The organism is Pseudomonas nitroreducens TX1, assembly GCF_000313755.1.
Taxonomy (GTDB): Bacteria; Pseudomonadota; Gammaproteobacteria; order Pseudomonadales; family Pseudomonadaceae; genus Pseudomonas; species Pseudomonas nitroreducens_A.
The window spans coordinates 110,774-167,625 of record NZ_AMZB01000134.1 but is presented as its reverse complement, the minus strand read 5'-3'; the positions used below and the strand labels follow the sequence as shown (position 1 = coordinate 167,625).

Here is a 56,852-nt window from a genome sequence, read left to right as displayed (position 1 = left end):
AGTAAGTTCGGCCTGGCGCTGGGCGACCATGGCTTCGGCGGTGGCCTTTTCGCTATGCCGCTGGGCAACCAGCGATTCGGCGGTGAGCTTGGCGTTCTGCGCCCGCCGCACCTCGGCCTCGGCCTGCGCCAGCTGGGCCTTGAGCACCTGGGTATCCATGCGCGCAACGACCTGCCCGGCGGTGACGAAGTCCCCTTCGTCCACCAGGATCTCCGCCACGCGGCCCGCCAATTTGGTGGCCACGTCGACTTCGGTGGCTTCGATGCGCCCGTTGCCGCTGGCGAAGCCTTCGGGGAGGCCGTTCGGCTTGAACGTCTGCCAGGCCAGCGCGGCGAGCACCGCCGCGGCGACCACGAAGAGTCCGCGAGTGCGCCAGCTTTTTGCGGTTCCTGTCATCCGAATATCCTCTTGTCCAGGCGCTCGAATTCGAGCGGATCATGAGGGGATGTTCGGCGAGCAGCGGTAAACGGGGTTTGATTCAGGTCAGGCGCGCGCCGGAAATTTCCTACGCGCCTTGCAAGACGGGGCTTTCAGCCCGGCATTGCGGCGAGCGGCCGCAGCCGGGAGCGAGGAACGCCTGCGCTGCGCAGATGAGTCGCGCTCATGGAGGTGGCATCCGAGGGAATCAGGGCTGGACGATCAGGTTGTTGAACAGCAGGTCGTCCACCAGCGGTTTGCCCTCTTCCTGCTGGAGGACGGTCTGCACCTGCTTGAGAGCTTCCTGGCGCAGCTTCTCCTTGCCGTCGACGCTGCCCAGGGACTCGTCGGTCTGCTGGGCGAACAGCATCACCAGTTGGTTGCGGATCAGCGGTTCGTGGTGCTCGACCTTCTCGGAGGCCTCCTTGCCGGTGACCTTCAGCGCGATGTCGGCCTTGAAGTATTTCAGGCGCGGACCGCTGCCGTAGTTGCCCACCAGTGCGGGAGTGAGGTCGAAGAATACAGGCTTGTTGGCGTCTTCCGGCTTGGCTTCTTCGGACTCGGAAGCCATGACGAAGGTACTGAAGGAAAAGGCCAGCAACAGGGCGAGGAAAGCTCTCAAGGCGATGTCTCCGGATTCGATGGGCAAAGGATAGCCACACTCGCGCCGCCGCCCAAGCTATATCGGGGCATAAGCCCAGGCCATGGTGATTTGCCCCCTGTGCCTGCGCTCCTACACTGCCCGCTACTCACAAAGCAGAACCTCCAACGGAGTACGTCCTCATGAAAGCCGTGCTGTGCAAAGCCTTCGGCCCCGCCGAAACCCTGGTGCTGGAAGACATCGCCAGCCCCGAGCCGAAGAAGAACGAAGTCCTGCTGCAGGTTCACGCTGCCGGGGTGAACTTCCCGGACACCCTGATCATCGAGGGCAAGTACCAGTTCAAGCCGCCCTTCCCGTTCTCCCCGGGTGGCGAGGCCGCCGGTGTGGTGGGCGCGGTGGGTGAGAAGGTCAGCCACGTAAAGCCCGGCGACCGGGTGATGGCGCTGACCGGCTGGGGCAGCTTCGCCGAGGAAGTGGCGGTGCCCGGCTACAACGTGATGCCGATTCCCGACGGCATGGACTTCGCCAGCGCCGCCGCCTTCGGCATGACCTACGGCACCTCCATGCACGCGCTCAAGCAGCGCGCCAACCTTCAGCCGGGCGAGACCCTGCTGGTGCTCGGCGCCTCCGGTGGCGTGGGCCTGGCGGCCGTCGAGATCGGCAAGGCCATGGGCGCCAAGGTCATCGCGGCAGCCAGCAGCGACGCCAAGCTGGAAGTGGCCAGGGCCGCTGGCGCCGACGTACTGATCAACTACAGCGAAGGCAGCCTCAAGGACAAGCTCAAGGAAATCACCGGCGGCCAGGGCGTGGACGTGATCTACGATCCGGTCGGCGGCGATCTGTTCGAGGAAGCCTTCCGCTCCATCGCCTGGAACGGCCGCATGCTGGTGGTCGGCTTCGCCAGCGGTACCATCCCGTCGCTGCCGGCCAACCTCACCCTGCTCAAGGGCGCCTCGCTGGTCGGTGTGTTCTGGGGCTCCTTCGCCCAACGCCAGCCACAGGCCAACGCAGCGAACTTCCAACAGTTGTTCGCCTGGTTCGCCGAGGGCAAGATCAAGCCGCTGGTGTCGCAGACCTATCCACTGGAGCAGGCCGCCGACGCGATCAATCACCTGGGCCAGCGCAAGGCGGTGGGCAAGGTGGTGGTTGCCGTACGCTGACGGGTTCCGGGGGCGCGGATTTCATCCGCGTTTCGCGGAGAAGCTCCGCTCCTACAAAATCAAAAGCCCCGCGTAAGCGGGGCTTTTTGTGGCCGTCGGTGCACGGAGTCTACCCTCTCCCCCCGCCCTCTCCCTGAAGGGAGAGGGAGCTATCCGGGCTGCCGGCAACTCCCTACGTTAACTGAACCGCAGCAGCAGGCCAGCTCGTATTTGCCATCCTGCGCCGATCCAGTCCCCTCTCCCTTCAGGGAGAGGGTTAGGGAGGGGGAGCGGAGTCAGCCAGAAGGCAGGGACAATTCCCGGTTCGCGAGCAAGCTCGCTCCTACATCTACGCCCAGCTGCGGAGCGCTTTTCGTAGGAGCGAGCTTGCTCGCAAACAACGTCAGGCCGGAGTTCAGGAATACAGCGCCTTGAACTGCTCGCGCAGCACATTCTTCTGCACCTTGCCCATCACGTTGCGCGGCAGCGCGTCGACCACCATCACCCGCTTGGGCTGCTTGAAGCGCGCCAGCTTGCCGTCCAGCGCGGCGAGCACCTGCGCCTCGCTCGGCGCCTGACCCTGGCTGGCCACCAGCACGGCGGTCACACCCTCGCCGAAGTCTGGATGCGGCACGCCAATCACCGCCGACTCGGCCACCCCCGGCAGGGTGTCGAGAATCTCTTCCAGCTCCTTGGGGTACACGTTGAAGCCGCCGCTGATGATCATGTCCTTGTTGCGGCCGACGATCTGCACGTAGCCACGGTCGTCGACGAAGCCGATGTCACCGGTCATGAAGTAGCCGTCCGCGCGCAGTTCCTCGGCGGTTTTCTCCGGCATCCGCCAGTACCCCTGGAACACGTTCGGCCCGCGCACTTCGATCATCCCCGGCTCGCCCTGCGGCAGCAGCGTCGGCTCGGCCTGGGCCGGGTCGGTGATGCGCAGCTCGACGCCCGGCAGCGGGAAGCCGACGGTGCCGGCGATACGTTCGCCCTCCAGCGGATTGGAGGTGTTCATGCCGGTCTCGGTCATGCCGTAGCGTTCGAGGATCGCCATGCCGGTGCGCTGGGAGAACGCCTTGTGGGTCTCGGCGGTCAGCGGCGCGGAACCGGAAATGAACAGGCGCATGTGCGCCACCGCCTCGCGGGTCAGGCCGGGTTGGTCGAGCAGGCGAGTGTAGAAGGTCGGCACGCCCATCAGCAGGTTCACCTGGGGCAGCAGCTTGAGGATCTGCGCGGCATCGAACTTGCTCAGAAAGAGCATCGAGCCGCCCGCCATCAGCAGGCTGTTGCAGGCCACGAACAGGCCATGGATGTGGAAGATCGGCAGCGCATGGAGCAGCCAGTCCTCGCTGGTGATCTTCCAGGCGTCCACCAGCGCGCGGGCGTTGGACACCAGGTTGCCGTGGCTGATCATCGCGCCCTTGGAGCGCCCGGTGGTGCCGGAGGTGTAGAGGATCGCGGCGAGATCGGCAGCGGCACGCTCGACATCGGCAAAGCGCCCCGGCTTGCCGTGCACCCGATCCATCAGCGAACCGTCACCGGCGTCGCCCAGGGTCTCCACGTGGGCCACGCCGCTGACTTTCGCCAGCTCGCGGGCCTGGGCCTCGAAGGCCGGTGCGCAGACGAACAGCGAAGGCTCGGCGTCGTCGAGGAAGTAGCGCAGCTCGTCACCGGTATAGCCGCTGTTGAGCGGCAGGTAGACCGCGCCGGCGCGCAGCACGGCGAGGTAGAGCATGACCGTCTCGGGGCTCTTGTCGACCTGCACGGCAACCCGGTCGCCCGGCTGCACGCCGAGTTCCACCAGGGCATGGGCGAATTGCGAGGTGCTGCGCAGCATGTCGGCGTAGCTGTAGCCGCCCCCCAGGGGGGTGCGGATGAAAGGTTTGGACAGGTCGCTGGGCAGGTGTTTGCCGACTTCGGCGAAAAGGCTCTGGTTCATGGTGAGGTCCTAGCGTTTTGTTTTCGCCGTCAGGGTGGCCAACTTGCGCACCTCGGGTGAGGCCGCGACCGCGCCCTGGTTGGCGTAGGCTTCGTGGTTCTTTTCGATCTGGCGCAGTTCGTAGCGGTAATTGACCATCAGCCCGGCGGCCTGGCGCAGGCCGCTGGCGGAGAGGTCGCCACGCCAGTTCAGGCGTTCCAGGCGGGCACCGTTGCCCAGGTGGAAACGCGCCACCGGGTCCAGCGGCAGGCCGGCGCCGTTCCTGGCGTGCAGGAAGTACTCGGCGGCCAGCGCCAGCATGGGTTCTTCAGTGCGTGGTGGCGGCGGCGCATCGGGCTTGAGCGCCTTGAGCAGGTCGGCAGCCACCGAGCCCAGCTGCGGGTCAGCGCCCAGGCCGTCGAGCCAGCGGCGGAAGCCAGGCACCGGCGACAGCGTGACGTACTGGCGCAGGCTCGGAATCTCCCGCGCCAGCTCCTCCACCACCTGCTTGATCAGGAAATTGCCGAAGGAGATGCCGCGCAGGCCGTCCTGGCAGTTGCTGATGGAGTAGAAGACAGCGGTGTCGGGTTCTTCCAGCGGCTGCCCCGGCGAGCCCGGCTCCAGAATGTCAGCGATGGCACCCGGCATCGCACGGGTCAGCGCCACTTCGACGAAGATCAACGGCTCGTCGGCCAGTGCCGGGTGGAAAAAGGCAAAGCAGCGGCGGTCGGCCGGCTGCAGGCGGCTGCGCAGGTCGTCCCAGTCCTTGATGGCATGGACGGCCTCGTACTGGATGATCTTTTCCAGGATCGCTGCCGGTGTCGACCAGTCGATCCGTCGCAGCACCAGGAAACCACGGTTGAACCAGGACGCCAGCAGGTGCTGCAGGTCGTGGTCCACGGCGGCAAGCTCCGGCCTGGCTTTCAATTCCTGCAGCAGCAGGCGGCGCATGGCGATCAGTTGGGCAGTGCCGCCGGGCGCCTGGTTCAGGCGGCGGAACAGTTCCTGGCGTGGCGGTTCGCTGGCCTGGAACAGCGCCGTAGTGTTGGCCGAAGACGGCTCGTCGAGATAACGCTGGCAGGCTTCGGCCAGCGCTTCGCGAGATGGGGCGAAATCCTTCAGCAGGGTATCGAAGAAGGCCTTCTGCTGTTCCGGCGGACAGTCGCGGTAGGCGCACAGGACTTGCTGCGCCAGGGCTACGCCCGACGCTTCGCCGTGGCTGGAGATCAGTTTGTGGCAAGCCTGCGCCAGCGCCTGCGCATTGCCCGGCGCCGGCTCGCGCGACTCCAGCAGTTGCCGGCCGCGCTCGCTGATGCTTTGCAGCAGTTCCTGGAAGAAGCTGATGTTCATGCGTCCCCCTCAGCTTGTGAAAAAGCGGATCAGTTCCCCGCCAGAATGGGCGGCGGGCAGCGCTGGTACCAGCGCGAGGCCTGCTCGTAGGCATGGGCCAGTTGCAGCACGGCCATGTCGGCCTGGTGCCTGCCGATGATCTGCAGGCCCATGGGCAGGCCCTGCTCATTGAAGCCCACCGGCACGTTGGCCGCCGGGCAACCGGACAGGGTGGCCGGGATCACCACCTCCATCCAGCGGTGGTAGGTGTCCATGGCCTTGCCGGCGATCTCTTTCGGCCAGTCCCAGGTCTTGTCGAACGGGAACACCTGGGCACTGGGCAGCAGCAGGTAGTCGTAGCGCTCGAACAGTTGGCTGATGGCACGGTACCAGTCGCTGCGCGCGGCGGAGGCGCGGAACACATCCATGGCGGAGAGCTTCAGGCCATTCTCCACTTCCCAGATAGCCTCGGGCTTGAGCAGTTCGCGCTTGGCCGGGTCGGTATAGGCGGCGCCCAGGGAGCCGGCAACCATCCAGTGACGCAGGGTGCGCCAGGTGTCCCACAGGCGCTCGGGCGAGAAACCCATGGCGGTGTCCTCGACGTGGCAGCCGATGGCTTCGAAGTCGGCGAAGGATTTCCGGCACAGCTCCAGCACGCCTTTCTCCATCGCCAGGTGTCCGCCCAGGTCGCCCAGCCAGCCCACGCGTGCGCCCTTGAAATCACGTTCCAGCTTGCCGGCGAACTGCTCGCCGCTCTCGGCAATGGACAGCGGCGCACGGGCATCGCCGCCGGCCTGTACCGACAGCAGCAAAGCCACGTCGCGCACGCTGCGGCCCATCGGGCCTTCGTAGCCGAGCTGGTCGATGAACAGGTCGGCGCTGTCGTCGAAGGGCACGCGGCCCTGGGACGGACGGAAGCCGATGATGTTGTTGAAGGCCGCCGGGTTGCGCAGCGAGCCCATCATGTCGCTGCCGTCGGCAACCGGGACCATCTGCAGCGCCAGCGCGGCCGCCGCGCCACCGCTGCTGCCGCCGGCAGTGCGTTCAGGCGCATAGGCGCAGCCGGTGGCACCGAAGATCGGGTTGTAGCTGTGGGAGCCAAGGCCGAATTCGGGGGTGTTGGTCTTGCCGATGATGATGGCGCCGGCCGCCTTGATGCGCTCGACCATGATGCCGTCGCGCTCGGGCAGGTAGTCGCGGAACAACGGCGAGCCGAGGGTGGTACGGATACCCTGGGTCAGCGACAGGTCCTTCACCGCGTGGGGCAGGCCGTGCATCCAGCCACGGTATTCGCCACGGGCCAGTTCGGCGTCGCGCTGGTCGGCTTCGGCCAGCAGAAGGTCGTCGGGTTGCTGGCTGACGATGGCATTGACCGCCGGGTTGAAGCGCTCGATCTGCTCGAGGTGCGCCTGCATCACCTCGCGGCAGGACACCTGGCGCAGGCGGATGCGTTGGGCCAGTTCGTGGGCCTGGAGCTGGACGAGTTCGTTGTGCTTATTCTGGCTCATGGAGCGCGGCCTTCTTTCATCAGTCGCTTCCGGCAGGCGGGAAGCATAAGTCGGGTTCAGCGACCCCGCCGCCGGGCGGGGCTTGTTGCGTTCTCCAGGCCGAACGCTGCCGCCACGCCCATGAAGGTGGACGCGAGCAGCGTCGGTCTGTGGCTTTCCCGGTCGGGGATCAGCGCATCAGGTTGGTCCAGATACGGTCGGCCAGGCGGATCGCGCCTTCGCCGCAGGTCTTGCTGAACACCACCTTGGTGCCCTCGGGGATGTGCAGTTCCGGCGCATCCTTCAGGCTGGCATCGAGGAAGGGTTCCACGCCCTTGATCGGGCTCTGGTGCTTGAGGAAGTTCTGGGTCATTGCCGAGTTTTCCGGCTGGCTGAGGAAGGCGATGAACTTCTTCGCGCTCTCCGGGTGCTTGGCGCCGGCCGGGATCACCAGGTTGTCCACCCAGGCCATCACGCCCTCTTTCGGGTAGAGGTACTTCAGGCTGGACTTCATCTCACGCGCACGCATCGACGAGCCGCCCCAGAACATCGACATGTCGACTTCGCCCGAGGCCAGGTTCTCGCGGATCGAGCCGGCCTTGGAGCTGTAGGTCTTCACGAAGGGCTTCTGGTTCTTCAGAAGGGTCAGCACCTGTTGCATCTGCTTGGGATCCTCGCTGCACAGCGGGATGCCCAGGTAGAGGCTGGCGGTGTCGATCACCTCGCTGGCCGAGTCGAACATGTTGATCTTGCCCTGCAGCTCCTTGGGCGGGGTGAACAGCACCGAGTAGCTGTCGGCCGGGCCGCTGTATTTCGCGCTGTCCAGCACCACGCTGGTGGTGCCCCAGATGAAGGGCACGGCGTAGGCGCCTTCCGGGTCCCAGGCGGGCTTCTTCAGGTTGTCCTCGACGTTGGCGTAGTACGGCTGGCTGGCCGGGTCGAAGCGCTCCAGCAGCTTTTCCTGGATCAGGATCGGTACGAAGGCGTGGGAAGGAATCGCCACGTCGTAGCCGGCGCCGCCCTGCTTGAGCTTGGCCAACAGGGTTTCGTTGGAATCGTAGGAATCCACGGTCACCTTGATGCCGCTTTCCTTCTCGAACTTCTCCAGGATCTGCGGGGTGAAGTAACCACTCCAGCTCACCACGTTCAGTTGCTCGGCGGCTTGCGCGTGGACGGCCATGGCCAGCGTCAGCGAGGCCCCTACAGCAGCGATCAGTTTGCTCATCTTCTACTCCGGTATGTGGGCTCAGGCCTTCTTCTTGCCGAGCAGGAACGACAGGGTTACGAACAGCACGGAAACGCCGAGGATCAGGGTCGACACCGCGTTCACATCGGGCGTCACGCCCATGCGCAGCAGGCCGAAGATGAAGATCGGCAGGGTGGTGGTGCCGGCCTGGGAGACCATCATCGAGATCACGAAGTTATCCAGCGAGACGATGAAGGCCAGCATCAGCCCGGAGAAGATCCCCGGCATCAGCAGCGGCAGGGTGACCTTGCGGAAAGTCCGCCAGGGCCCGGCGTAGAGGTCGGCGGCGGCCTGCTCCAGGGACAGGTCCATGTCGTTGAGGCGGGCACGGATCGGCAGGTAGGCGAACGGGATGCAGAACACCGTGTGGGCGATGATCAGGTTGCCGTAGCCCAGCGACAGGCCGAGGGTGGAGAACAGCGCCAGGGTGGCGACGCCGACCACGATCTCCGGCAGCACCAACGGCAACATGATCGCCCCCATGGACAGGCGCAGGCCCTTGAACTTGGCGCCGCGCGAGGTGCCCAGCGCAGCCAGGGTGGCGATCGCCGTGGCAATCACGCTGGCGCACACGGCGATCAACAGGCTGTTGCCGGCGGCCTGGCGCAGCGCCTGGTTGGCGAAGGCGGCCCGGTACCAGTCGAGGCTGAAGCCGGTCCACACGGTGGCGGACTGGTTGGCGTTGAACGAGAGCACCACCAGCACCACGATGGGCGCGTAGAGGTACAGGTAGAACAGGAAGCTCAGGACGCCGAAGCCACGGAAATCCTGTACGCCAAGGCGGCGCTTGGTCAGCAGCGAGAGCATCATTCACCTCCCCGGGCGATACGCAGGCGTTCGGCGCGCATCGCATAGAACATCAGCACCAGCATCACCGCGCCCATCAGCACCAGCGACAGCGCCGCACCAAAGGGCCAGTTCCGCGAGTCGCTGAACTGCCGGAAGATCAGGTTGCCGAGCATCATCTTGGTGCCGCCGCCAAGCAGCTCGGGGGCGATCATCGCGCCCAGGCACGGAACGAAGGTGAGGATGGCGCCGGCCAGGATGCCCGGACGGGCGATCGGCAGGACGACCTTGCGCAGGGTGCGCACGCGCCCGGCGTAAAGGTCCTGGGCGGCTTCGAGCAGGCGCATGTCCATCTTCTCGAGGGTGGCGTAGATCGGCAGCACGACGAAGGGCGCGTAGGTGTAGACCAGGCCCAGCAATACGGCGCCATCGGTGTACAGCAGGTTCAGCGGCTGGTTGATCACCCCCAGGCTCATCAGCGTACCGTTGACCACGCCGGTGCCGCGCAGCAGCAGGATCCAGGCATAGGTGCGGATCAGCAGGTTGGCCCAGAACGGCACGGTGATCAGGAAGATCAGCAGGCCGCGGCGGTGCGCCGGCTGCATCGCCAGCCACACCGCCACCGGGAAGCCCACCAGCAGGGTGATAACGGTGGTCGCCGCGGCGATGCCGATGGAGCGCAGCGCGATCACCATGTACGAGTCGGCGAAGGCCAGGCTGTCGTCGAGCTGGCGCTCGAACAGCAGCGAGACGTAGGCGTCAATGCTGAAGTGCGGGTTCACCCCACCGTAGGGGTTGGCCTGCATCAGCGAGTAACTGACCACGATGAAGATCGGCACGATCAGGAACAGCCCGATGGAGACCAGTGCGGGCGATACGCCGAGGAAGCTGCGCAGCGCCTGGCGCCGCTCCAGCGCATTGCCGGAGGTTGTGGATAACCGGTTCATGCTCACCTCCGCTCAGTCCACCAGGACGCTGGCGCTGCCTTTTTCGAACAGCAGCCCGGCGCGTTGCCCGGCTACCAGGCGGCCACGCTGGCCAGCACTGTTCGGCGCGCGCACAGTCAACTTGCTGCCGTCCTGAAGCTCGACCTGATACTGCAGGTCGGTGCCCAGGTAGATCTGCTGGACGACAGTGCAGGGCGTGGCGGACAAGGCGTCTTCGGCCACCAGTTGCAGGCGCTCCGGACGGATCGACAGGGTGACCTCGGCGCCGACCTTCAAGCCTTCGCGGCTGCCGGCCTCGATCAGTTGGTCGCCAGCGATGCGGTAATGCGCGCGCTCGCCGTCGAAGTTCTCGACGCGGGCCGGGAGGAAGTTGGTCTCGCCGATGAAATCGGCGACGAAGCGGTTGCGCGGGTGTTCGTAGATGTCGTCGGGACGGCCGACCTGCTGTACCTCGCCTTCGGAGAGCACGGCGATGCGGTCGGACATGGTCAGGGCTTCTTCCTGGTCATGGGTGACGAAGATGAAGGTGATGCCGGTCTTGGACTGGATCGCCTTGAGCTCTTCGCGCATGGCCTGGCGCAGCTTGAGGTCGAGCGCGGAAAGCGGCTCGTCGAGCAGCAGCACCTTGGGATGCGGCGCCAACGCCCGAGCCAGGGCGACGCGCTGCTGCTGGCCGCCGGAAAGCTGGGTCGGCTTGCGCTGGGCGAAGCGTTCCATCTGCACCAGGGCGAGCATCTCGCGGACGCGCTCGGCGACCTGCAACTGGCTCATGCGCTGGCCCATCGGATGGGATTCCAGGCCGAAGGCGAGGTTCTCGGCGATGGTCATGTGCGGGAATAACGCGTAGTGCTGGAACACCGTATTGACCGGGCGCTCGAACGGCGGGCGGTCGGCGATGTTTTCGCCGTAGAGCTGGATTTCCCCGGAGGTGGGGAACTCGAAGCCGGCAATCATCCGCAGCAGGGTGGTCTTGCCGCAGCCCGAGGGGCCGAGCAGGGTGAAGAACTCGTTGTCGCGGATGTCCAGGTCGACGCATTTGAGCGCGACGGGACCGCTGGCCGGGTCGCCGTAGACCTTGCGCACGGAGCGGATAGAGACCGCCGCCGTCTGCAGGCTGTGCAGGGCATTCATGGTGAAACCTCCGCATCCTTCCCGTCCGCCGCACGCAGGCAGCCGGGGGATCTTGTAGTTGTTCTGGCAGGGCTGGAGTAAACGCTGGATGCAGCGCTGGCCGTGGGTTCGGCTCGATATTGTGGTGATGCTGCTGGAGCGGATATTCGAAGAAAGGTGGTTGAGCGAAAAGCTCAATTTTCTTACATTCGATATTAAATAATTTAACAACTGAAATTTAACAGCTCAGCCCGTCTTCGAGGTCCGGCCATGTCCATCCAGCGTCTTCCGCCGCTCAATGCCGTTCGCGCCTTCGAGGCCGCCGCACGCCTGGGCAGCTATGTCGCCGCCTCGAAAGACCTGCATGTGACGCAGCCGGCCATCGGCCGTCACGTGAAGCTGCTGGAGGACTGGCTGGGCGTGCAGCTGTTCGAGCGCACCCCGCGAGGGGTGAGCCTGACGCCGGCCGGGCAGCGTTACTACGCGAAGATATCCACAGCCCTGCAGCAGATCGCCGATGCCGGCCATGAGCTGGCTCCCGGCGGCACCGCACGCTGGCTGAAGATCCTGGTGGTGCCGGCCTTCGCCAAGCGCTGGCTGATGCCGCGCCTGGAGACCGTGCGCCAGCAGCGCCCGGGCCTGAAGGTGGCGGTGGAACCCAACCCGACTTTCACCGAAGTGGACGGCAAAAGCGCCGATCTGGGGATCGTCTATGGGCTTCCCGGTGTCTATCCGCAGTGTCACAGCACGTTGGTGCGGCCGGCGGTTTTCCCGGTGTGCTCACCCTCCTACCTCGAACAGCATGGCCCGCTGACCAGCGTGCACGAGCTGGCGCAGCACAAGCTCATCCACGTCGATGACGGCGAATGGTGGAACCTCTGGTTGTCCACCATCGGGCTGGACCTGCGGGTGAACTCCGACGTGCTCTATGTCAGCAACGATCACGCACTGTCCATGGCCGAGGCCGGCCACGGCATCGCCCTGGCCAACCTGGTGCTGGTCAAGCACCAGCTCGCCGCCGGCACGCTGGTGCGACCACTGCCCGAGGAGGTGCCGCTGGAAAGCTACCAGCTGCTGCTGCCGCCCGGCGCGGTGAGCGCCGATGTGGCCTGGTTCGAGGACTGGATTCGTGCGGCGCTGCAAGAGGAATTCTCCCTCGGCGCCGCGACACAGCGGGACCTGTAGGAGCGAGCTTGCTCGCGAACCAGAGTTACCGGAGATGCCGGTGCCGTGCGGTTCGCGAGCAAGCTCGCTCCTACCAAAAGCGTTGCGGGCTCGAATCAGCCTCGCGGCGCGTAGGCGAAGACGTCGGCGCGCATCTGATGCGGGTCCATCCCCGCCGCCACCAGCGCATCCAGGGTGCCGTAGACCATCGCCGGCGAGCCGCTGGCGTAAAAGCGCAGGCCGGACAGCTCGGCGAAGTCCTCGCACACCGCTTCATGCAGCAAACCGCAGCGCCCCGGCCAGCCGCATAGGTCGCTGACGATCCTGTGCAGATGCAGATTGGGCACGCTTTCCCACTGCTCCCAGTGCGGCAGCTCGTAGAAGTCCTCCGGGCGCCGCACGCCCCAGTACAGGTGTACCGGGTGGGCAAAGCCGGTGGCACGGCAGAACTCGATCAGGCTGTGCATCTGCGCCATGCCGGTGCCGGCGGCGATCAGCACCAGCGGGCCGTCCGGCAGATCGGCAAGGTGCGCGTCGCCGAAGGGCATCTGCACGCGGGCGAAGCGGTCGCGCTGCAGCTGCGCCAACAGGTCGATGGCACTGTTCTCGCGGGCCAGGATGTGCAGTTCCAGGTCACGCCCTTCCTGCGGCGCGGAGGCCAGGGAGAAGGCCGCCGGATCGCTGCCCTCGCGCTCGATCAGCAGGTACTGCCCGGCGTGGTAGCGCGGCGGCCTGCCGGCCGGAGCACGCAGGCGCACGCGCCAGACGTCGCCGCCGACCGGCTCGCATAGGGTCAACTGGCAGGACAGCTTGCGCACCGGCAACTCGCCGGGTGCCAGCACGCCGTCCCAGTGCAGCACGCAGTCTTCCAGCGGCTCGGCCAGGCAGGTGAAGAGCTCGCCGTGGTCGCGCACCTCGCCGTCCTGGCGCACGCGGCCTTCCACCAGCAGCGCCGCGCAGATGTGGCAGTTGCCGTTGCGGCAGCTCTGCGGGCACTCGAAGCCCAGGCGCCGCGCACCGTCGAGGATACGTTCTCCGGGCTTCAGCTCAAGCTGGGCGCCAGAGGGTTGCAAGGTCACTTTCAAGCGCTGTTCTCGTTGTTCTGATTTCTGTAGGAGCGAGCTTGCTCGCGAACCCATTCCCGCTGCGGGAGCTGTTCGCGAGCAAGCTCGCTCCTACCGGGGGAGAGCCTGCATCAATCGATACCCAGGCTCGCCCAGATTTCGTCGACGCGGCGGGTCACCGCCGGGTCCTTCTCGATCACCCGGCCCCATTCGCGGCTGGTCTCGCCCGGCCACTTGTGGGTGGCATCCAGGCCCATCTTCGAGCCCAGGCCGGAGATCGGCGAGGCGAAGTCCAGGTAGTCGATCGGGGTGTTGTCGATCATCACCGTGTCGCGCTTGGGATCCATGCGCGTGGTGATGGCCCAGATCACGTCGTTCCAGTCGCGGGCGTTGATGTCGTCGTCGGTGACGATAACGAACTTGGTGTACATGAACTGTCGCAGGAACGACCAGACACCGAGCATCACGCGCTTGGCGTGGCCGGGGTACTGCTTCTTCATGGTCACCACCGCCATGCGGTAGGAGCAGCCTTCGGGCGGCAGGTAGAAATCGATGATCTCCGGGAACTGCTTCTGCAGGATCGGCACGAAGACTTCGTTCAGCGCCACGCCGAGGATTGCCGGCTCATCCGGCGGGCGGCCGGTGTAGGTGCTGTGGTAGATCGGTTTCTGCCGACGGGTGATGCGCTCGACGGTGAACACCGGGAAACGGTCCACCTCGTTGTAGTAGCCGGTGTGGTCGCCGTAGGGGCCTTCATCGGCCATCTCGCCGGGATGAATCACGCCTTCGAGGACGATCTCGGCACTGGCCGGCACCTGCAGGTCATTGCCGATGCATTTGACCAGCTCGGTCTTGTGCCCGCGCAGCAGGCCGGCGAAAGCGTATTCGGACAGATTGTCCGGTACCGGGGTCACGGCACCGAGGATGGTCGCCGGGTCCGCGCCAAGGGCCACGGCCACCGGATAAGGCTGGCCGGGATGCTTCTGGCACCACTCGCGGAAGTCCAGCGCACCGCCACGGTGGCTGAGCCAGCGCATGATGACCTTGTTGCGGCCGATCACCTGCTGGCGGTAGATACCCAGGTTCTGCCGTTCCTTGTTCGGCCCGCGGGTGACGGTCAGGCCCCAGGTGATCAGCGGCGCGACGTCGCCGGGCCAGCAGGTCTGCACCGGCAGCTTCGACAGGTCGACGTCGTCGCCCTCCTCGATCACTTCCTGGCACGGCGCGTCCTTGAGGACCTTGGGCGCCATGTTGATGACCTTCTTGAAGATCGGCAGCTTGGACCAGGCGTCCTTCAGCCCCTTGGGCGGCTCGGGTTCCTTGAGGAAGGCCAGCAGCTTTCCGATCTCCCGCAGCTCGGAGACGTCCTCGGCGCCCATGCCCAGGGCGACGCGCTCGGGCGTGCCGAACAGGTTGCCGAGTACGGGCATGTCGAAGCCGGTGGGCTTTTCGAACAGCAGGGCCGGGCCCTTGGCCCGCAGGGTGCGGTCGCACACCTCGGTCATTTCCAGTACCGGGGATACCGGCGCCTGGATGCGCTTGAGCTGTCCGCGCTGCTCCAGGGCAGCGATGAACTCGCGCAGGTCGCGATACTGCATGAGGGTCTCGATGGCGGCAGGATGATGCGACAGTCTACCGCCTATCAGCGCCTTGCAGAAACACGAAGGCCGGGTTTCCCCGGCCTCGTGACACTACTTAAGCGCGTAGAGTCGCTGACAAATCTGAGCGAAGCGGTTCTGGCTAGACGCCTGGCCTCAGACAGTACTTCGCGTACGGCAGAGGCCAGGCAACAACGCCAGAACAGATTTGCCGGCGGCTCTTACTTGCTGCGCTTCATCGAGTCGAAAAACTCGTCGTTCGTCTTGGTCTGGCGCAGTTTGTCGAGCAGGAACTCGACAGCAGCGATCTCGTCCATCGGGTGCAGGATCTTGCGCAGGATCCACATGCGCTGCAGCTCTTCCTCACCGGTGAGCAGCTCTTCGCGACGGGTGCCCGAGCGGTTGATGTTGATCGCCGGGAACACGCGTTTTTCCGAGATGCGACGGTCGAGGATCAGTTCCGAGTTACCGGTACCCTTGAACTCCTCGTAGATCACTTCGTCCATCTTCGAGCCGGTTTCGATCAGCGCGGTGGCGAGGATGGTCAGCGAACCGCCTTCCTCGATGTTGCGCGCGGCACCGAAGAAGCGCTTGGGCTTTTCCAGGGCGTGGGCGTCGACACCACCGGTGAGCACCTTGCCGGAGCTGGGGATCACGGTGTTGTAGGCACGGGCCAGACGGGTGATGGAGTCCAGCAGGATGATCACGTCCTTCTTGTGCTCGACCAGGCGCTTGGCCTTCTCGATCACCATCTCGGCGACCTGCACGTGGCGGGTCGGCGGCTCGTCGAAGGTGGAGGCGACCACTTCGCCGCGCACGGTGCGCTGCATCTCGGTCACTTCTTCCGGGCGCTCGTCGATCAGCAGGACGATCAGGTGGCACTCGGGATTGTTGCGGGTGATGTTCGAGGCAATGTTCTGCAGCATGATGGTCTTGCCCGCTTTCGGCGGGGCGACGATCAGGCCGCGCTGGCCCTTGCCGATCGGCGAGCAGAGGTCGATCACACGGCCGGTGAGGTCCTCGGTGGAGCCGTTGCCGGCTTCCATGGTCAGGCGCTTGGTCGGGAACAGCGGCGTCAGGTTCTCGAAGAGAATCTTGTTCTTCGCGTTCTCCGGACGATCGAAGTTGATCGAGTCGACTTTCAGCAGGGCGAAATAACGCTCGCCTTCCTTGGGCGGCCGAATCTTGCCGATGATGGTATCGCCCGTGCGCAGGTTGAAGCGACGGATCTGGCTGGGCGAGACGTAGATGTCGTCCGGGCCGGCCAGGTACGAGGAATCGGCGGAGCGCAGGAAGCCGAAGCCATCCTGGAGAATCTCCAGCACGCCGTCACCGGAGATTTCCTCGCCGCTTTTCGCGTGCTTCTTGAGCAGTGCGAAGATGATGTCCTGCTTGCGCGAACGAGCCATGTTTTCCAGGCCCATGGCATCGGACATTTCCAGCAATTCGGCAATCGGCTTTTGCTTGAGTTCGGTCAGATTCATAGAAGGGACGTAAATACGCTGAAAGGGGAAAAGGGAACAAGCGTGATGCTTGAAGAGCCGCGCCGTAGATGACGGACAGGATCGCTTGGAATTCGAATGGGAAGTGCGTCGGCGACGGCTTGCAGGGAACAACGAACTAATCGTTGTGCGCCCGAATTTAACACCCGAGTTTCGGAGCGTCTAGGGGCAATAACGAAAAAACCCCGCGCATTGGCGGGGCTTTTCGGGCTTCTTCGACTTAGATGTTGCTGTCGAGGAAGGCAGCCAGCTGCGACTTGGACAGTGCGCCGACCTTGGTCGCTTCGACGTTGCCGCCCTTGAACAGCATCAGGGTCGGAATGCCGCGCACGCCGTATTTCGGCGGGGTGTCCTGGTTCTCGTCGATGTTCAGCTTGCAGACTTTCAGCTTGCCCTGATAGTCCTTGGCGATCTCGTCGAGTACCGGGGCGATCATTTTGCACGGGCCGCACCATTCGGCCCAGTAGTCGACCAGCACGGGACCGTCGGACTTCAGTACGTCCTGCTCGAAGCTGGCATCGGTAACATTGACGATATGTTCGCTCATGTATTCTCTCCGTCAATCGGATGCGAAAAAGTGTCCGTCATCATATCCCGCCTCGGCCCACACCGAAAGGCGCAGCCGATTGAGTCTATCTATCGCTGCCGCGGTGACTTCTGATCGGTGACAACCCCTTGATTGGCACTACCTGCCTAAAATGGCAGGATGTCTCCCGTATTTATCCGGACCCGCCCCTATGCCCCATACCCCTGCCAAGACCTTTCCGATGATCGCGGCCATTGACCTTGGCTCGAACAGTTTCCACATGGTTTTGGCGAAGGCCGATCACGGCGAGATCCGTATCCTTGAGCGGCTTGGCGAGAAGGTTCAGCTGGCTGCCGGCATCGGCGAAGACCGCATGCTCACCGAAGAGGCGATGCAGCGCGGCTACGACTGCCTGAAGCAGTTCGCCCAGTTCATCAACGGCATGCCGCCGGGTTCGGTACGTGTCGTGGGCACCAACGCCCTGCGCGAAGCACGCAACCGCGCCGAGTTCATCCGCGTCGCCGACCGGATCCTCGGCCACCCGGTTGAAGTCATATCCGGCCGTGAAGAGGCGCGCCTGATCTACCTGGGCGTTTCCCACACCCTGCAGGACAACCCCGGCAAGCGCCTGGTGGTCGACATCGGCGGCGGCAGCACCGAGTTCATCATTGGCCAGCAGTTCGAATCGCAGCTGCGCGAGAGCCTGCAGATGGGCTGCGTGAGCTTCACCCAGCGCTACTTCAAGGACGGCAAGATCACCCCGGCGCGCTACGCCCAGGCCTACACCTCGGCCCGCCTGGAGCTGATGAGCATCGAGAACAGCCTGCGCCGCCTGGGCTGGGACGAGGCTGTTGGCGCCTCCGGCACCATCCGCGCGATCTGCCTGGCGATCCAGGCCGGCGGCCACGGCAACGGCGAGATCAACCCCGAAGGCCTGGCCTGGCTCAAGCGCAAGATGTTCAAGCTGGGCGAGGTCGAGAAGCTTGACATCGACGGCATCAAGCCGGACCGCCGGCCGATCTTCCCGGCCGGCATGGCGATCCTCGAGGCGCTCTTCGACGCCCTCGAACTGACCCGCATGACCCACTCCGAACGCGCCCTGCGCGAGGGCGTGCTCTACGACCTGCTGGGCCGCCACCACCACGAGGACGTCCGCGAGCGCACCATCGGGGCCCTCATGGAGCGCTACCACGTCGATCCGGAACAGGCCGCGCGCGTCGAGGCCAAGGCGCTGGAATCGCTGGACCAGGTCGCCAAGGCCTGGGACCTCAACGACGAAGGGCACCGCGAACTGCTGATGTGGGCCGCCCGCGTGCACGAGCTGGGCCTGGACATCGCCCACTACCACTACCACAAGCACGGCGCCTACCTGCTGGAGCACTCGGACCTGGCCGGCTTCTCACGCCTCGACCAACTGACCCTGGCGCTGCTGGTGCGGGGCCACCGCCGCAACATCCCGGTGGACAAGTTCAACGAACTGGGCGACGAAGGTGACAAGCTCATCCGCCTGTGCATCGTGCTGCGCTTCGCCATCCTTTTCCACCACATCCGCGGCACCCAGGAAATGCCGACGGTGGCCCTGAAGGCCTCCGGCAAGTCGCTCAGTGTCAGCTTTCCCAAAGGCTGGCTGGAAGCCAACCCGCTGACCCAGGCCGACTTCGAACAGGAAGCCGAGTGGCTCAAGCGCGTCGGGTATTCGCTCAGCGTGAGCTGATCGCCGCTACAAACGACAAGGCCCCGCCGCGCAAGCGCCGGGGCCTTTTCATTTCCAGCGCAGGGGTCTGTACACCGCGTAGGAGCGCACTCTGTCCGCGATCGTCCACCGCCCGCACTACCATGTCCGGACGCGCAAAAAAAGCCCTGCCGAGGCAGGGCTTCGATACCACCTTGCGGATCAGCGACCGCTGATCACCGGCGTGCACAGGCGCTCCAGCAGCGTCGCCTGGGCGTTGCGGGCGTTCTGGTTGCCGCTGGGGCTCTGGCGCACGTAGCTGCCGTCGGACTGCAGTACCCAAGCCTGGGTGTTGTCGGTCAGGTAGGACTCCAGCTCCTTCTTCACCCGCAGCACGAGCTTCTTGCCTTCCACCGGGAAGCAGGTCTCCACACGCATGTCGAGGTTGCGTTCCATCCAGTCGGCGCTGGAGAGATAGAGCTTCTCCTCGCCACCGTTGAGGAAGTAGTAGATGCGGCTGTGCTCCAGGAAGCGGCCGATGATCGAGCGCACCTGAATGTTGTGCGACACGCCCGGCACGCCCGGACGCAGGCAGCACATGCCGCGCACCACCAGGTCGATCTTCACGCCGGCCTGGCTGGCCTTGTACAGCGCGCGGATGACCTTGGCGTCGGTCAGCGAGTTGACCTTGGCCATGATGTGCGCCGGCTTGCCCTCGGCCGCCTGGGCGGCCTCGCGGTTGATCATCTCCAGCAGGTTCTTCTTCAGGGTGAAGGGCGCATGCAGGAGCTTTTTCATGCGCAGGGTCTTGCCCATGCCGATCAGCTGGTTGAACAGCTTGTGCAGGTCCTCGCAGAGCGCCACGTCGGCAGTCAGCAGGCTGTAGTCGGTGTACAGGCGGGCATTGCCGGCGTGGTAGTTGCCGGTACCCAGGTGCGCATAGCGGCGCAGCTCGCCGTCCTCGCGACGCAGGATCAACATCATCTTGGCGTGGGTCTTGAAGCCGACCACGCCGTAGATCACCACCGCGCCCGCCTGCTGCAGACGGCTGGCCAACTGCAGGTTGGATTCTTCATCGAAGCGCGCCCGCAGCTCGATCACCACGGTGACTTCCTTGCCGTTGCGCGCGGCTTCCACCAGCGCGTCGACGATCTCGGAGTTGGCCCCGGAGCGGTACAGCGTCTGCTTGATCGCCAGTACGCTGGGGTCCTTGGCGGCCTGGCGCAGCAGGTCGACCACCGGGGTGAAGGACTCGAACGGGTGCATCAGCAGCACGTCGAGCTTGCCCAGGACGTTGAACAGGTTTTCCTTCTTCTGCAGCAGCTTGGGGATCGCCGGGGTGAACGGCGGTGACTGCAGCTCCGGGTGGCTGGCCAGACCGGTGACACTGAACAGACGGGTCAGGTTGACCGGGCCGCTGACCTTGTACAGCTCGCTCTCGGACAGGCCGAACTGTTTGAGCAGGTAGTTGGACAGGTGCGTCGGGCAGGTGTCCACCACCTCCAGGCGCACAGCGTCACCGTAGCGGCGCGAGAACAGCTCGCCGCGCAGCGCGCGGGCCAGGTCCTCGACGTCCTCGGCGTCTACCGAGAGGTCGGCGTTACGGGTCAGGCGGAACTGGTAGCAGCCCTTCACCTTCATGCCGTGGAACAGGTCGTCGGCGTGGGCGTGGATCATCGACGAGAGGAACACGTAATTGTCCCCGGGGCCGGCGACATCCTCGGGCAGGCGGATGATCCGCGGCAGCGAGCGCGGCGCCGGGATGATCGCCAGGCCCGAGTCGCGGCCGAAGGCGTCCAGGCCTTCGAGCTCGACCATGAAGTTCAGGCTCTTGTTCACCAGCAGCGGGAACGGGTGGGTCGGATCGAGGCCGATCGGGGTGACGATGGGTGCGATCTCGTCGCGGAAGAAGCGGCGGACCCAGGCCTTGATCTTCGGCGTCCAGTAACGGCGGCGGATGAAGCGAATGTCGTGCTTGGCCAGCTCCGGCAACAGGATGTCGTTGAGGATGCTGTACTGGCGGGCGACCTGCTCGTGCACCTGCTCGCTGATGCGCGCCAGCGCCTGATGCGGCAGGAGGCCGTCGGCGCCGGCCTGCTCGCGGGCAAAGGTGATCTGCTTCTTCAGGCCGGCGACGCGGATTTCGAAAAATTCGTCGAGGTTGCTGGAGAAGATCAGCAGGAACTTAAGGCGTTCCAGCAGGGGATAGGACTCATCCAGCGCCTGTTCCAGCACGCGGATGTTGAACTGCAGCTGCGAGAGCTCGCGATGAATGTAGAGGGCACTGTCGTCCACGTTGATCGCCGGCACCGCCGGCTCGGCGGGCGGCGGCGTCGACTCGACGACCTCTTCCACGACGACTTCGGTGATTTCAGCGGTGGTGTCAGCTTCGATAACTTCGGTTTCGCTAATGCCTTCGGTATTCATCGCTCGTCTCATCGACGGGGTCAGCCCCCGCTTTTCAATTGTTGTGCTGCGCGCTTGGCGAAGTAGGTCAGGATGCCATCTGCGCCCGCGCGTTTGAAGGCCAGCAGCGATTCGAGGATCACCGCCTCGCTGAGCCAGCCGTTGTTGATCGCGGCCATGTGCATCGCGTACTCGCCACTGACCTGGTAGACAAAGGTCGGTGCGCGGAATTCGTCCTTGGCCCGGCGAACGATGTCGAGATAGGGCATGCCCGGCTTGACCATGATCATGTCGGCGCCTTCGGCGAGGTCAGCGTAGATCTCGTGCAGCGCTTCGTCGCTGTTGGCCGGGTCCATCTGGTAGGTGGCCTTGTTGCCCTTGCCCAGGTTGGCGGCGGAGCCGACGGCATCGCGGAACGGGCCGTAGTAGGCGCTGGCGTACTTGGCCGAGTAGGCCATGATGCGGGTGTTGATGTGGCCGGTGGATTCCAGGGCCTCGCGGATCGCGCCGATGCGACCGTCCATCATGTCCGAGGGAGCCACCACCTGGGCGCCGGCTTCGGCATGGGAAAGCGCCTGTTTGACCAGCACATCGACGGAAATATCGTTCAGGACGTAGCCGTCTTCGTCGAGGATGCCGTCCTGGCCGTGGCTGGTGAACGGGTCCAGCGCCACGTCGGTGATGATGCCCAGTTCCGGGAAGCGCTCGCGCAGGGCGCGGGTGGCGCGCTGGGCAATGCCGTCGGGGTTGAAGGCTTCGGCGCCATCGAGGGATTTCTTCTCCAGCGGCGTCACCGGGAACAGCGCCAGGGCCGGGATGCCCAGCTCCACCAGCTCTTCGGCTTCCTTGAGCAGCAGGTCGATGGACATGCGCTCCACACCCGGCATCGAGGGTACCGCTTCACGCTGGTTCTTGCCGTCGAGGACGAACACCGGGAGGATCAGGTCGTTGGTGGTCAGGACGTTTTCCCGCACCAGACGGCGGGAAAATTCGTCACGGCGGTTGCGACGCAGACGAGTGAAGGGGAAGGCACGATCGGCGGGAATGAAGCTCACGGCGTACTCCAGGGCCTGATACAGCAGGCACAGTCTGACAGTTATAGCCTTGAATTATGACCGATTGGTAACAACCGGTAACAGTGACCCTTGGTCGCGGCATCCTGCCGCAGCGGCATCCCACCGCTCTGCACCGGCGCGGACTTGTTCCAGGTCAGTTGTGCAGACTGGAGTGCCTTCCCTGCGGGCCACAACCGAGTTAGGCTTCGCGTTCATTTCGCTGCGTTGCCTCGATAATGCTCCAACAATTCCTGCAGGATTTCGGCTACTTCGCGCTGTTTCTCGGCACGTTCTTCGAGGGTGAGACCATTCTGGTCCTGGCCGGCTTCCTGGCATTCCGCGGCTACATGCAGCTGGAGTACGTCATCGCGGTGGCTTTCTTCGGCAGTTATGCGGGTGACCAGCTCTGGTATTTCCTCGGCCGTCGCCACGGCCGCAAGCTGCTCGCGCGCAAGCCGCGCTGGCAGAAAATGGGAGACAAGGCGCTGGAGCACGTGCGCAAACACCCCGACCTGTGGGTGCTGAGCTTCCGTTTCGTCTACGGACTGCGCACCGTGATGCCGGTGGCCATCGGCCTGTCCGGTTACCCGCCGGCGCGCTACCTGCTGCTCAACGGCATCGGCGCCATTGTCTGGGCGACTGTGCTGGGCAGCGCAGCCTTCTACTTCGGCAGCGTGCTCGAGGGCGTGCTGGGCAACATCAAGAAGTACGAACTCATGGTCCTCGGCGGCCTGGTGGTGATCGGCCTGCTGTTCTGGCTGCGCCGCCGCTTCAAGGCCAGCAAGACCGACTGACGACGTCGGCCGATCAGGCCGCCTGCGGCAGGCGTTCGGCGCGCCGCAGACCCGACAGACCGATCAGGCTGAGCAGTGAGTAGATTGCCAGCGCCCAGGGCGCCCACTGCGGCAGCTCGACCCCTTCCCACAGCGCCATAGTCGCCACTGCCGGCACGTTCAGCGCCAATCGCAGCAGTTCCAGGCGCAGCGCCCAGCTTCGGTTCTCCAGGCAACAGCCGATGGCGTAGAGCCCGAAAGCCATCCAGCTCCAGCCGATCACCAGCGGCAGTGTCTGCCAGTGCTCCCCGACGCCGAGCAACCAGGTGCCAACCACCACGTAGGTGGCGAACTGAAGCCCGGCGTACCACTGCCGGCCGCGCGTCAGCGGCACGTCGAATTTGCGGAAGGCTGCCAGGTCCGGCTTGGCCATGGGGTAGCGCTGGGCAACATCCTCGGGGCGCCAGCCGGTGCGCATGAACCAGATGCGCAGCTTGTCCCAGGTACTGCCGGCGCGGCGTGCGTCGTTCCACAGGTGCGCATAGACCTGCAGGTTCGCCCACAGAGGGTTCCAACTGGCCAGCGGCACGGTCACCCCGAACACCACCGGCTCCTCATCCAGCTCCTCCTGGAAGGTGCCGAACAGCCGGTCCCAGATAATGAACACGCCGCCGTAGTTGCGATCCATGTAGACAGGGTTCTGGGCGTGGTGCACTCGGTGGTTGGACGGGGTGATGAAGACCCACTCGAACCAGCCCAGCTTGGGGATGTGCCGGGTGTGCACCCAGAACTGGTAGAGCAGGTTCAGCGCACCGACAGTCAGGAATACCAGCGGCGGTACGCCGACAATGGCCATCGGCAGGTAGAAGATCCAGCCGAAGACGAAGCCGGTGCTGGTTTGCCGCAGCGCGGTGGAGAGGTTGTAGTCCTCACTCTGATGGTGCACGGCGTGCGCAGCCCAGAGCACGTTGCGCTCATGGCCCAGGCGGTGGTTCCAGTAGTAGCAGAAATCATAGAAGACAAAGGCGAACACCCAGACCCACAGGCTCTTGGCCGACAACTCGACCAGCGCGAGCTGCTGCCAGGCCAGGGTGTAGGTGACCAGCGCCAGGCCCTTGGTCAGCAGGCCGCTGGTGGTGGACAGCACGCCGGCGCTGAGGCTGTTCAGCGCATCGCTCAGGCGGTAGGTGCGCAGGCCGCGCCAGCGGTCGGCGAGAAGCTCAATGGCGATCAGAAGGAAAAAGAAGGGCACGGCGAAGAGGATGTAGTTCATGGCGCAACCGAATCGTTATGCTTATGAACAAGGATCCTAGTCCCTTGCCCACCGCCGGCCACGGCCGTCGGCGACAGCCCGGGCGGCATATCGCGACAGCCCCCGGCCCCCTCGTACAGGAGCAGTTCATGAAGAAAGTTGCCGTTATCCTCTCCGGCTGCGGCGTCTACGACGGCGCGGAAATCCACGAAAGCGTGATCACCCTGCTGCGCCTTTCCCAGCGCGGCGCACAGGTGCAATGCTTTGCGCCGAACATTGCGCAGCACCATGTGCTCAATCACCTGACCGGTGAGGAAATGACCGAACAGCGCAACGTGCTGGTGGAGTCCGCGCGCATCGCCCGCGGCGAGATCAAGGACATCCGCGAGGCGAAGGTGGAAGACTTCGATGCGCTGGTCGTGCCCGGCGGCTTCGGCGCCGCGAAGAACCTGAGCGATTTCGCCTTCAAGGGCGACCAGTGCCAGGTGCAGCCCGACGTACTGGCCCTGGCCAAGGCCTTCGCCGCAGCGAAGAAGCCGGTCGGCCTGTTCTGCATCGCTCCCGCCATGGCCGCGCGCATCTACGGCGAAGGCGTGGAATGCACCATCGGCACCGACGAAGGCACCGCCCAGGCGCTGACCAGCATGGGTGCCAAGCATATCGACTGCGCGGTGGAAGACATCGTCGAGGACAAGGACCACAAGCTGGTCACCACTCCGGCCTACATGCTCGCGCAGTCCATCGCCGAAGCCGCCAGCGGCATCAACAAGGCCGTGGATCGGGTGCTGGAGCTGGCCTGAAACCGTAGGAGCGGACTCCGTCCGCGATGGTTTCCGGCACGCTGCGGACCTATCGCGGACGAAGTCCGCTCCTCCGCCCAATCCACCATCGGTGAATAGGAAAACGCCCGGCATTGCCGGGCGTTTTCATTTCAAGCCTTGCGATTCTCCGCCTCGCGCATCAGCCGCGTCAGCAAGCGGTCCAGGCTATTGGCAAACGCCTGCCTGTCCTTGTCGCCGTAGGGCGCCTGCCCTCCTCCCACCTGGCCCTGCTCGCGCAGGTCGGTGAACAGGTTGCGCACAGCCAGGCGCTCGCCCATGTTCTTCTCGTCGAACTCGCGACCGCGCGGGTCCAGGGCATCGACGCCCTTCTTCACCAGCCGGTCTGCCAGCGGCACATCGCTGCAGATCACCAGGTCGCCAGGCTCGGCCTGCTCCACCAGGTAATCGTCGGCGGCGTCCATCCCGCTGGGCACCACCACCAGGCTGACACAGGCGAACGGCGGCTTGGCCACGGGCTGGCCGGCGACCATCACCACCGCCAGCTTGCGCTTCAGGGCGAACTTTGCCACCAGCTCCTTGGCCGCGCGCGGGCAGGCGTCGGCGTCGATCCAGATACGCATCAGGGAAAACCTTCCTTCGAAAAGCACGACGGCCAGTATCGCACTGGCCGTCGTGCGTCGACTCAAGACGAGGCGATCTCGGCGGCCTTGCGGCGCTCGGAGAAGTAGCTGCGCCCGTACAGCACGAGCACAGCCAGCAGCGCCAGCGCTTGCGCCGACAGCGAGTAGGCGTCGGCCTTGATGCCGAGCCAGTCGAAGTCGAAGAACGGCACGGGGCGGGTGCCGATCACCCCGGCTTCCTGCAGGGCGACCACGCCGTGGCCGGCGAAGACCACCGAAAGTGCGCAGAGCAGCGCGGCGTTGACGGTGAAGAACAGCTTCAGCGGCAGCTTCGCCGAGCCACGCAGGATCACGAAGGCGATGGCGATCAGGATCACCACGGCAGTGCCCGCACCGGCGATTACGGCGTTGTGACCGGTTGGGCCAGCCTGCAGCCAGAGGGTCTCGTAGAACAGGATGACTTCGAACAGTTCGCGGTACACCGAGAAGAACGCCAGCACCGCGAAGCCGAAGCGGCCACCGCCGCCGACCAGACTGCTGCGGATATAGTCCTGCCAGGCCGCCGCGTGGCGACGGTCATGCATCCACACGCCAAGCCAGAGCACCATCACGCAGGCGAACAGCGAGGTGAAGCCTTCCATCAGTTCGCGCTGGGCACCGCCGATGTCGATGACATAAGCCGCGACCGCCCAGGTGGCGAAGCCGGCAACGAAGGCCAGGCCCCAGCCGATGTGGACGCCGCGCACGGCCTTCTCCTGCCCGGTGTTGCGCAGGAAGGCGAGAATGGCGGCGAGCACCAGGATTGCCTCCACGCCTTCGCGCAGGAGGATCAGCAGGGCCGAGACAAAGCTGATGGAGGTGCTCAGCGAGTCACCGCTCAAGGCCTTGGCGGCGTCCGCCAGCTTGGCCTTGGCCAGGTCCAACTGTTGGGCCACCTCGGCTTCCGGCCGGCCGTCACGCAGCGCCTGACGGTAGGCCATCAATTGCTTTTCGGTGGCCTTGCGCAGGTCGGCGTCGACGTTGTCCAGCGAGCTCTCCACCAGCTCGAAGCCTTCCAGGTAGGCCGCCACGGACAGGTCATAGGCCTGGTCGTGGTCGCCGGAGCGGTACACGGCGAAGCTCTTGTCCAGGGTCGCGGTGGTGTAGTCGATCTGCTGTGCGGGCCCGCGATGCTCCAGCGGCGGGTGGGCGCGCAGGGCACGGAAGCTCTCGGCCGCCGCTTCGCCATCGCGCTCGGCGACCTCTGCCGGGGTCAGCGTCGCAAGGGAGCCCAACGGGTAGGCGTGGGCCGGATCGGGCTTGGCCTGAGCGGCGCTCAGGCCCGCGATATACGCGGCCAGGTCCCAGCGCTGACGCTCGTCGAGCTGATCGGCGAAGGCCGGCATGTCGGTGCCGGAAACGCCCAGACCGATGACGTTGCGCAGGTCGTACAGGCTCAGATGGTCGAGGCGAGCGCGGTCGGTCAGGTTGGCCGGCGGCGGCTCCAGGCCGATCCCCGCGGGGCCGTCGCCCTTGCCGGCGTCACCATGGCAGATGGAGCACTGCTGGGTGTAGATCTCGGCGGCACGGGTCGGGTCCGGGGTGATCGAGGGAGTCTGCACCACCTGGTAGATATCGGCGATGCGTACCTCCAGGTGGCGGGCCTGCTGGGCGACCTGCTTGCCTGGCTGGCGCTGCTCGATAGCCTGCCTGAGGCTGGCGGCGTCCTGTTCCAGGTTGGTGCGCTGGGGCACGGCCGGCAGGGTGGCGATCAGCGTCTGCAGATTGCCGACGAATTCCACTTGCTCCTTGTATTCGCTCTCATCGACGACCTTGCCATCGGTGACGGTGGCCGGGTAGTCGGCAGCGAGATAGCTGAGCAGGTGAAGGGCTTGGGAAGGGTCGACAGCCGTGTCGGCGTGAGCTCCAAGGCTGAAAAGACCGACCAGCGGCAACAGCCAGACGCAAAGTTTGGAGGGGCGCATACGGGAAGGCAAATGAGAATGAAAGAGGTTAAATTGTCACCTCAGGTTTCCGTCTATGCAAGGAGAATGTCCCGCAAGGTTGTGCCCGGAGCATCCCCAGGGATACTCCGGAGCTCCGGAAAAAGCCCCTCAGGCCGGCGCGCGGCGCACCGTGGCAAGCAGCGCGGCGGCGCCTACGAACAGAGTGGCGAAGGTCCGGTTCATCACCCGTTGCTGGCGCTGCGAGCGCAAGGCGCGCAGCACGCGCGCGGCCAGGCCGGTGTAGCCGGCCATGACGATCAGGTCGACGGTGATCATGGTCGCACCCATGATGATGTACTGGATCGCCATCGGACGGTGCGGGTCGACGAACTGCGGTAGCACCGCGAGCATGAAAATCACTGCCTTGGGGTTGCTGGCGTTGACCAGGAAACCACGCAGCACCAGGGTCAGCGGCCGGCCCGAGGGGCGCTCGCCGCTCGCCGTCATCACCTGCGGCGCCGCCGTCCACTGGCGGTACGCGAGATAGACCAGGTAGATCACACCGAACCACTTGATCGCGCTGAACGCCACGGCCGAAGCCGAGAGAAGCGCGCCGACGCCGGCGGCGACGATGGCGATCTGCAGCGCCAGGCCGATCTGCAGGCCCAGGGCATTCCAGTAACCGCGCCAGAAACCGTATTGCAGTCCACAGGACATTGAGGCGATGGCCCCGGCGCCGGGCGACAGGCTGATCACCCAGCAGGCGATGAAGAAGGCGAACCAGGTACTGGCGAGCATTGGCGGACCTCATGGCGCCCAGGCAGGCGCAATCATTTGTTACGGGTGGCCAGTGTGCCTCAGTCACGCGATGCCGCCCAGCCTGCCCGACCAAGGTCGGATGAACCTGTCGGAGCGAGCTTGCTCGCGAACCGCCATAATTCCGGAGTCGCCGGGAAACTCTGTTCGCGAGCAAGCTCGCTCCTACGAAAAACCAAAAGCCCGGCACTGGGCCGGGCTTTGTGTTTCACGACAGACCGATCAGCTCGGAATATCCTTGCGCAGCTTCACCGGCTCCTCGCCGCGCTTGCGTGCCAGGGCGCCGCGCAGGCGGATGTTGATTGCCTCCACCGCCAGCGAGAAGGCCATGGCGAAGTACACGTAACCCTTGGGCACGTGGATCTCGAAGGCTTCGGCGATCAGCACGGTGCCGACCACGATGAGGAACGACAGCGCCAGCATCTTCAGCGACGGGTGTTTCTCGATGAAGGCGCTGATGGTGCCGGCCGAGAGCATCATCACGCCGACCGAGATGACGATGGCCGCGACCATCACCGGCACGTGCTGTACCAGGCCGACGGCGGTGATTACCGAGTCCAGGGAGAAGACGATGTCGATGATCGCGATCTGGATGATGATCCCCATGAAGCCGCGGGACTTGCCGCCCTGCTGGCCACCCTCTTCCGCGCCTTCGAGGCTGTGGTAGATCTCCATGGTGCTCTTGAACAGCAGGAACAGGCCGCCGAAGAACAGGATCAGGTCGCGTCCGGAAATACCATGGTCGAACACGGTGAACAGGTCGGCGGTCAGGCGCATCACCCAGGTGATCGAGAGTAGCAGCAGGATCCGCGTGCCCATCGCCAGCGCCAGGCCGAAGAAGCGCGCCTTGGGTTGCTGGGCGGCCGGCAGGCGGCTGACCAGGATCGAGATGAAGATGATGTTGTCGATGCCCAGTACGATTTCCAGGGCAGTCAGGGTCAAAAAGGCAACCCAGATCTCAGGGCTAGCAAGCCATTCCATAGTGACAGGCGTCCGTCAGGGGGTGGTGGGGAAATTCGGCCCGCGCCAACGGCGAATGGCCTTCTGGAAAAACAGGTTGTTGGGCACCTGCAGCAGCGCACCCGGCGTGCCGTCTTCGTTGACTTCTTCCAGAGTGGTGTAGAGCAGGTTGATCGCTATCACCCGCCCCTTTACGCCGGGCTTGTCGGCGGACTCGATGACTTCCACGCGATCCCCCAGGCGGAACGGCCCCATGGTGAAGATCATCAAGGCGCAGAACAGGTTGGACAGCACACTCCAGATCGCGAAGAACGCCACCGCCGCGACCGCGGCGAAGCCGGTCAGCGCGGCCCACAGCACATCGGCGGAGACACCCAGGCGTTCCAGCACCAGCATCACCGCCGACCCCATGATCAGCCAGCGCAGGCCGCCGCGCAGCGGCAGCAGCAACTCCGGCGGCATCGGATAACGCTCGCCAAGACGGCTGATGGCGCGCGTCACGACGCGCTGCACCAGCCAGGCCAGCAGCAGGATGAGAATGATCTGCCCGCCACGCAGCAGCGGTTCGCTCCACGCCACCAGCAGGTTCACGTCATCCATCACTCACTGGCCTCGAGCTGGCGCTGCAGCTCTTCGAGGGTTTCCAGGGCCATCAGCCAGGACTCTTCCAGCTCGCTTTCGCGGGTCTTCAGGGTCGCCTGGCGGGCCAACAGGTCCCGCAGCTCGTCCTTGCGCGAGGCCTCGTAGAGCGCGCTGTCGCCCAGGCGCTGTTCGAGCTCGGCCAGCTGTTCGTGGACCTTGCTCAGCTCCTTTTCCAGCTTTTCCGCCTCGCGCTTGTGCGGAGCGAGCTGCTGGCGCAGGGCAGCGGCAGCCTGGCGCTGGGCGCGCTTGTCGGTCTTGTCGCCAGCGGGAGCTGCGGGCGACGACGGCACCTGCCGCGCGCGGAAGTCCACCAGCCAGCGGGCGTAGTCCTCCAGGTCGCCGTCGAACTCCTGGATGCGCCCATCGGCCACCAGCAGGAATTCGTCGGTGGTGCTCTTGAGCAAGTGACGATCGTGAGATACCACCACCACGGCGCCGGAGAACTCCTGCAGTGCCAGGGTCAGCGCCAGGCGCATTTCCAGGTCGAGGTGGTTGGTCGGTTCGTCGAGCAGCAGCAGGTTGGGCTTCTGCCAGGCAATCAGTGCCAGGGCCAGACGCGCCTTCTCGCCACCGGAGAAATTCAGCACCGGTTCGTCGCAACGATCACCGCGGAAGTCGAAGCCGCCGAGGAAGTCGCGCAGGGTCTGTTCGCGCTCGGCCGGCGCGATGCGCGCCAGGTGCAGCAGCGGACTGGCCTTGGGATCAAGCGAGTCGAGCTGATGCTGGGCGAAGTAGCCAATGGCGAGGTTTTCGCCACGAGCGAGCTCGCCGGCCAGCAGCGACAGGTCGCCGGACAGGGTCTTGATCAGGGTCGACTTGCCCGCGCCGTTGGGGCCGAGCAGGCCGATGCGCGCGCCGGGCACCAGTTGCAGCTTGACCTTCTCCAACACGGTCTTGTCGCCGTAGCCCAGGCGGGCCTCGGAGAGGTTCAGCAGCGGGCTGGAAATCTTGTCGGACTCGCGGAAGCTGAAGTCGAACGGCGAGTCGACGTGGGCCGGCGCCAGCTCTTCCAGGCGTTCCAGCGCCTTGATCCGGCTCTGCGCCTGGCGGGCCTTGGTGGCCTGGGCGCGGAAGCGGGCGATGTACTTTTCCATGTGCGCGCGCTGCGCCTGCTGCTTCTCGTACGCCTGTTGCTGCTGGGCCAAGCGTTCGGCGCGGGTACGCTCGAAGGCCGAGTAGCCGCCGCGGTACAGGGTCAGCTTGCGCTGCTCCAGGTGGGCGATGTTGTCCACCACGGCGTCGAGGAAATCGCGGTCGTGGGAGATCAGCAGCAGCGTGCCCGGGTAGCCCTTGAGCCACTCTTCCAGCCAGAGAATGGCATCGAGGTCGAGGTGGTTAGTCGGTTCGTCGAGCAGCAGCAGCTCGGACGGGCACATCAGCGCCTGCGCCAGGTTCAGGCGCATCCGCCAGCCGCCGGAGAAGTCGCCGACGCGACGATCCATCTGCTCGGACGTGAAGCCGAGGCCCGCCAGCAGCTTGCGTGCGCGGGCGTCGGCGGTATAACCGTCGGCGCTGTCCAGCTCGCTGTGCAGGCGTGCCAGGGCGGTACCGTCGTGGGCGTCTTCGGCCGCGGCGAGGTCCGCCTGGATCCTGCGCAGGTGCACGTCACCATCGAGCACGTAGTCGACGGCGAGGCGGTCGAGGGTATCGACTTCCTGGCGCATGTGCGCGATGCGCCAGTCCGCGGGCAGGTAGCAGTCGCCGGCGTCCTGGCCGAGTTGGCCGCGCAGCAGGGCGAACAGGCTCGACTTGCCGGCGCCGTTGGCGCCGATCAGGCCGACTTTCTGTCCGGCGTGCAGGGTGAGTTCGGCACCTTCCAGCAAACGCTGGGGGCCACGCTGTAGCGTAAGATCTTGTAGTCGAATCATGGCGGCGGAGTTTATCAGCTTCGCCTGGCAATCGCTGTGGGTGGTCTATGTCTGATGATGTCTGGTCGTATGCGCTGAAACTCTACGCCCGGCCTGGGGTTGAGGCAGCTTGCCTGGCCCTGCAGGAAGGCGGTGCGGATGTCTGCCTGCTGCTCGCATCGGCATGGCTGGGCAACACCGGCGTAGCCTTCGCGGCGTCGCGAATGAGCGAGCTGGAAAGCACGGCGCGGGGATGGCGCGAAGAGGTGGTCGTGCCGTTGCGTTCTGTGCGTCAACGCTGGCGAGAATCGGCGAAGCAGGATGCGGAGCTGGCGTCACTGCGCGAACGGATCAAGCAGCTCGAACTGGAAGCGGAAAAGGTGTTGCTGGGGAGGCTGGAGACGGTGGCGAAGGACTGGCCACGGGATGAAGCAAAGGATCTGGCGCGCTGGCTGGAGGCCGTGCCTGACGGGGCATGCGGCTTGCGCCGCGATGCGCGGGAAACCCTGCGCACCGCGGCGAGCCTCTCCTGAGCCTTAGGAAGCGCTGGAGGAGGTGCTGCTGGCCGGAGCAGCCGGGGCCGGAGTGGCACTGGCAACCGGGGGAGCAGCCGGAGTGCTCGACTGGGCAGTCGGTGCGCTCGGGGCAGCCGGAGCAGCCGGAGCAGCGGGTTTGGCAGCGGCGGCAGGCTTGGCGGCAGGTTTTGCGGCCGGCTTGGCAGCGGCTTTCACCGCCGGTTTGGCAGCCGGTTTCGCGGCGGGCTTGGCAGCCGTTTTGGCAGCGGCAGCGGGCTTCGCAGCAGACTTGGCAGCCGGTTTGGCGGCAGCGGTGGCAGGCTTCGCTGCGGGTTTGGCGGCCGGTTTAGCAGCGGCTTTCGCAGCGGGCTTAGTCGCCGCGGGTTTGGCGGCAGCGGTCTTCGCGGCCGGTTTGGCAGCAGGCTTGGCGGCCGGTTTGGCAGCGGCTTTCGCAGCAGGCTTGGCAGCCGGTTTGGCAGCAGCTTTCGCAGCAGGCTTGGCAGCCGGTTTGGCGGCAGCTTTCGCAGCAGGCTTGGCGGCCGGTTTGGCAGCAGCTTTCGCAGCAGGCTTGGCAGCCGGTTTGGCGGCAGCTTTCGCAGCAGGCTTGGCGGCCGGTTTGGCAGCAGCTTTCGCAGCAGGCTTGGCAGCCGGTTTGGCGGCAGCTTTCGCAGCAGGCTTGGCGGCCGGTTTGGCAGCAGCTTTCGCAGCAGGCTTGGCAGCCGGTTTGGCGGCAGCTTTCGCAGCAGGCTTGGCGGCCGGTTTGGCGGCAGCTTTCGCAGCAGGCTTGGCAGCCGGTTTGGCGGCGGGCTTGGCAGCGGCAGTCCTGGCGGCCGGTTTGGCAGCGGCCTTGGCAGCAGGCTTGGCGGCCGGTTTGGCAGCGGCTTTCACAGCAGGCTTGGCGGCCGGTTTAGCGGCAGCGGGCTTGGCAGCGGCAACCTTGGCGGCCGGCGTCGCAGCAGGCTTGGCAGCAGCTTTCGCGGCGGGCTTGGCGGCAACCTTGGCAACCGGTTTGGCAGCGGCAGCAGCCGTCTTGCGAGTAGCGAGCGATTTGCCAGCGGCTTCCTTCACCTTGGTCACGCCCTGGGCGAGCTTCAGGCTCTCCTGCACATCGCGCTTGAGGTTGGCAATGTAGGCACGGGTTTCAGTCTGGCGGGTCTTCAGAACATCCAGCACGCCGTCGAGCTCAGCGATGCTCGACTTCGCCTTGGCCTGCGCCTTCGCCTTGCCGGCCTTGGTTGCGTCCTGCAGCTTGGTGCGTGCGGTGTGCAGCTTCTCCTGAGCCTTGCCACGTTGTTTCTCGAGCTTGGCGAGCAGCTTTTCGGAATCGACGAGCGCCTGCTTGCAGGCACCTTCGAGGTGTTCGATCAGACTGTTGGACAACTGGTGCAGCAGGTGCAGAGGGGTAGTGACAGGTTTCTTGTTGGCCGACATGACGTGCCTCCTGGCGGACGTGGTTGCGCCCATACTAGCCCCGCTGATGGCCTCTCGCCAATGTCCCTATTGTGCTGCAGGCCGCAGCAGACAGTGGCTTCAGAGCTTTTCAACAGTGCGCGAAGGCGCGTTTTTTCACTCACTCAATGACGCCGCCCTGCGTACTTGGTTCCGTTGCCGCAACCGGCCTGGCGGCGCAAACGCCCGTGGCGCGCGTGTTTGACACCGAAAAATATTTTTCCCGGACACCCCGGAAAAGCCCGCCGCAGAGCCTTTCATGCAGCACGCAGCCGTACCTTAGAAGGCGGAATGGAGAGCTCTCGCGGCGCACCAACACGTCTCGAGATTCGCGATGACCACAGGGTGAAATGCTCTGGCGAGCAAGCGCCCAAATCCACCGTTGCCGTCGATTTTCAGCAACGATTCATCGCGCAAAAAAGTCCGCGGGAGCACAGAGGCAAGCTGCCGAACGGCGCGAGTTTCTTGGCATGGCGTGCTCAGAATGCGCGGCTCGAAACCTCGTGAACAGAGTCGCCCCCACACGAGATCGAACCTTGGGCAGGAGCGGACTTCGTCCGCGATCGGCATGAACGGCAGGGACTCCAGAAACGAAAACGGCGCGAGTGCTTCAAGCGCTCGCGCCGCCATCGGGCAACTCGACGATCAGGCCGTGACGGCTTTCTGCTCGTGCGAGTTGTGCAGCACTTCGATCAGGCAGTCTTCCAGCTCGAAACGTTCGTGCAGTTGCTGACGCAGGGTCTTCAGCTCGCTGGTCAGGCAAGTGCCTTCGCGGCAATCACCATTGTCGCAGCGATCATTGAAGTTAAGCGCGTTGGCGGTGATGGTCTCCAGCCGCGGGTAGATCTGCTTGGCCAGTTCCAGGCCGCGCGTATCGCCGAAGGCCTGCGCCTCGTTCATCAGCTGTTCGTAGACTTCGAAGTGACCCGCCGACACGTAGTCGAGCAGGAGCTGGCAGAAGTTCTGGAGATTTTCGGCGTTGGTCTTCGGCGCCTGGACACCGTCCAGGGAGTCGAATGCCCGGACCAATTCATGTCGATCCCGCAACCAGCGGTCGATCAGCTGGTGTACGCCTCCCCAACGTTCCTGGGCATTACGGCAGCTCTCGAGCATGTTGTCCTCACTTCCCTTTTCGCCGTCCCGGCAAAGTCCGCCCCGGGACAATATTCTGTCGAATCTCGACGTCCGCGATGTATGAACCTTGTTCGGCGGCGGCTTTCCGACGGAGTGGAAAACCAGAGTATGCCCGCCCGTTAACGCCTTCAAGACACAGGCATCGGGAAAATTCATACGAGCGTTTAATCGATAGACCGCGACGCCTCTGGCCTGCGCCGATGAGGCGCAGGCCATGGCGAAGTGAGATGCGACGCTCAGCCGCGGCGGCGGAAGAACTGCACGATGGCGAACAGGGCGAAGCCGATGAAGGCCAGCAGACTCCACTCCGGAATGCTCAGGCCGAGCAGGGTCCAGGACACCTCGGCGCAATCGGCCGAACCGTGGAACATGGTCCAGATGATGTCGGCATAGGGCATGCTTTCCATCATGTATTCCAGCGGCGGCAGGCAGGACGGCAACTGGTCCGGCGGCAGGGTCTGCAGCCATACCTGGCGGCCCGCGGTGCCGGCGCCAGCCAGGGCGCTGAGCAGGATCAGCACCGAGTACACGCGCGGCGCACGACCGTGCAGCGCAGCGATCAGGGAGAACAGACCGCAGCCGGCGAAGAAGATGCGCTGCAGGATGCACAGCGGGCAAGGTTCCAGGCCGACCATGTACTGCAGGTAGAAGCCGGTGCCGAGCATGGCGACGCAAGCGAGGAAAGCAAGGAAGAACAGGGAACGAGGGCTGGCCAGGTTCATGGCGGCTCCGCTGAAAAGCGCTGTTGCAGGAAAGGCCGCTACGGTAGAGGAAACAGGCCGATCAGTTCAAGGCGCCTGTCTAGACTGGCCATGGTACTCATCCGGGAATCCATGCCATGCGTCGTCATTTCCTACTTTGCTCACTGCTTTCCCTGACAGCAGTACCAGCAATTGCTGCCGTAGATCTCAGCCAGATCCGACTGCCAGAAGGCTTCGGCATCAGCCTGCTCACCGACCAGGTGCCAGGCGCCCGCGCCATGGCCTGGGGCGAGAACGGCACGCTGTTCGTGGGCAGCCGCTCTTCCGACAAGGTTTATGCGGTGACGCCCGATGGCCAGATAAAGGGGCTCGCCAGCGGTCTGCAGACACCCGTGGGCGTAACCTTCCACAAGGGAGATCTGTACGTTTCCTCGATCAATCGCATCGTCGTGTTGCGCGACATCGAAGCGCACCTCGACGCACCGCCAAAGGCCGAAGAACTGCCGGTACAGTTTCCGAAGGAAACCGCGCACGGTTGGAAATTCATCGCCTTCGGCCCGGACGACAAGCTCTACGTACCGGTCGGCGCACCGTGCAACATCTGTCGCCCGGACCGCGAGCAATACGCCAACCTGCAGCGCATGAACGCCGATGGCAGCGCGCGGCAAGTGGTCGCCTACGGCATTCGCAATACCGTCGGCTTCACCTGGCACCCGCAGACCAGGCAGCTGTGGTTCACCGACAACGGACGCGACATGCTCGGCGACGACAAGCCCGATGACGAGCTGAACAAGGTCAGCAGGATGGGCGAGGACTTCGGCTATCCGGACTGCCACCAGGGCGACATCGCCGACCCTGAGGAAGGTAAGAAACCCTGCTCCGCCTTCACTCCGCCAGTCGCCAAACTGGGCCCCCACGTGGCCGCGCTGGGGCTGCGCTTCTACACCGGCGAGCAGTTCCCCGCCGAATACCGCAACAGCCTGTTCATTGCCGAACACGGATCGTGGAATAGGACGCAGAAGATCGGCTATCGGGTAAAGCGCGTCGAGCTCAACGACGATGGGACGCTGAAACGCCAGAGCGTGTTCGCCGAAGGCTGGCTCGACAAGAGCGGCGAGGTGCTGGGGCGGCCGGCGGATGTACTGGTGGCGCCAGACGGCTCGCTATTGGTCAGCGATGACCAGAACGGCGCGATCTACCGCATTCACTACGGCAACCCCTGAAAACGAGAACGGCGCCCGAGGGCGCCGTTTCACTTCCGCCGACGCAGGTCAGGCGCGCACGGCGACCGGTAGCGATACCGGCGGCGCGAGCAGTCCAAGGCCTTCCTGGAACAACTGGTTACTGCGCTCCACTTCGCCCAGCTGCGCCAGCAGGCGTGCCAGTTCGGCACAGGTTTCAGCACTGCGCTGGCGGGCCAGGCTGGCTTCCAGGTACTCGCGCGCCTTGCCCCACAGCTTGTTCTGCAGGCTCAGGCGACCGAGGGTGAGCAGCAGTTCGGGATCTTCGCCATGCTGCTTCAGCCAACCTTCGGCAGTTTTCAACTGGTGCGCGGCATCGCGGCCTCGGGCACGGCCATAGAGATGCACCAGGCGGCTGTCGTAGCCTTCCTTGAGGGCCTTGCGCAGCACCTCCTCGGCTTCTTCCGGCGCCCCCAGGCGCAGCAGTTGCTCGGCATAGGCGGCTACCAGCGGCGGCTGTGCGCGAAGATTGGAAGGCACGTTCTGCCAACGCTGGGTCAGCGGTTGCAGGCTGCTTTCGCCCTGGCCGATACCCTGCTCGCCCGCCTCGCCCAGCGCGGCCATCCAGGTGCGGCGCTCCAGGTCCGCCAGTTCGGCGTTCTGCAGCACGCGCTCCTTGCGCAGCTCGGGCAACAGCACGCATAGCGCCTGCCATTCGTGGAGGCTGACATAGAGCTGCTGGAGCAGGCGCAGCACGGTCGGATGCCGCGGGTGGTCCTGGTGCAACTGGTCCAGCACCACGCGGGCGTGACTGAAGTCGCCACGGTTGATCAACAACTGGGCGCGGGTCAGGCCGACCGCTAGTTCGGCGCCGGGCTCGCGCTCCTGGGCGCGGTCCAGCAGCTCGTCACATTCCTCGGTCTTGCCCAGTTCGTTGGCCGCGCGGGCGGCACCCAGGTAATGCGGCAGCGGACGGTCGCTCAACTCGGCAGCGCGGCGCAGGTGACGCAGCGCCTGCGCCCAATGGCCCTCGGCGAGGTCGCGCTGGCCGTGTTCCTCAGCCAGTTGCGAGCGGCGACGACGGTTGAAGCGCGACCAGGGGTTGACGACACGGCCGGAGACCCCCAGCAGGCGCAGGACCAGGCGCACGGCGAGGTAGATCACCCAGAGCAGCGCCAGGAGCGCGAGGAAGGTCCACAGGCTGGATTCGTAGCGGAAGCTCTTGTAGGCGATCAGCACGTAGCCGGATTGCTCGGCCACAGCCAGGCCGACCAGCGTGGCCGCCAGGATCACGGCGAGGACCAGGACATAGACGCGGCTCATGGCTGGATCCCCGCGTCCGGCGCCACCGCCTCCTGCTGCTGCACCGCGTTCTCGCGGCGCGACAGGTAGGCCTGCAGCGAGCTCAGGGCCGGGCCGAGGTCCGGCGTCTGCACGCTGACCGCCTGGCCACTGAGTTCATCCAGGCGCGCAACCAGCGCGCGGCTGTCGGCGAGGTCGGCGTTGAAGAAATCGCCGACAATCTGTTTGGCCTGCTTCAAGGCCTGCTGGTAGACGTCCTGCTTGCCATTCAGCGCGGCCCATTGCGCCTGTTCCAGGGCGAGGCTCAGGGCGAGACGGACGCGATCCAGCTGCTGACCGGAAAGCAGCGGACGAATATCCTGGCCTGCGTTGAAGTCGATGCGCACGTATTGCGAGACACGATCCCACCACTCGCTCCAGCGATCGTTGCCGTCGCTCCAGGCGGTGTTCGGCCCAGTGGTCGTGTCAGAGGGCTTGAAGGCGGGATTCAGCGGTTGCAGCTGGGCCGCCTGGTCACGCAGCGCGCCCAATTGCAGGAACAATCCGGTGCGGTCGGGACGCGGCAGCGCACGCAGCGCTTCGAGGCTCTTGGCCAGTTGCGCGCGCGCGGCAAAGGCGCCCGGATCATTGGTCACGCGGAGGATGTCGTCCGCGCCCTGGACCAACTCGGTGGCGCTGTCGATATCCTGCAGTGCGGAGAGACGCAGCGCTGCCAGGCGCAGCAGGTGCTCGGACTCAGCCAGCCGCCACTGCTGGCGGCCCTGCCCCAGCACCTGCTTGACCTGCTTGGCGAGTTGCTGCTGGTCGCCCTGCAGTTCAACCACCAGGCGACGGCGGGCTTCGAGTTCATCGGGGTTGGGCAGGCTATCCAGACGCTTGTCCAACGCCGCATTGGCGCTCTGGACGGCCTGCGCCTGCGCGCGGGCGTCTTCCAGCTGCGCGGCGCGTTGCTGCTCGGCGCCCTTGAGTTGCTGGACCTGCCAGACACCCCAGCCACCGGCGGCGAGGCCGGCGGCGCCGACCAGCAGGGCCAGCAGGGCGATGCCCGTGCCGCCCTTGCGCGGGGCCGGCGCTGCGGCCGGACTGGACGATGTTGGTGAAGTCTCTTGGGGAGTGACGGCTTCGCTCACAGATCCATCCTTCGCTCGAAAATTGTTCTAGTCGGCGCTTCTCAACGCTTCCATTAATGCCGCTGGGCTGGCGCCACGGCAATCGATTACTTGCAGCGCGCCCATCTCCCGCGCCTGCTCTGCCACTCGCGGGCTGGGCACGAACAACGGCATGACGCTCACTTGCGGCCAATCCTCCGCCGCCAGCTGACGCAGGTGCTCCAGCCCCTGCCCACTACTGACCGCGATGGCGTTCAAACGCTCCCCCTGGATTCGCCGCAGCAATTCGCCCCGGGGATAAGCCGGCATTTCGCGCCGGTAGAGTTCCAGATAGTCGACCGCCACGCCTTGGCCGCGCAGGCGCTCGGCGAGGAATTCTCGGCCACTCTCGCCGCGCATGATCAGCACCTTCGGATCATGCACCTGCAGGGCCTGCGCGAACTCGGGCAGGGCCAGCAGGGCCTCGCTGTCGTCGCCGTCCTGCGGGCAGACCACATCCAGACCGTAGTCTTCGAGGATAGCCGCCGTGGCGGCGCCGACAGTGAACCAGCGCTGGGTCAGCGGTGCTTGCGGCCAGTAGCGGTCGACCCGCTCCAGACCCAGGCGCGCCGCGGGCTTGCTGACCACGATAACCGCGCAGTAGCGGTCCAGGTCAAGAATCAGGCTGCGCTCGACGGGTGTCTCTTCGCGCGGCGTGATCGCCAGCAAAGGCAAGCAGTCGCCGTGGATTCCGTGTTCGGCGAGGGTGACGGCGAGCGCCGCGCAATCCTCTTCGGGACGGGTCAGCAGCAGCCGCCAGCGGCTCACGGGTGGCCGGCCTCGCCGTAGACCGCGTCGAGGATTTCCCGGGCGCCCTGTCCCAGCAGGTCTTCGGCGACCTTCACGCCCAGGGCTTGGGCTTCGGCAAACGGCGCACGGGCTTCGGCGCGCAGCAGTTCGGTGCCGTCGGGCTGGCCGACCAGGCCACGCAACCACAGCTCATCGCCTTCGAGGATGGCGTAGCAGGCGATGGGCACCTGACAGCCGCCATTCAGGCGCTTGTTCAGCGCGCGTTCGGCGGTCACCCGCAGGGCGGTCTCACGGTGATGCAGCGGTTGCAGCAGGGCGTGGATTTCCGCATCGGCGGTACGACACTCGATGCCCACCGCGCCCTGCCCGCCTGCCGGCAGGCTGGCTTCGACGCTGATGGAGGAGCGGATGCGGTCTTCGAAGCCAAGGCGGATCAGGCCGGCGGCGGCGAGAATGATCGCGTCATACTCGCCGGCATCGAGCTTGGCCAGACGGGTGTTGACGTTGCCGCGCAGGAAGCGGATCTGCAGGTCGGGACGACTGGCCAGCAGCTGGGCCTGGCGGCGCAGGCTCGAGGTACCGACCACGCTGCCGGCGGGCAGGTCGTCGAGGCTCGCGTAGGTGTTGGAGACGAAGGCGTCGCGCGGGTCTTCACGTTCGCAGATGCAGTACAGGCCCAGGCCTTCGGGGAAGTCCATCGGCACGTCCTTCATGGAGTGCACGGCGATGTCCGCTTCGTTCTCCAGCAGGGCGGTTTCCAGCTCCTTGACGAACAGCCCCTTGCCGCCGATTTTCGCCAGCGGCGCGTCCAGCAGCTTGTCGCCGCGGCTGGTCATCGGCAGGAGGGTCACGGTCAGGCCGTGGTGGGCCTCTTCCAGGCGGGCCTTGACGTATTCGGCCTGCCAGAGTGCCAGGGCGCTCTGGCGCGTGGCGATACGGATTTCGCGAGACATGGGCATTTCCAGGCAAAGGAAGCGTGCAAGAAAGTGCCCGCATGATAACAGCTCAGGCAAACGAAAAGCCCAGGGGCCGCCCCCCGGGCTTCAGGCGCTGCGGCACTGTGTCGCTACAGGTTATGCATGAGTCGCCGCACGCCCGCGACATGGCGGCGGCTGACGGTCAGCGCATCGCCGTTGAGGCCTTTCAGGTAGAGCTGGAAGTGCCCCAGCGGCGTGCGCTGCAGGCGCTCGATGCGCTCGCGGGAGACCAGCGCGTTGCGGTGGATACGCACGAAGCGATCACCGAACTCGTCTTCCAGCGCCTTCAGCGGCTCGTCCAGCAGCACTTCACCGCCCGCGTGGCGCAGGGTCACGTACTTGTGGTCGGCTATGAAGAAGATCACGTCCTCCAGGGGAATCAGCTCGATACCCTTGCGGGTCCGCGCGCTGATATGGCTGCGAGGGCCGGGGCCGCCAGCGGCTGGAGGCTTGGTCAGCGCCGCGAGCTGCACGCGGTTGGGCCGCGAGGCTTTCTTCAGGGCGTCGGCCAGGTCCTCGCTGCGGACCGGTTTGACCAGGTAGCCGACCGCACTGACCTGGAACGCCTCCAGGGCGAATTCATCATGGGCGGTGCAGAAGATCACCGCGGGCGGGGCTTCGCGCTCGCACAGCTTGGCGGCCACCTGAAGCCCGTCCAGGCCGGGCATGCGGATATCCAGCAGGACGATATCCGGCTTCAGGCTGTCGATCAGCGTCAGCGCTTCTTCGCCATTGCTGGCGGATGGCTCGAGGACGCGATAGCCGTCCAGTTGCCCCACCAGCCGGGCCAGGCGCTCTCGCGCCAGGGGTTCGTCATCGACGATCAGGACATTCATAAGCTCAGGCTTCCTGCATGAGACGCGCACATGGATAGCGTAGACAGGTGAAGTGCCGTCCGTCACGGCGTTCGACGGTGAGACTAGCTTTTGGCCCGAAAAGTGCCGCAAGTCGCGCTGCAATATTTTGCAGGGCCTGCCTGGTCCCCTTCTTGGGCAGCGTCTCGGTCGATTCGTCGTAAGGGTTGCTCACGCAGAGCTGGAACACACCGTCACGGTAGTCCGCCTCAACTTTCACCAGACCGCCTTCGATGCGCGGCTGGATGCCATAAATCAGTGAGTTTTCGAGCAGCGGCTGCAGCGTCAGCTGTGGAATCGGCACCCCATCGGGTACGCCGTTCACTTGCCAGTCCATCTGCAACCGGTCGCCAAGACGGAACTGCTCAATGGAAAGATAGCGTCTGGCCAGCTCAAGTTCCTCCCCCCAGGAAATTAATGTTCCAGGTTTGGCCAGGCTGGCGCGGAAAAGGTCCGAAAGATTCAACACCGCCAACTCGGCCTTGCCCGGGTCGATCTCGATCAGGCTGGCGATGCTGTTCAGGCTGTTGAACAGGAAGTGCGGACGGATACGCGCCTGCAGCGATTCGATCCGTGCCCGCAGCTCAGCCTGCTCCTGCCGTCGCCATTGGCTCTGGAGATAAAAGTAGCGTAGCAACAGCGTGGACATGATGAGCGCAATCAACGCATGCCGCAGGTACAGGTTGACCTCGCCGGTTCGCGACATCGGCCCGCCGAGAGAGAAATAATCCGCCACCCAGGTGCAGGCCAGGGTCAGCAGGATCACCAGCGCACAACTGAGCACGCCCGAAAACCACGCAGGCCAGCGCGCCATCAGCGGGCGTAGCTGACAGAGCAAACCGGCCGAGAGCAGCACGATCCACTGCACGAACAGCGACGACAGCGCCAGGCGTACCCAGTTGAAGCTGGGCGTCATCGGCTCGGCAAGCACCAGCACGAGCACCAGCAGCTCGGCCAGCAGCACCAGGCTGAACAGCGCCTCGGGCTGGCAGAGTTCGGGAATGAAGAAGTCTTCGTTGGTCGCCGGCTGGTCGCCGGTCTTCGTCAGTCTGGACATCGACGCAGTTTCCGTAAGCGCCTGCCTGGCGGCAAGCGCCGCGTGATGGCAAAAGGCTGGAATTGTCGGCCAGCGCAATGATCGGCTGGGTCAGCCGCGACAATCGACCCGCCGCTCCCCGGTCCCAACCCGCCAATGCGCCGCCGGTTTTGCCCTGCAGCCTGCTATTATCGTCGCACTTTGCCCTTCCTGCAGGCCGCGCGCCGCGCCTGCCCGTTTCAGCGAGAGAGAGTCATGAGCGTAGAGAAGACCAACCAGTCCTGGGGCGGCCGCTTCAGCGAGCCCGTCGATGCCTTTGTCGCCCGTTTCACCGCTTCCGTCGACTTCGACAAGCGCCTCTACCGCCACGACATCATGGGCTCCATGGCCCACGCCACCATGCTGGCCAGGGTCGGCGTGCTGACGGACAGCGAGCGCGACACCATCATCGACGGCCTCAAGCAGATCCAGAGCGAGATCGAGGCCGGCACCTTCGACTGGCGCGTCGACCTGGAAGACGTGCACATGAACATCGAGGCGCGCCTGACCGACCGCATCGGCGTCACCGGCAAGAAGCTGCACACCGGCCGCTCGCGCAACGACCAGGTGGCCACCGACATCCGCCTGTGGCTGCGCGACGAGATCGACCTGATCCTGGCCGAGATCACCCGCCTGCAGCAGGGCCTGCTGGGCCTGGCGGAAGCCGAAGCGGACACCATCATGCCCGGCTTCACCCACCTGCAGACCGCGCAGCCGGTGACCTTCGGGCACCATCTGCTGGCCTGGTTCGAAATGCTCAGCCGCGACTACGAGCGCCTGGTGGACTGCCGCAAGCGCGCCAACCGCATGCCCCTGGGCAGCGCCGCGCTGGCCGGTACCACCTACCCGATCGACCGGACCATCACCTGCGAACTGCTGGGATTCGAAGCGATCTCCGGCAACTCGCTGGATGGCGTCTCCGACCGTGACTTCGCCATCGAATTCTGCGCAGCCGCCGCCGTGGCGATGATGCACCTGTCGCGCTTCTCCGAAGAGCTGGTGCTCTGGACCAGTGCCCAGTTCCAGTTCATCGATCTGCCCGACCGTTTCTGCACCGGTTCCTCGATCATGCCGCAGAAGAAGAACCCGGACGTCCCGGAGCTGGTGCGCGGCAAGTCCGGCCGCGTATTTGGCCACCTCGCCGGCCTGCTGACCCTGATGAAGGGCCAGCCGCTGGCCTACAACAAGGACAACCAGGAAGACAAGGAGCCACTGTTCGACGCTGCCGACACCTTGCGCGACAGCCTGCGTGCCTTCGCCGACATGGTTCCGGCAATCAAGCCCAAGCGCGAGATCATGCGCGAAGCGGCCCGTCGGGGCTTCTCCACCGCCACCGACCTCGCCGACTACCTGGTACGCCGTGGCCTGCCGTTCCGCGACTGCCACGAAATCGTCGGCCACGCCGTGAAGTATGGTGTTGACAGCGGCAAGGACCTGGCCGAGATGAGCCTGGATGAACTGCGCCAGTTCAGCGACCAGATCGATGACGACGTGTTCGCCGTGCTGACCCTGGAAGGCTCGGTGAACGCCCGCGACCACATCGGCGGCACCGCACCGAATCAGGTCCGCGCCGCTGTCTTGCGTGGCAAGGAACTGCTGGCCGCGCGCTAAGCGCATCGATTCATGGACTACTGGAACCAGGACAACTTCGAAGGACTGGAACGGCTCGCCGATGAACTGGCGAGCCTGCCCGGCCTGCAAGCGCTGGCGGACTACGCCCGCGCCCGCAGTCGAGGTGTGCGTCGCGAGGCGTTTGCCGCCCTCGAAGGATTCCTGCGCAACGCCCCTGCCCCCGCGTCCCAGCCAGCCCGCGAACTCTGCCTGCAGATACTCACGCTGCACAGCCAGACCCGAGAAGCCCACCAGTTCCTCGCCCAGCCGCTGCTCGTGCGCTTCCTGTTCCCGACACTGCAATCCTGGATCGACGGCGAACCGACGGCGCACGCGCCGCTGCGCTGGCTGGGGCTGCTGCAGAATGATGGCGACCTCCTGCGCCGGGCGCTGGCAACCGGCCCGGACGATGTCGCTGTTCGCTACCGATTGATCGATTTCGCGCTGGGCGCCGCGGACTACGCGACGCACCATCTGGACGAGGGGGTTTTCATCGGCGAACCGGCCGACGCGCGCGAAGCGTTGGCGCTCGCGACCGGACTCATCACCGAGGCACCCGACGCCGGTCCGTTCACTCGCCAGACCGACGAAGTCGCACAGCTCACGGCCCTGCTGGATGACTGGCAGGCCTATTCGGCACACCCCGAAGGCAGCTTCGTGGACTGGTGCGCCGAAAGGCAACGCCCCTACGCCTGGGCGAAGAAGTACTACTACACGTCCTGAAAACTCAGGTGCGCCCGAGGTAGCCCAGCTGCGCAGGCGTCAGTTGCAGCATGCGCGCGGCCTTGTGGTCCTTGAGCCTGGGCAGCTCCTCTTCGGGCAGACGCGCCGCAGTTGCGGCGAGATTGACGATCAGCGCCTCGCGGCTGAACACGCCGTTTTCAATGGCGTAGGCGGCGGCGATCAGATTGCGCAGCTCCAGCGGCAGCCGCCAGCGGGTGCGCAGCGCAGAGCCGAAAGCGGCGCCATAGTCCTTCAGCGTCTTGTCCACTTCCGCCTCGCTCAGCGCGCCACCGGCGCTGTGCCAGTCCTGCAGGCTGCGCAGCAACGCGAGGTCGCCCAGGCAATGCAGCAGGCCGGCAGTGAAGCAGCGATCAGCGTCATCCCCCAGGGATTCGGCAAGGGCGAAGGCCGCATCGGCAGTGTGGCGAGACATCTCCCAGAAATGTTCGGCGCGCAACCTGAGCAGCGGGTCTTCCAGGGTCGCCGCGCGCTGCAGCGCCACCGCCAGCATCAGGTTCAGCGCCTGCGCCACGCCCAGGCGCGAGAGCGCCTGCATCAGCGTCTGGCAGGGCATGCCGACATGCCGCGCGGCGCTGTTGGCAGCGGAGATCAGACAGGCGGTGATCTGCGGGTCGTGGCCGAAATCCCGCTCGAGCATCTCCAGGTTGATCTCGCTGGCCTCCATACAACGGTTCACCGCCGCACCGACCTCGCCCATCAGCGGCGCGCCCTCGGTGGCGTCGCGCTCGGCCTGGAGGAAACGCTCCAGCGACAGGCTTTCCTCCAGGGTTGGCAGCTCGCAGACGACATTCTCGCCCGGCGCCAGCAGCAGGGAGCGCAGGCGTTCGCGCAAATTCTCAGCGTTGAAGGGTTTGACCAGGTACGCCGTGGGTGCCAGCGGCACGACGGCGCGCACGCTGGCCGCATCGGCCTTGGAACTGATCAGAATGAAGGGCTGTGCCACTGGCCCGCGGCGGCGCATGCGCACGTGGCGCAGCAATTCCAGCCCGTCGCTGCCGGGCAGTTCACGTTCGGCCAGGATCAGGGCGAAGGGATACCGGCGGCAGGCCTCGATGGCCGTGTCGCCGTCTTCGCAGTACTCGACGTTCGCGTCGCAGCGCACGCTCAGCACCAGTTGGCCGAGCAGCTCGCGGCTCCAGGGGTCGCTGGCCGCGACCAGCACGCCGGGAGAAACGCTCATGAATCACACCTCGCTCGGGACGTATGCCGTCGCGGGCGGAAACAACCGATCCAGAGCCTTCCTTGCCGAGTGCCCGGTCCTTCGGATGCCGCCGGCCAACGGCCTTCGGATACTGCGCAGCGTAGTCCAAGCCCACGAGCTTTCCCATGCGCGCCATCAACTCCGGCGAACAATTCTCACAAAGAAAACGCGCCAAAGAAAAAGGCCCGCTTGCGCGGGCCTCTCCCTTGAACCGTCAGAGCGGTGAGGCTCAGGCCAGTTCGTCGAAGCACTCGGCCAGGATGGCCAGGCCTTTTTCCAGTTGCGCGTCAGGGATGGTGACGGGCATCAGGAAGCGGATCACGTTGTAGTAGGTACCGCAGGAGAGCAGGATCAGACCTTTCTCACGGGCACGAACCACGATCTTGCTGACCAGTTCGGCTGCCGGCTTGTTGTGGTCGCCGCCTTCGAACAGCTCGATGGCAACCATTGAACCCAGGCCACGAACGTCGCCGATCACCTTGTGCTTGGCCTGGATGTCGCGCAGACCAGCCTTCAGACGCTCGCCAACAGCCTGCGAACGCTCCAGCAGCTTCTCTTCCTCGAACACTTTCAGCACGGCCAGGGCCGCGGCGCAGGCGATCGGGCTGCCGGCGTAGGTACCGCCCAGGCCGCCGGGAGCGATGGCGTCCATGATTTCGGCTTTACCGGAAACACCGGAGATCGGGAAACCACCGCCAACGGACTTGGCGAAGGTGGTCAGGTCCGGAACGATGCCCAGTTGCTCGGTGGCGAAGAAGGTGCCGGTACGGCCAGCGCCAGTCTGTACTTCGTCGGCGATCAGCAGGATGCCGTGCTCGTCGCACAGGGCGCGCAGGCGCTGCATGAAGGCCTTGGAGTTGACGTAGAAGCCACCCTCGCCCTGAACCGGCTCGATGATGATGGCTGCGATGTCGCGCGGCTGGGCATCGTTCTTGAAGATGCGCTCGATGCTGGCGATGGACTCGTCCTCGCTCACGCCGTGCAGTTCGCACGGAGCCAGGGCGCGGAAGATGCCGCCCGGCATCAGGCCCATGCCAGCGGAGTACGGAACGACCTTGCCGGTCAGGCCCAGGGTCATCATGGTACGGCCGTGGTAGGCGCCGGTGAAGGCAATCACGCCAGCACGGCCGGTGGCGGCACGGGCGATCTTGACGGCGTTTTCAACGGCTTCGGAGCCGGAGGTGACCAGCAGGGTCTTCTTCGGGAAGTTGCCCGGAACGCGCTTGGCGATCTCTTCGGCCAGCTCGATGTAGGGCTCGTACGCCAGCACCTGGAAGCAGGTGTGGGACAGCTTGGTCAGTTGTTCCTGAACGGCAGCGATCACTTTCGGGTGCAGGTGACCGGTGTTCAGTACGGCAATGCCGCCGGCGAAGTCGATGTACTCGCGACCTTCGACGTCCCACACGGTGGAGTTCTCGGCGCGCTCGGCGACGACCGGGTGGATCTGGCCTACACCGCGCGGTACGGCGGCCTGACGACGTTGCAGCAGGGATTCGTTGGTTTTGCTCATAGCTTCCTCAGTGGCCGCTCATCGGGCGACCGGATCAAAGGATGAAAGCGGGGAGAAGCCACACACGACAGCATACGATGATCGACTGTCGCGGCACTTGCGGCCCGCCGGACGGGTTGTCCGGTGCTACCACCGGAAAACGCCGACGCGAAGGTGGCTGTCAGCTCTTGCCTGCCACCTTGCGCCCACGGAAAAAAATCGGATCAGATACCGCCGAGGCAGAGGTATTTGACTTCGAGGTAATCCTCGATGCCGTACTTCGAACCTTCACGGCCAAGGCCGGAGGCCTTGATGCCGCCGAACGGCGCCACTTCGTTGGAGATCAGGCCGGTGTTGATACCCACCATGCCGTATTCCAGCTGCTCGGCAACGCGGAACACGCGGGCCAGGTCGCGGGCGTAGAAGTAGGAAGCCAGGCCGAATTCGGTGTCGTTGGACATGGCGATGACTTCGGCCTCGTCCTTGAAGCGGAACACCGGCGCCAGCGGGCCGAAGGTCTCGTCCTTGGACACCAGGGCGCTCTTCGGTACATCGACCAGGATGGTCGGCTCGAAGAAGGTGCCACCCAGGGCGTGCGGCTTGCCGCCGGTGAGGACCTTGGCGCCCTTGGAAACGGCATCGGCAATATGCTCTTCGACCTTGGCGACAGCCTTGGAATCGATCAGCGGGCCGGTGGTGACGCCCTGCTCCAGGCCGTTGCCGATGTTCAGCTTGGCCACGGCAGCCTTCAGCTTCTCGACGAAGGCGTCGTACACGCCGTCCTGCACGTACAGGCGGTTGGCGCAGACGCAGGTCTGGCCATTGTTGCGGTACTTGGAAATCAGCGCGCCTTCGACGGCGGCGTCCAGGTCGGCATCGTCGAACACGATGAACGGAGCGTTGCCGCCCAGTTCCAGGGACACTTTCTTGATGTCCTTGGCGCATTCGGCCATCAGCTGGCGACCGATCTCGGTGGAGCCGGTGAAGGTCAGCTTGCGCACGATCGGGTTGCTGGTCAGCTCACCGCCGACTTCGCCGGCGCTGCCGGTGACGACGCTGAACACGCCCTTCGGAATGCCGGCGCGCTCGGCCAGCTCGGCCAGGGCGAGGGCGGAGTACGGCGTCTGCGAAGCGGGCTTGAGCACCATGGTGCAGCCAGCGGCCAGGGCCGGGCCGGCTTTACGGGTGATCATCGCGGACGGGAAGTTCCACGGGGTGATGGCCGCGGTCACACCGATCGGCTGCTTGATCACGATGATGCGCTTGTCGGGCTGGTGGCCCGGAATGGTGTCGCCGTAGATGCGCTTGGCTTCTTCGCCGAACCACTCGAGGAAGGAGGCGGCGTAGGCGATCTCGCCCTTGGCTTCGGCCAGCGGCTTGCCCTGCTCGATGGTCATCAGGCGCGCCAGGTCGTCCTGGTTGGCGATCATCAGGTCGAACCACTTGCGCAGCTTGTTGGCGCGTTCCTTGGCGGTCAGCGCACGCCAGGCCGGCAGGGCCTTGTCGGCAGCTTCGATGGCACGACGGGTTTCGTCGGCGCCCATCTTCGGCACGGTGCCGATGATCTCGTTGGTGGCCGGGTTGTTCACGTTGATGGTCTGGCCGTTGTCGGCATCGACCCAGGAACCGTCAATGTAAGCCTGTTGGCGGAACAGTTTGGCATCATTGAGTTGCATGACCTGTCTCCTTTCGAGGAAAGCCTGTGGACGGCGGGTCGACCTCGAGTCCCCGCCTGCCTTGTTGTCTGGATGGGAGAGACCGCGGTCTCTGCCGTTCATTCGTCCCGGCCGAGCAGTATCGACGCTGCAGACGAATGTCGCCCTGCTATGGAGGCGACGCCCGGCGAACGGCTCTTAGTTCGCTCGGCATGCGGACACGAAAAAACGCAGACCGGGGTCATTGCCCGGTCTGGTTGAACGCGTTCACGCACAGGTTCCCAGGCGCTGCCCAGGAGTACGACTGCCCTACAACCTTCCGGTACGCTGATCGACGGAAGCCGCACGGAGACCTGCCACAAGGGGCATGCGGTGGGTGCAACGGAAGACTGTCATCCCGCAGGCTGATGGCCGGCTGGTGTGATGCCAATGCTCCGGTCTCCTGTTGTTGTGATGGGGAGGCGTTTGAAATCTCAAACGAATCCTAGGGCCCTCGACTGCAAAGGGCAATAGCTCGATCGACAAAACCCAGCAAGGCATCCGCCTGCAACGGGTTTTCGGCGGACTTCTGCCGACCGGCGGCTGTTTTCGTTCGATATCATGAACGAGCGTACCGGCATTGGACGCCCGCACGGGAGATGCGTATGATTGCCGCCTGCCGCGCCAGCCGCGGCGTTACGCACCAGTAGCTCAGCTGGATAGAGTACTGCCCTCCGAAGGCAGGGGTCGTGGGTTCGAATCCCGCCTGGTGCGCCATCTACCGGTTTCGAGACTGCCTCAGGCATCTTTGGAACCGCCTGAAAAGCCCGCCCCGAGCGGGCTTTTCCATTTCTGTCGGCCAGCACCGCGCCGGCCAGCCCTGGCGACTGCCGCCAGGGCCGGGAAAACCCTCGACACTCGACGATTCCTCTTCGCCATCCAAGGTTGTATAAGCCTTGCGCCATCGCGCGAGAAAAGGACAAACCGCCCATGCTCCGGCTTCTGCTGCCCGCCCTGCTCCTGGCTCTTGCCGGGTGCGCCACCAAGCCACCGGCGCACCCCGAGAACCTCTGCGAGATATTCCGCGAGAAGCCTAAATGGCACGAGGCGGCGCTGCAGGTGCAAAAGCGCTGGGGCGGGACGATTCAGGTCCCGATGGCGATGATGTACCAGGAGTCTTCCTTCAAGCACGACGCCCTGCCGCCGCGCTATTACTTCCTTGGCTTCATCCCCTGGGGCCGGGTCAGCTCCGCCTATGGCTACGCCCAGGCCAAGGACGAGACGTGGGCGGACTACAAGAAGGAGGCGGGAGGCTGGGGCGCCGACCGTGACGACTTCGCCGACGCGCTGGACTTCATGGGCTGGTACATGAACAAGACCTACAGTGTGAACCGTGTCTCCAAGTGGGATGCTTACGGCCAGTACCTGAACTACCACGAGGGCTGGGGCGGCTATCGCAACCGCAGCTACGACGCCAAGCCGTGGCTGAAAGCGACTTCACAGAAGGTCCAGGCGCGCGCCTCGCAGTACGGCGCCCAGTACAAGAGCTGCGAGCAGGAGCTGTCGAGCGGCGGCTGGTTCTAGCAGCCGCCGATTATCGCTTTAAAGCGCGCGGGCGTTCAGCGCCCCATGATCCGCCGATACTCGTCGCGGTATTCCTCGTACGGCAGGTTGCGACGCTGCAGCTCCATCAATTGCTGCTCCTGGCTCAGCGGCCGGGAGACATGGGCAACGGTTTCCGCCGCTGTGGGCGAGACCGGCTGCGGCACGGCCTCGGGCGGCTGCACCGGCGCGGTGGCGGGGCGAGGCGCCGGCAGGCTGCGGGACGGGCGCGCTACCAGCAGGGCGCTGGTGATCTCGTCGACGATCTGCTCGGACACCGCGCTGACCTCCGACGAGCCCATCGAAGTAAACAGATCGCCGTCGGCCTCGCTTTCGTAGCGACGCGAGGCCAGCAGCTGGCCGGTCAGGCCGTCGTGGTAGCGCACGGTGGAGCTGATCCATTCCTGGCCATCGTTGCCGGAGCGATTATTGGCGCTATGGCCGGCGCCGACCTCGATCACCACCAGAGTGGAGAGGGTGTCGGTGGCGCGCGGCTCGCCGTCCTGCTCGGTGAGCTGGTAGTCCGCCGAGCCCGCTTCGTCGCGCAGCGCCTCGCGCCAGCTGGCCTTCAGCGCGCCCCAGCGCGGATTGGCCGCCACCGCGGCGTCGGGCTGGAAGTTCACGACCATCACGTGGCGCGTGTCGCGGTACAGCGAGATGGGCGCGGTGCGGTCATCCCGGCGGACGTCCGAAGAGCATCCACAGAGCAGGGAAACGGCCAGGGCGAGCGTGACATTGCGCATGGTGCTTTCTCTTTATTGTCTGGCCAGCATTCTGCCAGCCCATCATGACACCCGGATATCGTCAGAAGGTCAGTCCAGATCGTCGTCCAGTCCGGGCTGGTATTCCTCCAGGTCCTCGTCCTCCTCCTCGTGATCGCCGGGCGGGTCCTCGAAGAACGCCGCATCCTCCTCCAGCAGGCCGTCGAGGTCGTCGTCGAGGTCCAGCAGGTGGTCGTGTTCGGGCTCGTGGAGGTCGAGGTCTTCGTCAGTCATGGCCGGTCTTTCGTGGGGGGAAACAAGGAAGGGAATCACAGTATAAGTCGCGCGGCAGAGGGATGACGCTTCCGTGATGGCGGACGGCGCTTTCCGACCTTGCCGGATCGCATTTCGTCCACGATTCTCTATGAACCACGGGCATCGCGCCGTGAACAACGAACAGGGGGTACGAATGAAGACTGTGGCTCAGCTGTTGAACGCCAAGGCGGACCAGCAGGTTTACACCATCGCCCCGGATGCGCTGGTGATCGATGCACTGCGCCTGATGGCGGAGAAAAACCTCGGCGGCCTGCCGGTGGTCGAGGCCAACCAGCTGGTCGGCTTCTTCAGCGAGCGCGATTATGCCCGGCGCCTGGCGCTCAAGGGGCGCAACTCGGAAGACACGCCGGTCAGCGCGGTGATGACAGCGCCGGTGATCACCGTGGATACCCACCTGAACGTCGACAAGTGCATGGGCATCATGACCGAGCGCCACCTGCGCCACCTGCCGGTGGTGGAGAACGGCGAACTGCTCGGGCTGCTGTCCATCGGCGACCTGGTGAAGGCTGCCATCGCCGAACAGGCCGAGCTGATCCAGCAACTGGAGCAGTACATCCGCGGCGAGTGATCGCCCCGGCGGCCGTTCAGCGTACGGCCGCCGTTTCCACCTTGCCGCTATGCATGTCGACGAGGCTCAGGCAACCGTCGGCGTAGCCGCTGCCCGTGTCGATGTAGTGGGTGTTGCCCAGCGGGCGCACGGCACTCTGCGCGGTGTGGCCGACGTACAGGCGTTCCAGCCCGGCAATAACGGTGGCGTCTTCCTTCTCGATCCGCGTGCGTGCCCACATGGCCAGGCCAACGGCATTGCGCCGGGCGCTATCGCCCAACTCGCCGGCCAGTGCGGCAACGCCGCTGTCCCAGTCGGGAAAGGCCGGTGAGACCGGCGCCTCGGCATGCACGATGCCGGCGCGCCGCCCCTCCCCCAGTTCGACTTCGATCACCAGCGGCAACTGCTGCAACCGCCGGGCGATGCGCTCGCGGGTTACCGGCGTGAGCTTGTACAACCAGGTGCCGCCATTGCGGAAGTGCAGGTCGCGGTCATCGCCGGCCAGAACCACGTCGATCACCAGTTGCTCGTGGTTGCCGCGCACCGAGGCGAACCAGGGCTTGGCCAGCCAGTCGAGCACCTGCGGCGAATAGGGCCCACGGTCCACCAGGTCGCCGGCGGCGAACAGGCGGTCGGCGGCGGTATCGAATGTCACCCGTTCCAGCAGGCGTTCGAGCAGTTCGAAATGGCCGTGCACATCCCCCACCACGAAATCGCGGCCGCGCAGGTTGCGCGCGAAGCGTTGCAGGGGGCGTTCCGGCAGGAGGGTATTCATTGCCAACTCCAGGACTTGCAGGACTTCAGCTTAGCAGCGGCAGATGGCGTTCCGATGGTCTTTCGACGAAAGCCGGATGACCTGCTGCCCCGCTGCTGCCCACGCAGCGGCACGCCAGCATGGGCTGCTTCCCCAGCAGCAACAGACCTTCAGTCGAAACAAAATTCCCTTTTATATCAATAGATTGCAACTAACCGGCAAAGCGGTACGGATATTGCGATAGCCCCAGCAAGCCAACCGGCCATATCACGCGTGAGCCAACACAAGAGCAGCGCAATAACAGCTTGATGCCTTGCGGCGACGACCGAGCACCACAGAGCCGGCCGTCCTTTCGCCGCCCCTTGGGGACACCATGTTCAAACGCAACACCCTTTCCCTTGCCATCCTGGCGAGTCTGGCCAGCGTCGCCGTCCATGCGGCCGAGGGCGATACGCAGAACACTGAAGAGACCAGCGCCGCGCCGACCCTCGGCAAGGTCGTGGTCACCGCGCAGAAGCGCGAGGAGTCGGTGCAGGAGGTGCCGGCGCCGATCACCGTGCTCAGCGGCGAGAAGATCCGCGACGCCTCGCTGCAATCGGCCAACGAAGTGACCCGCTACACGCCCAACGCCTCGGCGGGCACCACCGACGGCCATGGCCGGCCGCGCTGGTGGATTCGTGGCCTCGGCACGGGCGATCAGGGCGCCAACACCGTCAGCCCGATCGGCATCTACGTCGACGACGTGTACATCGCCAACATCAGCGCCACGGGCTTCCCGCTGTTCGACCAGGAGCGCGTGGAAGTGCTGCGCGGCCCGCAGGGCACGCTGTGGGGCAAGAACACCACGGGCGGTGCGATCAACTTCATCTCGCGCAAGCCGACCTTCAGCCCCGAGGGCTACTTCAAGGTCGACATGGGCAACTACGCCAACCGCATCGTCGAGGGCGCGGTGAGCGACGCGCTGGTGGACGACAAGCTGGCCGGCCGCCTGGCCTTCCACCACCAGGGCCGCGACGGCTACACCGAGAACATCAACGACGGCGACGACCAGGGTGCGCTGGAAGACGACGCCGTGCGCCTGCAACTCGCCGCGCGGGTCAACGACAACCTCGACGCCAACCTCAACGTCCACGCCCGCCACTACCACGACACCGCCAGCTACAACACCGTGAGCTACGGCACCCGCCCGAACGGCACCAATCAGTTCGGCTATTCCATCGACCCGAAGCTGGGCAAGGCCAACTTCAACGCCAAGTACCAGGCCGAAATCGACCAGGCCGGCAGCAACCTCAACCTGGTCTGGCAGTTGGGCGAGCTGGAGCTGACCTCCATCACCGCCTTCGAGCACTTCACCCGCGACGGCTGGACCGACAGCGACAATACCCCGCAGGAGCTTCAGCGCAGCTACAGCTATGCCGACAGCCAGCAGTGGTCGCAGGAACTGCGCCTGGCTTCGCCGCGCACCGACCGGCTGAACTGGGTGCTGGGCTTCCACTACTTCAACGAGGACCTGGAGTCGAAGAACGCCAACGCGGCGCTGCCCAACGTCTACGTCCCCAGCTACTACAACAACGTCAGCTACGACCAGCAGACCGAGAGCTACGCCGTCTTCGGCAGCACCACCTACAACTTCACCGACGACTTCAGCCTTACCGCCGGCCTGCGCTGGACCCGCGAAACCAAGGACATCGACCTGGAGCGCCTGGTCAACCGTGGCACGGCGCGCTTCGGCGACGGCCACTGGTGGCAGCCGGGCAACATCGAGTCGCCGCTGATCGTCAACGCCACCCAGGACGAGAGCAACACCTGGAGCGACTACAGCTGGGACCTGACCCCGGAGTACCGCATCTCCGACAACGCTCGCGCCTACTTCCGCTATGCGCGCGGCTTCCGCTCCGGCGGCTACAACGCCGGCGTCACCAGCCAGGCCACAGTGGCCAAGGTCGATCCGGAATACCTCACCTCTTACGAGCTGGGCCTGAAGTCGGAGTGGTTGGACGGTCGCCTGAACGCCAACGCCAGCGTCTTCTACTACGACTACAAGGACATCCAGCTCAACATCGTCACCGCGGTGAACAACCAGACCGTCTCGCGCCTGGCCAACGGCGCCCAGGGCGAGGCCTACGGCGCCGAGTTCGAGCTCGAAGCCATCCCGGTGCAGAACCTCCACGTCAACTTCGGCCTGGGCCTGCTACACACCGAGTTCACCGACTACACCTCCGGCCCGAACGACTACTCCGGCAACCACTTCGTCCGCGCGCCGAACGTCTCGGCAGTGATCGGCGCCGACTACCGCATCCCACTCAACGTCGGCGGCGCGGTGGTGCTGGGCACCGACTGGAATACCCGCAGCCGCCAGTACTTCTTCACCAACGACCAGAGCCAGAACATGCGCACCGGCGGCTACACCCTGGGCAACGCACGGGTGACCTACGAGCTGCCGGGCGAAACCACCCGCGTGACCGCCTACGTGAACAACCTCACCGACAAGGAATACCGCAACCACACCCTGCCGGGCGGCTTCCAGACCGCCGCCGTGATGTTCGGCGACCCGCGCACCTTCGGCGTCTCGGTCACCACCGACTTCTGAGTGAGGTAACGACCATGTCCCTGATCCACCGAACGCTGCGCCGGCTCTTGCCGGCAGCCGCCCTGCTGCTCGCCGGCCACGTGCTGGCCGCCGAGCAGCCGACCACCCTGCGTATCGCCACCGTGGCCTACGCCAATGCCGGGCAGATCACCTTCAACGGCCCGGCCTACGTCATCGACCGCGACAAGTGGCTGGAGCAACAGCTGGCCCAGCGTGGCATCAAGCTGGAGTGGGTACCCGCCGCCACCGCCTCGGTGGGCACCTTCGTCAACGAGGAGTTCGCCAACAAGCGCATCGACTTCGCCTTCTATGGCGACCTGCCGTCGATCATCGCCAACGCGTCCGGCGTACAGACCCAGCTGATCGTCCCCGGCGGCATCGGCAACAACGTCTACCTCGTGGTGCCGCCGGGCTCCACGGCGAAATCCATCGCCGACCTCAAGGGCAAGCGCATCGCGCTGCACCGCGGCCGGCCGTGGGAGCTGTCGTTCGCCAAGCTGCTGGAAGCCAACCACCTGGGCTTCGAGGACTTCCGCATCTTCAACCTCAACCCCCAGGCCGGCGCCGCCGCGCTGAGCGCCGGGCGGGTGGATGCCTTCTTTACCCTGAGCGACGCCTTCCTGCTGGAAGACAAGCAGGTCGGCCGCATCATCTGGTCGAGCAAGGAGGCCCCGGCGGATTGGAAGATGCGCGCCGAAGTCTGGGGCGCACGGGACTTCGTCAAGGATCATCCCGACCTCACCCAACTGGTGGTGGACGCCTACCTGAAGGCCGCGTGGTGGGTCTCCCAGGACGCCAACCAGGCGGCCTACCAGGACGCCCAGAGCCGCTCCGGCGTACCGCTGAGCGTATTGCAGCGCGAGGTGGCTGGTGAGCCCTGGTCGGCGCACTTCTCGCCAATCTACGACGAGGCCCTGCACAAGCACTACGCCGACGGCATCGCCTACAGCCGCAGGGCGAAACTGATCCGCAA

At 65.2% G+C, this 56,852-nt stretch carries 49 protein-coding genes, 1 tRNA gene and 1 pseudogene (2 of these 51 running past the window's edge); 14 read left to right on the top strand and 37 right to left on the bottom strand.

Translation table 11 applies throughout. The features are described 5' to 3' along the window. Both C167_RS0126700 and C167_RS0126695 read right to left on the bottom strand, forming a co-directional pair. Window positions 1-396, bottom strand: partial view of an HlyD family secretion protein gene (locus tag C167_RS0126700; protein ID WP_026079306.1) — the beginning only. 678 nt of this gene lie to the left of the window's left edge; the window shows 396 of its 1,074 coding nt (coding positions 1-396); the start codon lies at window positions 394-396; its stop codon lies beyond the left edge, outside the window. A 229-nt stretch (window positions 397-625) separates the two neighbouring features. After that, window positions 626-1,039 carry a flagellar basal body-associated FliL family protein gene (locus tag C167_RS0126695; RefSeq protein ID WP_017521381.1) on the bottom strand — a complete coding sequence of 138 codons (414 nt, stop codon included), beginning with the start codon at window positions 1,037-1,039 and terminating at the stop codon, window positions 626-628. A gap of 161 nt (window positions 1,040-1,200) precedes the next feature. On the opposite strand from C167_RS0126695, the gene C167_RS0126690 reads away from it, so the two are divergent. Next, on the top strand, window positions 1,201-2,178 hold the full coding sequence (locus C167_RS0126690; RefSeq protein ID WP_017521380.1) for an NADPH:quinone oxidoreductase family protein: 978 nt from the start codon (window positions 1,201-1,203) through the stop codon (window positions 2,176-2,178). 394 nt (window positions 2,179-2,572) lie between these two features. Here the strand turns inward: C167_RS0126690 and C167_RS0126685 are convergent, their stop codons facing one another. The 7 genes from C167_RS0126685 to C167_RS0126655 all read right to left on the bottom strand — a co-directional run bounded on the left by C167_RS0126685 (window position 2,573) and on the right by C167_RS0126655 (window position 11,001). Next, a complete protein-coding gene (locus C167_RS0126685; RefSeq protein WP_017521379.1) occupies window positions 2,573-4,096 on the bottom strand; it encodes a malonate--CoA ligase in 1,524 nt (507 codons plus the stop codon). Between the two features lie 9 nt (window positions 4,097-4,105). Further along, window positions 4,106-5,425, bottom strand: coding sequence for a malonyl-CoA decarboxylase (locus C167_RS0126680; protein ID WP_017521378.1), 1,320 nt, complete (start codon window positions 5,423-5,425; stop codon window positions 4,106-4,108). A gap of 29 nt (window positions 5,426-5,454) precedes the next feature. Then, window positions 5,455-6,912 carry an amidase gene (locus C167_RS0126675; RefSeq protein WP_017521377.1) on the bottom strand — a complete coding sequence of 486 codons (1,458 nt, stop codon included), beginning with the start codon at window positions 6,910-6,912 and terminating at the stop codon, window positions 5,455-5,457. A 169-nt stretch (window positions 6,913-7,081) separates the two neighbouring features. After that, the gene (locus C167_RS0126670; protein WP_017521376.1) at window positions 7,082-8,116 is read right to left on the bottom strand and encodes an extracellular solute-binding protein; all 1,035 of its coding nucleotides are present in this window, start codon (window positions 8,114-8,116) and stop codon (window positions 7,082-7,084) included. A 21-nt stretch (window positions 8,117-8,137) separates the two neighbouring features. Beyond that, window positions 8,138-8,944 (bottom strand): ABC transporter permease, encoded by an 807-nt coding sequence (locus tag C167_RS0126665; protein ID WP_017521375.1) that lies wholly within the window; start codon window positions 8,942-8,944, stop codon window positions 8,138-8,140. Continuing rightward, window positions 8,944-9,870 (bottom strand): ABC transporter permease, encoded by a 927-nt coding sequence (locus C167_RS0126660; RefSeq protein ID WP_017521374.1) that lies wholly within the window; start codon window positions 9,868-9,870, stop codon window positions 8,944-8,946. Before C167_RS0126660 ends, C167_RS0126665 begins: the two co-directional genes overlap by 1 nt. A gap of 12 nt (window positions 9,871-9,882) precedes the next feature. Beyond that, a complete protein-coding gene (locus C167_RS0126655; protein ID WP_017521373.1) occupies window positions 9,883-11,001 on the bottom strand; it encodes an ABC transporter ATP-binding protein in 1,119 nt (372 codons plus the stop codon). Window positions 11,002-11,250: 249 nt separating this feature from the next. Here C167_RS0126655 and C167_RS0126645 point away from each other — a divergent pair, with 249 nt between their 5' ends. Next, entirely contained in the window at window positions 11,251-12,165 is a 915-nt protein-coding gene (locus tag C167_RS0126645; protein ID WP_017521371.1) for a LysR substrate-binding domain-containing protein, read from the top strand. Window positions 12,166-12,260: 95 nt separating this feature from the next. On the opposite strand, the gene C167_RS0126640 is transcribed toward C167_RS0126645, so the two are convergent. The 4 genes from C167_RS0126640 to trxA form a co-directional block, all read right to left on the bottom strand. Continuing rightward, a complete protein-coding gene (locus C167_RS0126640; RefSeq protein WP_017521370.1) occupies window positions 12,261-13,229 on the bottom strand; it encodes a CDP-6-deoxy-delta-3,4-glucoseen reductase in 969 nt (322 codons plus the stop codon). A 110-nt stretch (window positions 13,230-13,339) separates the two neighbouring features. Further along, entirely contained in the window at window positions 13,340-14,806 is a 1,467-nt protein-coding gene (gene ubiD / locus C167_RS0126635) for a 4-hydroxy-3-polyprenylbenzoate decarboxylase (protein ID WP_017521369.1), read from the bottom strand. Between the two features lie 221 nt (window positions 14,807-15,027). Then, complete coding sequence (rho, locus tag C167_RS0126630; protein WP_015475046.1) at window positions 15,028-16,290, bottom strand: transcription termination factor Rho; 1,263 nt, start codon at window positions 16,288-16,290, stop codon at window positions 15,028-15,030. 238 nt (window positions 16,291-16,528) lie between these two features. After that, complete coding sequence (gene trxA, locus C167_RS0126625) at window positions 16,529-16,855, bottom strand: thioredoxin TrxA (protein WP_015475045.1); 327 nt, start codon at window positions 16,853-16,855, stop codon at window positions 16,529-16,531. Between the two features lie 190 nt (window positions 16,856-17,045). On the opposite strand from trxA, the gene ppx reads away from it, so the two are divergent. Further along, entirely contained in the window at window positions 17,046-18,548 is a 1,503-nt protein-coding gene (gene ppx, locus C167_RS0126620) for an exopolyphosphatase (RefSeq protein ID WP_026079305.1), read from the top strand. A gap of 180 nt (window positions 18,549-18,728) precedes the next feature. Here ppx and ppk1 read toward each other — a convergent pair whose 3' ends face one another. Next, the gene (gene ppk1, locus C167_RS0126615; protein ID WP_017521367.1) at window positions 18,729-20,933 is read right to left on the bottom strand and encodes a polyphosphate kinase 1; all 2,205 of its coding nucleotides are present in this window, start codon (window positions 20,931-20,933) and stop codon (window positions 18,729-18,731) included. Window positions 20,934-20,953: 20 nt separating this feature from the next. Further along, entirely contained in the window at window positions 20,954-21,967 is a 1,014-nt protein-coding gene (hemB, locus tag C167_RS0126610) for a porphobilinogen synthase (protein WP_017521366.1), read from the bottom strand. Window positions 21,968-22,200: 233 nt separating this feature from the next. On the opposite strand from hemB, the gene C167_RS0126605 reads away from it, so the two are divergent. Then, window positions 22,201-22,761, top strand: coding sequence for a DedA family protein (locus C167_RS0126605; RefSeq protein ID WP_026079304.1), 561 nt, complete (start codon window positions 22,201-22,203; stop codon window positions 22,759-22,761). A 13-nt stretch (window positions 22,762-22,774) separates the two neighbouring features. On the opposite strand, the gene C167_RS0126600 is transcribed toward C167_RS0126605, so the two are convergent. Next, on the bottom strand, window positions 22,775-24,013 hold the full coding sequence (locus C167_RS0126600; RefSeq protein WP_017521364.1) for a sterol desaturase family protein: 1,239 nt from the start codon (window positions 24,011-24,013) through the stop codon (window positions 22,775-22,777). 128 nt (window positions 24,014-24,141) lie between these two features. Between C167_RS0126600 and elbB the strand changes: the two genes are divergently transcribed. Next, entirely contained in the window at window positions 24,142-24,792 is a 651-nt protein-coding gene (elbB, locus tag C167_RS0126595) for an isoprenoid biosynthesis glyoxalase ElbB (protein ID WP_017521363.1), read from the top strand. 131 nt (window positions 24,793-24,923) lie between these two features. Here elbB and C167_RS0126590 read toward each other — a convergent pair whose 3' ends face one another. The 6 genes from C167_RS0126590 to C167_RS0126565 form a co-directional block, all read right to left on the bottom strand. Further along, window positions 24,924-25,394 (bottom strand): YaiI/YqxD family protein, encoded by a 471-nt coding sequence (locus C167_RS0126590; protein WP_017521362.1) that lies wholly within the window; start codon window positions 25,392-25,394, stop codon window positions 24,924-24,926. A 62-nt stretch (window positions 25,395-25,456) separates the two neighbouring features. Further along, window positions 25,457-27,358, bottom strand: a complete 1,902-nt coding sequence (locus tag C167_RS0126585) for a cytochrome c/FTR1 family iron permease (RefSeq protein WP_017521361.1) — start codon at window positions 27,356-27,358, stop codon at window positions 25,457-25,459. Between the two features lie 129 nt (window positions 27,359-27,487). After that, window positions 27,488-28,117 carry a LysE family transporter gene (locus C167_RS0126580; RefSeq protein ID WP_017521360.1) on the bottom strand — a complete coding sequence of 210 codons (630 nt, stop codon included), beginning with the start codon at window positions 28,115-28,117 and terminating at the stop codon, window positions 27,488-27,490. 240 nt (window positions 28,118-28,357) lie between these two features. Further along, on the bottom strand, window positions 28,358-29,116 hold the full coding sequence (locus C167_RS0126575; protein ID WP_026079303.1) for a TerC family protein: 759 nt from the start codon (window positions 29,114-29,116) through the stop codon (window positions 28,358-28,360). A 15-nt stretch (window positions 29,117-29,131) separates the two neighbouring features. Further along, entirely contained in the window at window positions 29,132-29,695 is a 564-nt protein-coding gene (locus tag C167_RS0126570; RefSeq protein WP_017521358.1) for a mechanosensitive ion channel family protein, read from the bottom strand. After that, entirely contained in the window at window positions 29,695-31,605 is a 1,911-nt protein-coding gene (locus tag C167_RS0126565) for an ATP-binding cassette domain-containing protein (RefSeq protein ID WP_026079302.1), read from the bottom strand. The genes C167_RS0126570 and C167_RS0126565 overlap by 1 nt, the downstream gene beginning before the upstream one ends. A gap of 47 nt (window positions 31,606-31,652) precedes the next feature. Between C167_RS0126565 and C167_RS0126560 the strand changes: the two genes are divergently transcribed. Then, on the top strand, window positions 31,653-32,117 hold the full coding sequence (locus tag C167_RS0126560) for a TIGR02444 family protein (protein WP_017521356.1): 465 nt from the start codon (window positions 31,653-31,655) through the stop codon (window positions 32,115-32,117). 342 nt (window positions 32,118-32,459) lie between these two features. On the opposite strand, the pseudogene C167_RS0126555 reads toward C167_RS0126560, so the two are convergent. The 3 genes and pseudogenes from C167_RS0126555 to C167_RS0126540 all read right to left on the bottom strand — a co-directional run. After that, a pseudogene (locus C167_RS0126555) lies at window positions 32,460-33,530 on the bottom strand (AlgP family protein); the annotation flags it as partial. A gap of 663 nt (window positions 33,531-34,193) precedes the next feature. Further along, a complete protein-coding gene (locus tag C167_RS0126545) occupies window positions 34,194-34,661 on the bottom strand; it encodes an Rsd/AlgQ family anti-sigma factor (protein ID WP_017521354.1) in 468 nt (155 codons plus the stop codon). A 257-nt stretch (window positions 34,662-34,918) separates the two neighbouring features. Beyond that, window positions 34,919-35,404, bottom strand: coding sequence for a disulfide bond formation protein B (locus C167_RS0126540; protein ID WP_017521353.1), 486 nt, complete (start codon window positions 35,402-35,404; stop codon window positions 34,919-34,921). 116 nt (window positions 35,405-35,520) lie between these two features. Here C167_RS0126540 and C167_RS0126535 point away from each other — a divergent pair, with 116 nt between their 5' ends. After that, window positions 35,521-36,606, top strand: coding sequence for a PQQ-dependent sugar dehydrogenase (locus C167_RS0126535; protein WP_026079300.1), 1,086 nt, complete (start codon window positions 35,521-35,523; stop codon window positions 36,604-36,606). Window positions 36,607-36,654: 48 nt separating this feature from the next. On the opposite strand, the gene C167_RS0126530 is transcribed toward C167_RS0126535, so the two are convergent. The 6 genes from C167_RS0126530 to C167_RS0126505 all read right to left on the bottom strand — a co-directional run bounded on the left by C167_RS0126530 (window position 36,655) and on the right by C167_RS0126505 (window position 42,652). Beyond that, complete coding sequence (locus C167_RS0126530; protein ID WP_017521351.1) at window positions 36,655-37,887, bottom strand: heme biosynthesis HemY N-terminal domain-containing protein; 1,233 nt, start codon at window positions 37,885-37,887, stop codon at window positions 36,655-36,657. Beyond that, complete coding sequence (locus C167_RS0126525) at window positions 37,884-38,996, bottom strand: uroporphyrinogen-III C-methyltransferase (protein WP_017521350.1); 1,113 nt, start codon at window positions 38,994-38,996, stop codon at window positions 37,884-37,886. Before C167_RS0126525 ends, C167_RS0126530 begins: the two co-directional genes overlap by 4 nt. A gap of 27 nt (window positions 38,997-39,023) precedes the next feature. Beyond that, window positions 39,024-39,782, bottom strand: coding sequence for a uroporphyrinogen-III synthase (locus C167_RS0126520; protein ID WP_017521349.1), 759 nt, complete (start codon window positions 39,780-39,782; stop codon window positions 39,024-39,026). Next, window positions 39,779-40,717 (bottom strand): hydroxymethylbilane synthase, encoded by a 939-nt coding sequence (hemC, locus tag C167_RS0126515; protein ID WP_017521348.1) that lies wholly within the window; start codon window positions 40,715-40,717, stop codon window positions 39,779-39,781. Before hemC ends, C167_RS0126520 begins: the two co-directional genes overlap by 4 nt. 113 nt (window positions 40,718-40,830) lie before the next feature. After that, window positions 40,831-41,577, bottom strand: a complete 747-nt coding sequence (algR, locus tag C167_RS0126510; RefSeq protein ID WP_017521347.1) for an alginate biosynthesis regulator AlgR — start codon at window positions 41,575-41,577, stop codon at window positions 40,831-40,833. Between the two features lie 4 nt (window positions 41,578-41,581). Then, complete coding sequence (locus C167_RS0126505; RefSeq protein ID WP_017521346.1) at window positions 41,582-42,652, bottom strand: sensor histidine kinase; 1,071 nt, start codon at window positions 42,650-42,652, stop codon at window positions 41,582-41,584. A 234-nt stretch (window positions 42,653-42,886) separates the two neighbouring features. On the opposite strand from C167_RS0126505, the gene argH reads away from it, so the two are divergent. Both argH and C167_RS0126495 read left to right on the top strand, forming a co-directional pair. Beyond that, the gene (gene argH / locus C167_RS0126500) at window positions 42,887-44,281 is read left to right on the top strand and encodes an argininosuccinate lyase (RefSeq protein WP_017521345.1); all 1,395 of its coding nucleotides are present in this window, start codon (window positions 42,887-42,889) and stop codon (window positions 44,279-44,281) included. A gap of 12 nt (window positions 44,282-44,293) precedes the next feature. After that, window positions 44,294-45,004: a hypothetical protein gene (locus tag C167_RS0126495; protein ID WP_017521344.1), complete on the top strand. Its 711-nt coding sequence runs from the start codon at window positions 44,294-44,296 to the stop codon at window positions 45,002-45,004. A 4-nt stretch (window positions 45,005-45,008) separates the two neighbouring features. Here C167_RS0126495 and C167_RS0126490 read toward each other — a convergent pair whose 3' ends face one another. The 3 genes from C167_RS0126490 to gabD all read right to left on the bottom strand — a co-directional run bounded on the left by C167_RS0126490 (window position 45,009) and on the right by gabD (window position 49,391). Next, window positions 45,009-46,205, bottom strand: coding sequence for an HDOD domain-containing protein (locus C167_RS0126490; RefSeq protein WP_017521343.1), 1,197 nt, complete (start codon window positions 46,203-46,205; stop codon window positions 45,009-45,011). 250 nt (window positions 46,206-46,455) lie between these two features. Beyond that, on the bottom strand, window positions 46,456-47,736 hold the full coding sequence (gabT, locus tag C167_RS0126485) for a 4-aminobutyrate--2-oxoglutarate transaminase (protein ID WP_017521342.1): 1,281 nt from the start codon (window positions 47,734-47,736) through the stop codon (window positions 46,456-46,458). Window positions 47,737-47,939: 203 nt separating this feature from the next. Beyond that, entirely contained in the window at window positions 47,940-49,391 is a 1,452-nt protein-coding gene (gene gabD / locus C167_RS0126480; protein WP_017521341.1) for an NADP-dependent succinate-semialdehyde dehydrogenase, read from the bottom strand. Between the two features lie 658 nt (window positions 49,392-50,049). Between gabD and C167_RS0126475 the strand changes: the two genes are divergently transcribed. Further along, a tRNA-Arg gene (locus tag C167_RS0126475) sits at window positions 50,050-50,126 on the top strand. A 213-nt stretch (window positions 50,127-50,339) separates the two neighbouring features. Then, window positions 50,340-50,933, top strand: coding sequence for a hypothetical protein (locus tag C167_RS0126470; RefSeq protein ID WP_017521340.1), 594 nt, complete (start codon window positions 50,340-50,342; stop codon window positions 50,931-50,933). Window positions 50,934-50,968: 35 nt separating this feature from the next. On the opposite strand, the gene C167_RS0126465 is transcribed toward C167_RS0126470, so the two are convergent. Continuing rightward, a complete protein-coding gene (locus C167_RS0126465) occupies window positions 50,969-51,694 on the bottom strand; it encodes a hypothetical protein (protein ID WP_017521339.1) in 726 nt (241 codons plus the stop codon). A gap of 69 nt (window positions 51,695-51,763) precedes the next feature. Continuing rightward, the gene (locus C167_RS0126460; protein WP_017521338.1) at window positions 51,764-51,946 is read right to left on the bottom strand and encodes a hypothetical protein; all 183 of its coding nucleotides are present in this window, start codon (window positions 51,944-51,946) and stop codon (window positions 51,764-51,766) included. A gap of 175 nt (window positions 51,947-52,121) precedes the next feature. On the opposite strand from C167_RS0126460, the gene C167_RS0126455 reads away from it, so the two are divergent. Beyond that, the gene (locus C167_RS0126455) at window positions 52,122-52,556 is read left to right on the top strand and encodes a CBS domain-containing protein (RefSeq protein WP_026079299.1); all 435 of its coding nucleotides are present in this window, start codon (window positions 52,122-52,124) and stop codon (window positions 52,554-52,556) included. 16 nt (window positions 52,557-52,572) lie between these two features. Here C167_RS0126455 and C167_RS0126450 read toward each other — a convergent pair whose 3' ends face one another. Then, entirely contained in the window at window positions 52,573-53,310 is a 738-nt protein-coding gene (locus C167_RS0126450; protein ID WP_017521336.1) for a metallophosphoesterase, read from the bottom strand. A gap of 352 nt (window positions 53,311-53,662) precedes the next feature. Between C167_RS0126450 and C167_RS0126445 the strand changes: the two genes are divergently transcribed. Then, window positions 53,663-55,879, top strand: a complete 2,217-nt coding sequence (locus C167_RS0126445; protein WP_017521335.1) for a TonB-dependent receptor — start codon at window positions 53,663-53,665, stop codon at window positions 55,877-55,879. A 14-nt stretch (window positions 55,880-55,893) separates the two neighbouring features. Next, window positions 55,894-56,852: the 5' portion of an ABC transporter substrate-binding protein gene (locus C167_RS0126440; protein ID WP_017521334.1), read on the top strand. The gene runs 118 nt beyond the window's last position; only the first 959 of its 1,077 coding nucleotides appear in the window; it begins with the start codon at window positions 55,894-55,896; the stop codon falls past the right edge of the window.

Bases quoted from the DNA above. Each gene is read 5' to 3' on its own strand.
- C167_RS0126490 (WP_017521343.1), bottom strand. From the start codon at position 46,205: ATGAGCGTTTCTCCCGGCGTGCTGGTCGCGGCCAGCGACCCCTGGAGC.
- C167_RS0126560 (WP_017521356.1), top strand. From the start codon at position 31,653: ATGTCTGATGATGTCTGGTCGTATGCGCTGAAACTCTACGCCCGGCCT.
- C167_RS0126670 (WP_017521376.1), bottom strand. From the start codon at position 8,116: ATGAGCAAACTGATCGCTGCTGTAGGGGCCTCGCTGACGCTGGCCATG.
- C167_RS0126445 (WP_017521335.1), top strand. From the start codon at position 53,663: ATGTTCAAACGCAACACCCTTTCCCTTGCCATCCTGGCGAGTCTGGCC.
- C167_RS0126685 (WP_017521379.1), bottom strand. From the start codon at position 4,096: ATGAACCAGAGCCTTTTCGCCGAAGTCGGCAAACACCTGCCCAGCGAC.
- C167_RS0126690 (WP_017521380.1), top strand. From the start codon at position 1,201: ATGAAAGCCGTGCTGTGCAAAGCCTTCGGCCCCGCCGAAACCCTGGTG.
- C167_RS0126665 (WP_017521375.1), bottom strand. From the start codon at position 8,944: ATGCTCTCGCTGCTGACCAAGCGCCGCCTTGGCGTACAGGATTTCCGT.
- hemC (WP_017521348.1), bottom strand. From the start codon at position 40,717: ATGTCTCGCGAAATCCGTATCGCCACGCGCCAGAGCGCCCTGGCACTC.
- gabD (WP_017521341.1), bottom strand. From the start codon at position 49,391: ATGCAACTCAATGATGCCAAACTGTTCCGCCAACAGGCTTACATTGAC.
- C167_RS0126590 (WP_017521362.1), bottom strand. From the start codon at position 25,394: ATGCGTATCTGGATCGACGCCGACGCCTGCCCGCGCGCGGCCAAGGAG.
- C167_RS0126465 (WP_017521339.1), bottom strand. From the start codon at position 51,694: ATGCGCAATGTCACGCTCGCCCTGGCCGTTTCCCTGCTCTGTGGATGC.
- C167_RS0126530 (WP_017521351.1), bottom strand. From the start codon at position 37,887: ATGAGCCGCGTCTATGTCCTGGTCCTCGCCGTGATCCTGGCGGCCACG.
- C167_RS0126645 (WP_017521371.1), top strand. From the start codon at position 11,251: ATGTCCATCCAGCGTCTTCCGCCGCTCAATGCCGTTCGCGCCTTCGAG.
- C167_RS0126535 (WP_026079300.1), top strand. From the start codon at position 35,521: ATGCGTCGTCATTTCCTACTTTGCTCACTGCTTTCCCTGACAGCAGTA.
- C167_RS0126680 (WP_017521378.1), bottom strand. From the start codon at position 5,425: ATGAACATCAGCTTCTTCCAGGAACTGCTGCAAAGCATCAGCGAGCGC.
- ubiD (WP_017521369.1), bottom strand. From the start codon at position 14,806: ATGCAGTATCGCGACCTGCGCGAGTTCATCGCTGCCCTGGAGCAGCGC.
- C167_RS0126470 (WP_017521340.1), top strand. From the start codon at position 50,340: ATGCTCCGGCTTCTGCTGCCCGCCCTGCTCCTGGCTCTTGCCGGGTGC.
- rho (WP_015475046.1), bottom strand. From the start codon at position 16,290: ATGAATCTGACCGAACTCAAGCAAAAGCCGATTGCCGAATTGCTGGAA.
- elbB (WP_017521363.1), top strand. From the start codon at position 24,142: ATGAAGAAAGTTGCCGTTATCCTCTCCGGCTGCGGCGTCTACGACGGC.
- C167_RS0126600 (WP_017521364.1), bottom strand. From the start codon at position 24,013: ATGAACTACATCCTCTTCGCCGTGCCCTTCTTTTTCCTTCTGATCGCC.
- C167_RS0126655 (WP_017521373.1), bottom strand. From the start codon at position 11,001: ATGAATGCCCTGCACAGCCTGCAGACGGCGGCGGTCTCTATCCGCTCC.
- C167_RS0126570 (WP_017521358.1), bottom strand. From the start codon at position 29,695: ATGGATGACGTGAACCTGCTGGTGGCGTGGAGCGAACCGCTGCTGCGT.
- ppx (WP_026079305.1), top strand. From the start codon at position 17,046: ATGCCCCATACCCCTGCCAAGACCTTTCCGATGATCGCGGCCATTGAC.
- C167_RS0126455 (WP_026079299.1), top strand. From the start codon at position 52,122: ATGAAGACTGTGGCTCAGCTGTTGAACGCCAAGGCGGACCAGCAGGTT.
- gabT (WP_017521342.1), bottom strand. From the start codon at position 47,736: ATGAGCAAAACCAACGAATCCCTGCTGCAACGTCGTCAGGCCGCCGTA.
- C167_RS0126505 (WP_017521346.1), bottom strand. From the start codon at position 42,652: ATGTCCAGACTGACGAAGACCGGCGACCAGCCGGCGACCAACGAAGAC.
- C167_RS0126675 (WP_017521377.1), bottom strand. From the start codon at position 6,912: ATGAGCCAGAATAAGCACAACGAACTCGTCCAGCTCCAGGCCCACGAA.
- C167_RS0126585 (WP_017521361.1), bottom strand. From the start codon at position 27,358: ATGCGCCCCTCCAAACTTTGCGTCTGGCTGTTGCCGCTGGTCGGTCTT.
- algR (WP_017521347.1), bottom strand. From the start codon at position 41,577: ATGAATGTCCTGATCGTCGATGACGAACCCCTGGCGCGAGAGCGCCTG.
- C167_RS0126540 (WP_017521353.1), bottom strand. From the start codon at position 35,404: ATGAACCTGGCCAGCCCTCGTTCCCTGTTCTTCCTTGCTTTCCTCGCT.
- ppk1 (WP_017521367.1), bottom strand. From the start codon at position 20,933: ATGAATACCGAAGGCATTAGCGAAACCGAAGTTATCGAAGCTGACACC.
- C167_RS0126545 (WP_017521354.1), bottom strand. From the start codon at position 34,661: ATGCTCGAGAGCTGCCGTAATGCCCAGGAACGTTGGGGAGGCGTACAC.
- C167_RS0126460 (WP_017521338.1), bottom strand. From the start codon at position 51,946: ATGACTGACGAAGACCTCGACCTCCACGAGCCCGAACACGACCACCTG.
- argH (WP_017521345.1), top strand. From the start codon at position 42,887: ATGAGCGTAGAGAAGACCAACCAGTCCTGGGGCGGCCGCTTCAGCGAG.
- C167_RS0126660 (WP_017521374.1), bottom strand. From the start codon at position 9,870: ATGAACCGGTTATCCACAACCTCCGGCAATGCGCTGGAGCGGCGCCAG.
- trxA (WP_015475045.1), bottom strand. From the start codon at position 16,855: ATGAGCGAACATATCGTCAATGTTACCGATGCCAGCTTCGAGCAGGAC.
- C167_RS0126495 (WP_017521344.1), top strand. From the start codon at position 44,294: ATGGACTACTGGAACCAGGACAACTTCGAAGGACTGGAACGGCTCGCC.
- C167_RS0126450 (WP_017521336.1), bottom strand. From the start codon at position 53,310: ATGAATACCCTCCTGCCGGAACGCCCCCTGCAACGCTTCGCGCGCAAC.
- C167_RS0126575 (WP_026079303.1), bottom strand. From the start codon at position 29,116: ATGGAATGGCTTGCTAGCCCTGAGATCTGGGTTGCCTTTTTGACCCTG.
- C167_RS0126580 (WP_017521360.1), bottom strand. From the start codon at position 28,117: ATGCTCGCCAGTACCTGGTTCGCCTTCTTCATCGCCTGCTGGGTGATC.
- C167_RS0126565 (WP_026079302.1), bottom strand. From the start codon at position 31,605: ATGATTCGACTACAAGATCTTACGCTACAGCGTGGCCCCCAGCGTTTG.